The organism is Inhella sp. (assembly GCF_027532025.1).
GTDB lineage: Bacteria > Pseudomonadota > Gammaproteobacteria > Burkholderiales > Burkholderiaceae_C > Inhella.
Genome location: NZ_JAPZSY010000038.1, coordinates 1 through 55,224, shown reverse-complemented (window position 1 = coordinate 55,224; position 55,224 = coordinate 1). Strand labels below are relative to the sequence as shown.

Below are 55,224 nucleotides of genomic sequence, written 5' to 3'. Positions count from 1 at the left end.
CCGACAAAGTACTGCTCGGGGTCAAACAGCGGGGCATAGCCAGAGGCGACGCCCACCTCGATCAGGCCAGGTAGTTGCTGGCGATGCCAGCGCTCCCACAAGTGACCCAGTTTGCGCCCGTACACGCTATTCGGCGTAGCTTGCACCCAGGCTGCCAGATCATCAGCCGGCAGGCGCCGCAACGCACCGGCCAGCAAGTCCAGGCGCACGCCTTCGTGCTTCAGCGCAAACAGGGCGTGGTGCAGCAGCGTGGGTTCCGGGGCCAACTTGTGCGGCACCAGCAGGGCCCCATCGGGCAAGCGCTCAATTCGGCTGCTGGCGGCCAGGCGTGCGCGTTTGCCACCCAGGAAATCCGGAGCCCCAAGCGCGGTCTGAATCCAGGCGTAGCCGATGTCGCTCATGTCAGTGGGAGGTTTGCGCCGAGAGAAATCCTCAGGGCTCTGGAATTTTTACCAGAAAGAGCAAAATCATTGAGCTTTTTTGTCGGCGCCACCAATTTGGGGCAAGGAACAAGACCAATCCCTGGTTTCGCAGACTTTTTTCGTACCAATGGACCGACTAGCGGGATCAAGCCCCCAGTCAGAATAAAAAAGCCCCGTAAGTTCAAAAACTTACGGGGCTTTCGAATTGGTAGGCGCGATTGGACTCGAACCAACGACCCCCACCATGTCAAGGTGGTGCTCTAACCAGCTGAGCTACGCGCCTGGGGTCTCTTCGAGGACTCTGCCGATCGCTCGGCGCCACGAAGCCCGGCAGTATAGCGTGAAATTCAGCGCCGGCGAGCCGCGCGCACGCCCTCGACTTGCGCGACCGCGCGCAGTGCAGCGGCCAGGGTGTCGCTGTCGGGCACTTCCACGGTGAACAGCATCCATTGCGTGTCGCTCGGGCCGCCGCGCACGGGGCGCGCTTGGGTCTTGGCCTCGCTGACGCGCAGGCGCAACTTGGCAAAGACTTCGAGCACGTCGCGCAGCACGCCGGGTCGGTCGCGTGCTTCCACGCTGAGGTCCACCGGGAACAGGCTGCCCGTGGTGGCACCCCACGTGACGTCGATCTCGCGCTCCGGGTTGCGCCGCAGCATGTCGCGCAGGTTGGCGCAATCGCTGCGGTGGATGGCCACGCCGCGGCCTCGGGTGACGTAGCCGCGGATGGCATCGGGCGGGGCGGGACGGCAGCACCGGCCCAGGCTGGTCAGCAGGGAATCGACGCCCACCACGAGCACGCCACCTCGTGGCCCCTGCGTGGCGGGTCGCACATGCTGCCGGGTGGCGTCGGCGTCGTCGTTGGGCGCTGAATCCGGGGCGGCGGGGCGCAGCAGTTGCTCGATGGGCTTGAGCGAAAACTCGTCTTTGCCGACGACCTCGAACAGCGCATCGGCGGTCTTGAAACCGAGTTGGTGGGCCAGGTCGTCCAGCTTGAGCGCTGTGCGCCCTTCACGGGCCAGCAGTTTTTCGACGGCCTCGCGGCCGCGAGCGATGGTGGCCTCGGCGGCTTGGGCGTTGAACCAGGCGCGCACCTTGGCACGGGAGCGTGGGCTTTGCAGGTAGCCGAGTTCGGGGTTGAGCCAGTCGAGCGAGGGCCCCCCTTCCTTGCCACCGGTGATTTCGACCGTTTGGCCGGACTGCAGCGGGGTGTTCAGGCTCACGAGCACGCCATCGACCTTGGCCCCGCGGCAGCGATGACCCAGTTCGGTGTGCAGCGCGTAGGCGAAATCCACCGGCGTGGCCCGGGCGCACAACTCGATGACGTTGGCCTGCGGGGTGAACACGAAGAGGCGGCCTTCGTCGGTGGTCGTGGGCGCAGCCTCGCTGAGGTCGCGCTCCCAGGCCAGCAGCTGGCGCAGCACGGCCTTGCGCGCCTCGCTGACCTGCGCATCTTGGGCCTGGCTGGTGCCGGCGTAGCCCTTGGCGCCGGCCTCCTTGTAGGCCCAGTGCGCAGCCACGCCGTGCTCGGCGTGCTCGTGCATGGCGCGGGTGCGGATCTGCACCTCCATGGTTTGGCCGTCAGCGCTGCGCACCACGGTGTGCAAGCTCTGGTAGCCGTTGGGCTTGGGACGGGCGATGTAGTCGTCGAACTCTCCGGGCACGGGCTCGTACAGCTCGTGCAGGCGCGCCAGCACGGTGTAGCAGTCGTCCACGGTGGGCACGATGACGCGCAGGGCCTTGAGGTCGAACACGCGTTCGAGCGTCAGGCCCTTTCCCTGCATCTTTTTCCAGATGCTGTAGAGGTGCTTGGGTCGCCCCTGCACCTCGCCGTCCAAGCCCAGTCGCTGCAACTCGGCCGTCAGCGCGGCGCGGGCCTGGTGCACGCGCAGTTCGCGCTCCAAGCGCTTTTCGTGCAGCGCGCGAGCCAGGTCGCGGTATCGCTCGGGCTCCAGGAAGCGAAACGCCAGGTCCTCCAGCTCCCACTTGACCTGCCAGATGCCCAGCCGGTTGGCCAGCGGCGCGAACACCTGGCGAGACTCCAGGGCCAAACCCGTGGGAACGGGCGTGCGGGTGGCGGCATACCAGCGCAGGGTTTGCAGGCGCGAGGCCAGGCGCAGCAGCACCACGCGCAGGTCTTTCGAGAAGGCCAGCAGCATCTTGCGCACGCGCTCGACTTGGTCTTTCGCGGCTTCCTCCTCCAGCACGGCGTCGCGCGCGGTGCGTTGCAGGCGCACCAGCTTGCGGGTGTTCTCCACCAAGCCGGCGTAGCCCTCGCCGAAGGCCTTGGCGATGGTGTCTTCCGGTTGGGCCAGGTACTCGCCGGCATAGACGAGGTAGCAGGCGGCTTGGATGCCCGGCGCGGCGCCAATGCCTGCCAAGATGGCCGCCAAGCCGTCGGCATGGTCCAGGGCGTTTTCGCCGCTGCCCAAGGTCTGAGGCGCGAGCAAGGGCTCGGCGAAGGCGCGAGCGCGTTCGAGAACGCTCAGGGGGCTGGACGCGGCGCGCTCGGGTGCCGGCAGGCGCGGCGGCAAGGCGGCGTCTTGGTCCAGGTCTTCCAGCAGCTCGACGATGGTGGCGCGCTGCGGGTCGGCGGGCGCGGTCTTCATGGGGCGAACAAGAAGCCTTCCAGAGGCGTCCACTGGGCTTCGCGGTCGAGCATGGAGGCGTGCCCCACCCCTGGCAGCGTCACCACCCGGGCCTTGGGGCCGCGAGCCGCCATGGCCTGCGCGGTTTCGGCGGTGATGAGGTCGGAGTTGGCCCCGCGCAGCAGCAGCGTGGGGCGCCTGAGGCGGTCGTAGGCGTCCCACAACTGCACCTCGCCCGCCGCCGCGATGGCGGGGGTGAGCGCTTGCAAGTTGTGGGCGATGGCCGGGTCGTGGTGCAAACGCACCCCGCCGCCCTCGGCAGGGCGAAGCATGGGGCGGTTGAAGGCCAACCACTCGGCGTCGGTGAAATCGCCAAAGCCCATCGAAACCTCGCGCAAGGCCCGGGCGGCTTGCGCCTCGTCGGCAAAGTGCATGGCCTGTCCAACCTGGCTGCCGAGGCGACTCAGCGCCGCCCACTCCAAACTGGGGCCGACGTCGTTCAGCACCAAGCGCCGCACGGGGCTGTGGGGCAGCGAGGCCAAGGCCAAGCCGATGAGGCCGCCCATCGAGGTGCCCACCCAGTCGACCTCGGGCACGTTGAGTCGCGCCAGCAGCACCACCATGTCGGCCACGTACTGGGGCAGGGCGTAGCCTGCGGGGTCGGGCAGCCAGTCGCTGTCGCCACGCCCCACGATGTCGGGCGCCACCACCCGGTAGTGGCTGCGCAAACGCAGCGCCAGTGGCTCGAAGTCGCGCCCTTGCCGCGTCAGGCCATGCACGCAGACCAGCACGCGCGGGTTGCCTGCATCGCCCCACTCCCGGTAGGCGACGCGATGCAAGCCGCTGGGGCTGAGGGCGTGGACGTGGTGCAGGCGCGACTCGGTCATTGGCTATCCTTCGACGCATCGCAGGATACGGGAACCCACCATGCTTCAAGGCAAAACCGCCCTCGTCACCGGCTCCACCAGCGGCATTGGCCTGGGGCTGGCGCTCGCACTGGCGCAACAAGGCGCTCGCGTGATGCTGAACGGCTTTGGCGACGTGGCCGCCGCCCAAGACGCCGTCGCCGCCACGGGCGCCGAGGTGGACTACCACGGGGCCGACATGTCGCGCTCCGACGAGGTGGTCGACCTGGTGCGCGCCACGGAGTCGCGCTTCGGGGGCGTGGACATCCTGGTGAACAACGCCGGCATCCAGCATGTGGCACCGGTGCACGAATTCCCACCCGAGCGCTGGGACGCCATCATCGCCATCAACCTCAGCAGCGCGTTCCACAGCACCCGGGTGGCATTGCCCGGCATGCTGACCCGCGGCTGGGGGCGCATCGTCAACGTGGCGTCGGTGCACGGGCACGTGGCCTCGGTGAACAAGAGCGCCTATGTGGCAGCCAAGCATGGCTTGGTGGGTTTGACCAAGGCGGTGGCGCTGGAAACCGCCACCACCGGCGTGACGGTGAACGCGCTGTGCCCAGGCTGGGTGCTGACGCCCCTGGTGCAAAAGCAGGTGGAGGCCCGCGCCGCGGCCGACGGCGTGGCGCTGCCCGAAGCCACCCGCCGCCTGCTGTCGGACAAGCAACCCTCGCTGGCCTTCACCACGCCGGAGCAATTGGGGGCCTTGCTGGTGTTCCTGTGCAGCGAAGCGGCCAGCAACGTGCGGGGGCAAGCCTGGAGCGTGGATGGCGGCTGGACGGCGCAGTGAGCCGGCACAGAAGGCTGGCGGCTGCGGCCCCGGGGTTCGAGGCTCGCGCGCCACGTGTTTGCAAGCAGACGTAACACCACCCCCCGAGGATGCGGGAGTCGGGCACCCCATTTGTAACAACGGCGGCCGGCGGACGCCCACAATCTGAGCGCTGCGTTGACACCGCAAACGCCTCAAGGCCCACGGAGACCCGCCATGTCCACGACCCTGTCCATGCCCTTGACCTCCTCCCGCGCCCTGCGCGTGGCGGTGGTGGACGACGATGCCCGCATTCGCGACTTGTTGCGCCGCTACCTCTCGCAAGAGGGCTTCGAGGTGCATTCGGTGGAAGACGGCCTGGGCCTGCAACGCCTGATGTCCCGCGAGTCGCCAGACCTCATCGTGCTGGACCTCATGATGCCCGGGGAAGATGGTCTGTCCATTTGCCGGCGCCTGCGGGCCAAGGGCGACATGACACCGGTGGTCATGCTCACCGCCAAGGGCGAAGACGTCGACCGCATCGTCGGGCTCGAGATCGGCGCTGACGACTACCTGAGCAAGCCTTTCAACCCGCGGGAATTGCTGGCGCGCATCAACGCCGTCTTGCGTCGCCGCCCGCCCCCGGAAATGCCCGGAGCCCCCAGCCGGGAAGGCGAGCGCTTCACCTTCGGCCCCTACGAGTTCGACTTGGGGCAGCGACGCCTGTTCCGCGAAGGGCAAGAGATGCCCTTGACCACGGGCGAGTTCGCCATGCTCAAGGCCTTGGTCCGCCATCCGCGGCAGCCGCTGAGCCGCGACCGGCTGGCCCAGCTCACCCGCGGTCGCGACTTTGAACCCTTTGACCGCAGCTTGGATGTGCAGATCTCCCGCCTGCGCAAGCTGCTGGAGGCCGACCCCAGCAAGCCCCGCTACATCCAAACCGTGTGGGGCCTGGGCTACGTCTTCGTCCCTGACGAGGCGCCGGCCACGGTCAGCTGATAAGCGCGCGGCCGCAGATGCCTCGCCCCCTGTTTCAACTCACCCTTTTCTGGCGCACTTTCGCCTGGCTGGCCGTGCTGCTGGGCGTGACCGGGCTGGCTTGGCCACTCACCTTGCGGGCACTGGAAGCCGAGCCTCGGGCCCTGCAAGCGGCGCAGCAGTTGGGCGATTTGGTGCTGCTGGCGCGCGCAGCGCTGCAGCACGAAGAAGCCGCTCAGCGCCAAGGGGTCATCCAGTCCATCGAGCGCACCGCCACCCTCCACGTTGCGGTGGCCCAAGCGAACGACCGCCCGACGGACTACGCCCAAGACGCGTTCACCACCCGGCTGGTGGAGGCCCTGCAGCAACGCCTTGGGCCAGAGACGGTGGTGGCACGAGCCCTGAACGACCGTGAGGGCTTGTGGATCCGCTTCATGACCGGTCGCGACGCCTATTGGCTGCGCGCCCAATCCGATCCCGCCCAGGGACTGCCTGCGGCCAAACTCTGGTGGTGGCTGTTGTTGCTGGCGGTCACGGTCGCGAGCTCGGCGGCCATCGCCGGCCTCATCAACCGGCCCTTGCGGGAGCTGTCGGTGGCGGCCCACCGCATCCGCGAGGGCGAGTACGACTCCCGACTCGACGAGCACACGCTGACGAGCGAGATCCGCGAGGTCAATCGCGGGTTCAACCGCATGGCGCGCGTGCTGGCCAAGCTGGAACAAGACCGCAGCGTGATGTTGGCGGGCATCAGCCACGACTTGCGAACGCCCCTGGCTCGGCTGCGCCTGGAGGCCGAGATGAGCGTGCACGACGACGTTGCCCGCATGGCCATGGCCGACGACATCGACCAGCTCGACGCCATCATCGGCAAGTTCATGGACTACGCCCGGCCGCACGAACTGACCCTGCAGCCCATGGCGCTGCACGAGATGCTGGAGCGCGCCGCCCAGGCCTACCGCAACGTGCCCGACCAGATCGACATCAGCTTGGTGGTGCCCGAGTCCCTGAAGGTCATGGTGGACCCCACCGAGATGAGTCGCGTGTTCGCCAATCTGTTTGAAAACGCGCGCCGCTACGGGCATGCGCCGGGCGAGCCGGCACGGGTGACCGTCAAAGCCCGGCCTCGCGGCGTGGAGGTGGAAATCGGTGTGCGGGACCACGGACCCGGCGTACCGCCCGAGGTGCTGGGGGAGCTGACCAAGCCCTTCTACCGGGGCGATGCCGCCCGCACCGCGGTGTCGGGCAGCGGCCTGGGGTTGGCCATCGTGGACAAGGCCCTGCAACGCATGGGAGGCACGTTGGACATCGTCAACGCCCCCGAGGGCACGGGGCTGTTGACCAAGATGAGGCTGCAGCGCGCCTGAGCCTGGACTTCAGCCCCCGCGCATCAACAGGCACACGGCCCGCGCCTCCATGGCCAGCCCATCGCCCACCGGGCCGAGCTTTTCGGCCGTCTTGGCCTTGACGTTGACCGCGTCGGTCGCCAGTTGCAGCACCTCGGCCAGCCGCGCCCGCATGGCGTCGATGTGCGGGGCCAGCTTGGGCGCTTGCGCGACCACGGTGCTGTCCACGTTGACCAGCGTCCAGCCGCCAGCCCGCACGCGGCGCGCGGCCTCGGCCAGCAGCACCATGGAGTCGGCGCCCTTGAATTCGGCCGCGGTGTCGGGAAAGTGTCGGCCGATGTCGCCCAACCCGGCCGCGCCCAACACGGCGTCGGTGATGGCGTGCGCCAGGGCATCGGCGTCCGAGTGCCCGAGCAAACCGTGGCTGTGGGGGATGGTGACCCCGCCCAGTACCAGAGGCCGGCCCTCCACCAGGCGGTGCACGTCCCAGCCCTCGCCAATGCGCAAGACCGGGGCGTTCATGGGCGACTCCGCAGCAATCGGTCGGCCAGGTCGAAGTCTTCGGGTCGGGTCACTTTGAAATTCTCCAGGGAACAGGGGACCAGCAACGGCGCGTGGCCCAGGGCCTCGATGGCGCTGGCTTCGTCCGTCACGGCCTCGCCCGCGGCCGCCAGTGCGCGCCGCAACAGGCCCAGGCGGAACATCTGTGGCGTTTGCGCCTGCCAGTAGCGGCTGCGGTCGGCCGTGCGAAAGCTGCGCTGGCCTTCGGCCTCTTTCAGGGTGTCGGCCACCGGCTGGGCCAGCAAGCCCCCCACGGCGTCGTCGCGGCAGACGTCGATCAAGGCGCTGATCCAAGCCGGCCGCACCAAGCAGCGTGCCGCGTCGTGCACCAGCACCCAGTCGTGGTCGGCGGCGCCAGCCTCTTGCAGGGCCGCCAAGCCCGCGGCCACGCTGGCGGCACGGGTGGCGCCGCCGCGTCGAATCAAGCGGCCGGCAAAGGCCGGCACTTCCACCTCGAACCAAGCATCGTCGGGCGCCACGACCACGTTCACGCTGGCGATGGCGGGCACGGCTGCCAGCGCGTCCAGGGTGTGGACCATCAGCGGGCGGTCGGCCACGGCCACGTATTGTTTGGGGCGGGGCTGTCCAGCACGGCTGCCCACACCAGCGGCCGGAACCAGGGCATGGCAAAGCGCGAGGGTCACAGCAGCACGATGTCGTAATGCTCGGTCTGGTTGCCCGGCTCGGCGGTGAGCGAGATGGGGCGACCGATGAAATCGCTCAGGCCCGCGAGGTGGGCCGACTCTTCGTCGAGCAGCATCTCCACCACCTCGGCGGCGGCCACCACGCGGAACTCCTTGGCGGAGAACTGCCGCGCTTCGCGCAGGATCTCGCGCAGGATGTCGTAGCAGACGGTGCGGGCCGTCTTGACCTGGCCTCGCCCCTGGCAGGTCGGGCAGGGCTCGCACAGCATGCGGCTCAGGCTCTCGCGCGTTCGCTTGCGCGTCAGCTCCAGCAGGCCCAGCGAGGTGAAGCCCCCCACGGTGGTGCGGGTGCGGTCGCGGCTCAGGTGCTTCTTCAGTTCGGCCATCACGGCTTGACGGTGCTCGTCGCGCGCCATGTCGATGAAGTCGACGATGACGATGCCGCCCAGATTGCGCAGGCGCAGTTGGCGGGCGATGGTGCCCGCAGCCTCCAAATTGGTCTTGAAGACCGTGTCGTCGAAGTTCTTGGCGCCCACAAAGGCGCCCGTGTTGACGTCGATGGTGGTCAGCGCCTCAGTTTGGTCGAACACCAAGTAGCCACCGCTCTTGAGGTCGACACGACGCGCCAAGGCCCGGTTGACCTCGGCGTCGATGTTGTGCAAATCGAAGATCGGTCGCTCGCCGGTGTAGTGCTCCAACTTGCCCACGCTGCTCGGGGTGTACTGCTCCCCAAACGCCCGCAAGGCCTCGTACTGCAAGCGGCTGTCGATGCGAATGCTGCCCGTGCGCTCGCTGGCCAAGTCGCGCAGCACGCGCTGCACCAGGTTCAAGTCCTCGTGCAACAGGCTGGGCGGTGGCAGCGTGTGGGCGCGCTGGCGGATGGCGGCCCAAGTCTTGCGCAGGTAGGCGATGTCGGCGGCCAGTTCGTCGTCGGTGGCCTCTTCGGCATTGGTGCGCAAGATGAACCCGCCGCCACCGCCAGCCTCGCGCGTGCCCACGAGGGCCTGCATCCGCGCGCGCAAGGCCTCGCGGGCCTCGGGCGAGCCGATGCGCTGGCTGATGCCGATGTGATCGTCTTGCGGCAAGTGCACCAGCAAGCGCCCTGCGATGGACACCTGGCTGGACAGCCGGGCGCCTTTGGTGCCGATGGGGTCCTTGATGACCTGCACGGTGAGCGCTTGCCCCTCGAACAGGAGCTTTTCGATGGGCGTGACGGGCGCATCCCGCCCGGGGCCGGTGTGGGCCTGCTGCAAATCGGCCACGTGCAAAAACGCGGCCCGTTCGAGTCCGATGTCGATGAAGGCCGACTGCATGCCAGGCAACACGCGGGCCACGCGCCCCAGGTACACGTTGCCCACCAAGCCGCGCTCCAACGCACGCTCCAAATGCAACTCTTGCACCGCCCCGTTTTCGACGAGGGCCACGCGGGTCTCCTGCGGAGACCAATTGATCAGGATGTCTTCCATGGGCGTCCCAAGGGTTCACGACAGGGTGCCGAAGCCCCTCTCGTCAAACGTCGGCTCCTCGGCCGCGCACCGCACGCAACAGCTGCGCGGTCTCGTACAGCGGCAGGCCCATGATGCCCGAATGGCTGCCATCGATGCGCGACACCCAGGCCGCAAAGTGGCCTTGGATGCCATAAGCCCCAGCCTTGCCGAAGGGCTCCCCCGTCCCGATGTAGGCCTGCACCTCGCCCGCCGCCAAGGACGCCACCCAGACGGTGGACGATGACACCGCGCGGTGCACGCTCCCCTGCAGGTCGGCGATGGCCACGGCCGTGTGCACCTGGTGGGCCTGCCCGGACAGGGCCGAGAGCATCTCGGCGGCTTCCTGCGCGTCGCCGGGCTTGCCCAAGATGCGATCGCCCAGCGCCACGGTCGTGTCGGCGGCGAGCACAGCGCCAAGCGGCAGGCCCAATCGGGCGTGACGCGCCAGCGCGGCCTGCAGCTTGGCCTCGGTCACCCGCTGCACGTAGGCCACCGGCGCCTCGCCCGCTTGCAGCGCCTCGAGAGCCTCCGCGTCCTCGCCGGCGTCGGGCAGCAGCAGCTCGTGCGCTTGCCCAATCTGGGCCAACAGCTGCGCTCGGCGGGGGCTCTGCGACGCCAGGTACAGCCTCATGCGCGCAGCTCCAGGGTCGCCCAGCCGCTGCGACTCCAGTGTTGAACCTCCTCCTGCAACAGGAACAAGGTTTGCGGGTGCGTGGCCACCCAGCCCTTGGGCATGGTGAGCTGCACTTGCGTGCCCTCGCGCTGCAAGCGCATGGCCTTCACGTCGATGGGCTCGCGGGCGTGGGCCTTGATCACCGCCAAACGCAGGGCCATCACCTGCCAGCGCAGCGTCTCATCGACGGCCTCGGCCCCCAGCTTGCGCAGCCCACCCCGTTGCCCGAGCGCGATGGTGGCCATGCGGCGTTGCTGGCTCTGCGAGAAACCGGGAGCATCCAAATGCCCGATCAGGTAGGCACTGTGGCGGTGGTGGTCGTGGTGCGACACGCACTGCCCGATCTCGTGCCAGGCGGCGGTCCAACCCAGCTCCAAGCGCCGCTCGGCCGGCGCGCGCGGCAGCAGCTGTTGGAACAGGCGCTCGGTGAGCGTGCGCACCTGCCGGGCCTGCGGCAGGTCCACGCCAAAGCGCTGCTGCAAATCGGCCACGCTGCGCTCGCGCAAGTCGGCGCTGGGCGCCTGCTGGTGCAGCTTCAAGCGCTCCGCCAGCTCGAAGATCAAGCCCTGACGCAAAGCGCCCTTGGCCGGCAAGATGGTGTCGATGCCAAAGTGGCACACCAGCGTGTAGAGGATGCACAGGCCGCCCGCCACCACGGGCTTGCGGTCGAGCTTGAGGCCGGGAAGGTCCAGCGCGTCCACCGACCCTGCGCGCAAGCAGGCGTCGATGCACCAGCGCAGCGACTCGGCATTGATCCGCCCGCCAGCCACCTTGGACGCCGCCACCAGCTGCGCCACGGCCCCCACGGTGCCCGAACTGCCAAGAACCTGCCGCCAAGCTGGCTTGGCGTGACCCCGCGCGAACTGGCCCACGGCCTCTTCCAGTTCAGCCGCCGCGCTGATTTGGGCCGCCCGAAACGCCTCGGGCGTGAAGCGGCCGTCCGGGAAGTAGCGCACCGACAGCCCCACGCTGCCCACCTGGAACGACTCGGCCTTGAGCGGCTCCGCCCCACGGCCCAGGATCAATTCCGTGGATCGCCCGCCGATGTCGATGACGAGGCGGGTTGCCGGGTCGGGCTGCAGCCGGGACACCCCGCGGTAGATGATGCGCGCCTCCTCGCGGCCCGCGATGACCTCCACCGGAAAGCCCAGCACCTCTTGGGCACGCACCAGGAACTCGTCGCGGTTTTGCGCCTCGCGCAGGGTTTGCGTGGCCACCGCCCGCAAGCGCTGCGGCGCAAAGCCCCGCAACTCGCCACCGAAACGCGCCAGGCAATCGAGCCCCCGCTGCAAGGCCTCCGGCGTCAGCCGCCCTTGGGCGTCCAAACCGGCGCCCAAGCGCACCGGCTCCTTGCGGTAGAGCAAGGTCTTGTAGTCGCCACCCCGCAGGCGGGCGATTTCGAGGCGAAAGCTGTTGGAGCCGAGGTCGATGGCGGCCAGGGCATCGGCACCCCAAGGGTGCTCGGGCAGGTCGTTGGGCATGGCGACATTCTGACCGGCGAGAATGACGCCCCTTCGCGCCTGACCGCCCTCTGCTGGACCCCATGACCCTGCTGCACATCGTTTTGGCCACGCTCGCCGGCGGACTGCTCTCGGTGTTGCTGGCCGCCTGGGTGACGCAGATGGTGCTCAGCCGCTTGGTCAAGCACCTGGTCAGCCTGTCGGCCGGCGTGCTGTTGGGCGCCTCCTTGCTGCACGTGCTGCCCGAGGCCTTCGAGAGCCAAGCCAGCAGCCACGAGCTGTTTCTGTGCCTGTTGGGGGGACTGCTGTTTTTCTTCCTGCTCGAGAAGCTCGAGCTGTACCGGCACAGCCACCACCACGAGGGCGATGGGCACCACCACCATCACCACTTCGACGCCGAGCAGGCGGGCCGGGGTGGCCTGTCCGTCTTGGTGGGCGACAGCATTCACAACTTCTGCGACGGCGTGCTGATCGCCGCAGCCTTCCTGACCGACCCCCAGCTGGGTTGGCTCACCGCGGGCGCCGTGCTGCTGCACGAAATCCCGCAGGAGGTGGGCGACTACCTGGTGCTGTTGAACGCGGGGCTCAGCCGCCGCCGCGCCCTGGCCTACAACGCCCTGTCAGGCTTGGCCGCGATGTTGGGGGGCGTGCTCGGCTACCTGCTGCTGCACCCCTTTGAAACCGCCCTGCCCTACCTGATGGTGGTGGCTTCGTCCAGCTTCATCTACGTGGCCGTGGCCGACCTCATCCCGCAGATGCAGCGCCGGCTGCCGTGGACCGAGACCCTGGCTCAGTTGGCCTGGATCGGCGCGGGCCTGGGCCTCATGGCGCTGGCCTCCATCGGGCACAGCCACTGAGCCTCAGCGCACCACGAGCACCGGCACGGCGCTGTGCGTGAGCACCTTCTGGGTTTCGCTGCCCAAGAGCAAAGCACTCACGCCCTTGCGGCCGTGGCTGGCCATCACGATCAGGTCGGCCCCGCTGGCCGAGGCATGGTCCACGATGCCCCGCCAGGGTTGAGGTGCCTCAAGGCTGGTTGTTTCGCAGGGCACGCCGGCCGCGCTGGCCACGCTGGCCACGGCCTGCAGGCGCTGCGTCGCCAGGCGCTGCATCGCATCCAAGTAACTTTGGGGCTCGATGGGCGCCGCCTCGGCCAAGGGGCTGTAGGGGTAAGGGTCGGTGATCGACAGGGCCTCCACGCGGCCCCCCAGCTTTTGCGCCAGTTGGACCGCCGTGTGCACCGCCTTGGCGCTGAGCTCCGAGCCGTCGGTGGGGACGAGGATGCGTTGGAACATGCGAAGCTCCCGAAGTGAAAGGGGGAAGAACACCAACATGCTGCCCGGCGCGGCACCTCGCCGCCTTGAGCCGGGTCAACCCAACGCAACAGGGCGAGTTGGATCGGACGACCACTCGCTCCACGAGCCTGGGTACAGCGGCCCCAAGGGCAAACCGGCGATGGCCAAGGCCAACAGGTTGTGGCAAGCACTGACCCCGGAGCCGCACTGGTGCACCGGCGCCTCAGCGCCGGCCACCAGGGCCGACCAATCGGCCCGCAGGGCGGCCGCGCTCTTGAAGCGGCCGCTGCTGTCGAGGTTGAGCGCAAACGGTCGGTTCCGCGCCCCGGGGATGTGGCCGGCGCGGGTGTCCAAGGGTTCGACCTCACCGCGAAAACGCTCAGGCGCCCGGGCGTCGATCAGTCTCACCCGACCCAGCCGCGAGGCCAGGGCCTCGGCATCGAGGGTACGGACCCGGGGCTCTGGCAGTTGGGCCGGCGCCGGCCTCGGGTCAGGCACCGCCGGCGCCAGCTCCACCGCGCCGCCCTCGGCCTGCCAAGCGGCCCAGCCGCCGTCGAGCACCTGCACGGCCGGGTCGCCCAGCCAGTGCAACATCCACCACAGGCGCGAGGCGAACATGCCCCCACTGGCGTCGTAGGCCACCACGCCGCGTCCCGGCTCCCAACCCCAAGCGGCCATGCGGGCGGCAAAGGCCTCGCGCGTGGGCAAGGGGTGTCGCCCATGAAAACGCCCCTGGGCATCCCGCACGGGGCCACAGCACTCGTCCAGGTGCACGTACACCGCACCGGGCACGTGACCCTGGGCGTGGGCGCACCGGCCGGCCTCGGGGTCGCTCAGGTCGAATCGCAAGTCCAGCACCAAGGGCGGGGCTGTGCTGGCCAGCCGCTGGCGCAGCGTGCCGGCATCGACGAGGGGGGGCAGGGGCGCATTCATTCGTGGGTTTCTCCTTGCAGATCTCGGGGTGCGGCGCTGCGCGAGCGCAGCAGGGTGGCCACCAAGCCGGCGGCCACGATCAGGCCAATGCCCAGGGCAGCCCACCAACCGGGGCGTTCGTCGAAGACCAGCCACCCCAGGAAAGCGCCGAAGGCAATGCCCATGTAGTTCAAGCTGGCATTCACCAGCATCTTGCCGCGGCCGTAGGCGGCGGTGAGCGCCACCTGCCCCAGGGTCGCGCTCACCCCGACTCCGAGCAGGGCCAGGGCCCCCGGCAGGCTGTGGTTGCTGAATCGCCAAGCCGTACCCGTCGCTTGGCTGAGCACGGCGCCCGCGGCCACGCTGGCCAAGCTGAAGTAGAAGACCACGCGCACCTCGGGCTCTCCGGCCCGTCCGAGGGCGGTGACCTGCATGTAGGCCATGGCCGCCAGCAGCCCGGACCCCAGGCCCGCCAAGGCGCCCGGCCATTGGTTCTGCTGAAACGACGGTTGCAGCACCAAGGCCACCCCGACGAAACCGACCAAAACCGCCCCCAACAGGCGCGGGTCCACGCTCTTGCCGCCCAGCCACAAAGCCCCACCCAGCAAAAAAAGAGCCATCCACAGGGCACTCATGTAGTTCAGCGTCATGGCGGTGGCCAGGGGCAGGCTCGCGATGGCGACAAACCACAGGCTGAGGGCACACACCCCCAGCAGACCGCGCCACAGGTGCATGAGGGGCACGGGCGTGCGCAGCGGCACCCGGCGCCAGCGGGCCAGCGCCAAGATGACGGCCACGCCCACGAGGCCGCGGTACATCACGATCTCGGTGGCCGAGTAGCGGGCACTGGCCAGCTTCACGCAAAGCGCCATGACCGCGAACAAGAAGGTCGCGGCCAACATCAGCAAAGGGGCAGGCATCGGAGCGAAAGAAAAACGCCCGGACGGGCCGGGCGTTGGGGCTTCAAAGCGCCATCTTGGCGCGGTACCACTGGTGAAAGTGCTTCATGCCGTCTTCCATGGGGCTCTGGTAGGGGCCGACTTCGTTGTCGCCGCGCTGCATCAGCGCGCGGCGCCCGGCGTCCATGCGCTCGCCGATCTCGTCGTCCTCCACGCAGGTTTCCATGTAGGCAGCCTGCTGGGCCTCGACGAACTCGCGCTCGAAGGCCGCGATCTCCTCGGGGTAGTAGAACTCGACGACATTGAGCGTCTTGCTCGGCCCGATGGGGTGCAGGTTGCTGACCACCAGCACGTGCGGGTACCACTCCACCATCAAGGTCGGGTAGTAGGTCAACCAAATGGCCCCATGCTTCGGCGCCTCACCGCCCCGGTAGGCACGTACGGCGTCGTGCCAGCGCTGGTACACCTTGGAGCCCGCCTTGCCGCCTTGGGCCAGGGCTGCATTGACGCCCACCGTTTGCACCGAGTACTCGGCCCCCCACTGCCAAGCCAAGTCGTGGCAGGTGACGAAGTTCCCCAATCCCGGGTGAAACGGGCCGACGTGGTAGTCCTCCAGGTAGACCTCGATGAAGGTCTTCCAGTTGTAGTGGCACTCGTGCAGTTCCACCTTGTCGAGCACGTAGCCGTCGAATTGCAGGTCTCGGGCCACGCCCAGATCGCGCAGATCAGCGGCAACGTCCCGGCCGGTGTCCTCGAACAGCAGGCCGTTCCACTCGCGCAAGTTCCAGCGGTTCAGGTGCAGGCAGGGGTCGTGGTCGAAGTGGGGCGCACCAATCAAGTCGCCTTGCAGGCCGTAGGTCCAGCGGTGCAGGGGGCAGACGATGTTGGCACCGGCGTGCCCGCGCCCCTTGAGCATGACGGCTTGGCGATGCCGGCAAACGTTGGACAGGAGCTGGATGCCCTCGGCGCCGTGCACCAAGGCCCGGCCGTTGCCCTCTTGGGCCAAAGCGAAGTAGTCGCCGCGTGCGGGCACCGCCAGTTGGTGCCCCACGTAGCGGGGGCCAGGTCGGATGATGCGCTCCTGCTCGCGCTCGAACAGCGCCTGATCGAAATAAGCAGAAACGGGGAGCTGCGTCGTGCGGCTGCTGCTCTCAAGCGCCCCGACGGCCAGACTCAGATCCGACATGATCCAAGAGTTCCTCCAAAGCACCCGTGCCCACCCACCGGGCGGCACGCAAAAGGCCCGGCGGCGAGGCCGAGCAAGGGGGGCGTGAGTTTAGCCACTGCGCCTCCTTTCGCCTGCAGTTTCGTTCACACCACGCGACGCAGCAGGGGTTTTGCGACGGGGCGGCATCGGGGAAGCCCTTGCCTCAAGCCTCCCCATGGCCCAAGACTCCTAGAATCTCCACCCCTTCGTGATGAGTGAAATCAATGGCTCGTTCCGCCAAATCCACTGCGCCGGTCAGCTACGAAAGCGCCCTGGGGGAGTTGGAGCAGTTGGTACAAACCCTTGAAGGCGGCGCCGTACCCCTGGACCAGTTACTGGCCGGTTACCAACGGGGCGCCGAGTTGCTGGCTTACTGCCGGGCGCAACTGCAATCGGTCGAACAACAAGTGAAGGTGCTGGACGACGGCGCCCTGAAGCCCTGGGAGGGGGAGTGATGATGGAGACGGCCACGCGCGCTGGGTGCACCGCCTACGAAGCCTGGGCCGACGAACGCCTGCAGCGCTGCGAAAGCCTGCTGGACGCCTGGGTGCCCGCCGACGCTCCCGCCGGCTTGGGGCTGGCCATGCGCTACGCCGTGCTGGACGGCGGCAAGCGCCTGCGTCCCTTGCTGGTGTGGGCCGCCTGCGAGGCCGTGGACGGCCACAAGGCGGCGGCCGACCGGGCCGCCGTGGCGGCAGAGTTGATCCATGCCTACTCGCTGGTTCACGACGACCTGCCCTGCATGGACAACGACGTGCTGCGCCGTGGCAAGCCCACGGTGCACGTGGCCTTCGGCGAAGCGCAGGCCATGCTGGCTGGCGACGCCATGCAGGCCCTGGCCTTCGAGGTGCTGACGCCCGAAGCGGGCGTGGATCCGGCGCTGCAGGCCCGCTTGTGCCGCTTGTTGGCCCGCGCCAGCGGTTGGGCCGGCATGGCGGGAGGGCAGGCCGTGGACTTGGCGGCCGTGGGCCAAGCCCTGGATGAAACCACGCTGAGAGACATGCACCACCGCAAGACCGGCATGCTGCTTCAGGGCAGCGTGCTTATGGGCGCGGCCTGCGGTCAGACCACGGCCGCCGAATGGCAAGCCCTGGCTCGCTATGGCGACGCCCTGGGGTTGGCCTTCCAGGTGGTGGACGACATCCTGGACGTGACGCAAGACACCGCCACCCTGGGCAAAACCGCTGGCAAGGACCAGGAAGCCAACAAGCCCACCTACGTCAGCGTGATGGGCTTGGACGCCTCACGCCGCTACGCCCATCGCCTGCGCGACGAGGCCCTGGCTGCTTTGGACGAGGTCCCTCGCTTGCAAGCCCATCGACTGCGCGACCTCGCCTTCAAGGTCGTCGCCCGAGACAACTGACCATGAGCGCCCTGCTACCCACCATCGACAGCCCGGCCGACCTGCGCCGGCTCAGCCGCCCCCAGTTGCACCAACTGGCCGATGAACTGCGCCAGTACCTGCTGGACAGCGTCAGCAAGACGGGGGGGCACCTGTCCAGCAACCTGGGCACGGTGGAATTGACGGTTGCGCTGCACGCCGTGTTCGACACGCCGCGCGACCGCATCGTCTGGGACGTGGGCCACCAGACCTACCCGCACAAGATCCTGACCGGCCGGCGCGACCGCATGGGCTCGCTGCGCCAACTGGGCGGCATCAGCGGCTTCCCGCGCCGCGACGAAAGCGAGTACGACACCTTCGGCACTGCGCACAGCAGCACCAGCATTTCGGCCGCGCATGGCTTCGCGATGGCCGCCAAGCTCAAGGGCGAACGACGCCGGGCGGTGGCGGTGATTGGCGACGGCGCCATGACGGCCGGCATGGCCTTCGAGGCCTTGAACAACGCCGGCGTGCCGCATGGCGGCCTGCTCGGCGACATGCTCGTCATCCTGAACGACAACGACATGTCCATCAGCCCGCCCGTGGGCGCGCTGAACAAGTACTTCACGCGCCTGATGAGCGGCAAGTTCTACAGCCAGGCCCGCGAGGGCGCCAAGGAGTTGCTGAAGAACACGCCCTTGTACGAGTTCGCCCGTCGCTTCGAAGAGCACACCAAGGGCATGTTCGTGCCCGGCACCATCTTCGAGGAGTTCGGCTTCAACTACGTCGGCCCCATTGACGGCCACGACCTCGACGCCCTGATCCCCACGCTGGAAAACCTGCGCGACAGGCCGGGCCCGCAGTTCTTGCACATCGTCACCAAGAAGGGTCAGGGCTACAAGCTGGCCGAGGCCGACCCCGTCAAGTACCACAGCCCCACGCCCTTCGACCCGGCGCAAGGCATCGTGCCGCCCAGCCAACCGCCGAAGAAGAGCTTCACCCAGGTGTTCGGCGACTGGCTGTGCGACCAAGCCGAAGCCGACACGCACCTGGTGGGCATCACCCCCGCCATGCGCGAGGGCTCGGGCATGGTGGAGTTTCACAAGCGCTTCCCGCAGCGCTATTACGACGTCGGCATCGCGGAGCAGCATGCCGTCACCTTCGCCGCTGGCCTGGCCTGCGAAGGCCTGAAGCCCGTGGTCGCCATCTACAGCACCTTTTTGCAGCGCGCCTACGACCAACTCATCCACGACGTGGCCCTGCAGAACCTGGACGTGACCTTCGCGCTGGACCGGGCTGGCCTCGTCGGCGCCGACGGCGCCACCCACGCCGGCAACTACGACATCGCCTTCACGCGCTGTATCCCCAACATGGCGGTGCTGACGCCTGCCGACGAACGCGAGTGCCGACTGCTGCTGAGCACCGCCTACCAGCACCGGGGCCCCGTCACCGTGCGCTACCCGCGTGGCGCGGGCACCGGCGTGGACGCCGGCCGCGACCTGGACGTGCTGCCCTGGGGCCAGGGCGAAATGCGTCGCGAAGGCCAGGGCGTCGCCATCCTGGCCTTTGGCACCCTGCTCAACCCGGCCTTGAAGGCGGCCGAAGCCCTGAACGCCAGCGTGGCCAACATGCGCTTCGTCAAACCGCTGGACACCGCCCTGGTGGAGCGCTTGGCGCGCAGTCACGGCCTGCTGGTGACCGTGGAAGACGGCTGCGTGATGGGCGGCGCCGGCAGCGCGGTGCTGGAGCACCTGCAGGCCGCGGGGCTGAACGTGCCGGTGCTGCAACTCGGCCTGTCGGACACCTTCATCGAGCACGGCGACCCCGCCAAGCTGATGGCCCTGCAAGGCCTGGATGCGGCCGGCATCGAGCGCAGCATCCGCCAGCGCCTGGGCGAGCCCGCGCTGCGTGCGGTGGTTTGAAGCTGGCGTTCTAATTCGTCGTCCGTTGACGGGCCGTCGGCATGGGATGCTGACGGCCTGCGTCTTTTTGAGCCCCTCATGAGCCCCAGTTCGACCCACTCGGCGCACCTGCCGATCCCCGACACCCAAAGCGAGCGCGACGAACGCCACCTGGCCATCCAGCGCGTGGGCGTGCGGCGCGTCAAGTTCCCGCTGTTGGTGCAAACCGAGCGCGGCGTGCAGCCCAGCGTGGGCGAGTGGACCTTGGACGTGGCGCTGCCCGCCGACAAGAAGGGCACGCACATGTCGCGCTTCGTGGCCTGGCTGGAAGAAGGCGCAGACGTGCCGCTCAACGCGGCCACGCTGCGCGAGCGCCACCTGACGATGCTCGACAAGCTGCACGCCCGTGAGGGCGTGACCGAAGTGAGCTTCACCCTGTTCGAGCGCAAGCGCGCGCCGGTGTCGGGCATCGAAAGCAGGCTGGATTTGCAAGCGCGCTGGATCGTCGAAACGCGCGGCGGCCAAACCACCGTGTGGCAAGAGGTGGCCGTGCCCGTGAAGAGCTTGTGCCCGTGCTCCAAGGAAATCAGCGACTACGGCGCCCACAACCAACGCAGCATCGTCACCGTGCGCGTGGAATGGCTGGCCGACCAGCCCCTGCCCTTCTCAGCGCAAATGCGCTTTGCCGAAGACAGCGCGTCCAGCGAGATCTGGCCGCTGCTCAAACGCGCCGACGAAAAGTGGGTGACCGAACGGGCCTACGAAAACCCGAAGTTCGTCGAAGACCTGGTACGCGACGTGGCACTGCGCTTGAACGCCGACGCCCGGGTCGGGCGCTACCGGGTGGACGTCGAGAACTTCGAGTCCATCCACTCGCACTCGGCCTACGCCGTCATCGAGCGCCACTGAGCCCGCAGCGCGTCCGTCAAGGGCGCGGCCAAGCGGTGCGCCGGCCGGTGCAGGGGCGTGAGCAGGGTCACTTGGAAGGGGATGCGGACAGCCAACGGCCGCACCAACAGGCGATGGCTGGCGCAAGCCGCGGCCGTCAGCGGGTTCACGATCGCCACGCCCAGCCCCTGCGCCACCAAGGCACACACGGCCACCGCACTGTGCGTTTGCAAGCGCATCTGGCGTGCCACGCCGGCGTCGGCGAACAAGGCGTCGATCTGGGCCCGGTACGGGTCGTCGTCGGCCAAGCTGACGAAGGCCTGATCGGCGAAGTCCGCCAAGTCCAAGCGGGATCGGGTGGCCAAGGGGTGGGCCGCCGGCAACACCGCCACCTCGTCGAGATCGGCCAACACCTCGGCCCGGCAGCCGCTGGGGGCGTCGGCACGCTCCGTCAGCGCCAGGTCGAAGCGCTGCTCGCTCATCCAAGCCTCCAACACCGGACTCTCGGCCGGGGTGATGGACACCGCGGCCTGCGCCGCCGCCGGACAGGCGGCCAGGGCCTGGGGCACCAGCGCGTGTGCCAACGCCGGCAAGGCCAGCCACTGGAAAGGCTGCGCCTCGGCACGACCCAGGGCCCGCGCTTGGGACTGCACCTGGCCCAAGCCTTGGTAGTGGCGCAGCACGGTGTCGAACAGGGCCAACGCCGCCGCCGTGGGCTTGAGCCGTGCGCCTGTGCGCTCGAACAAGGCATAGCCCAGCCGCTGCTCCATCAGCGCGATGTCGCGGCTGAGCGTGGGCTGCGAGCTGTGCAAGGCCTGGGCGGCGGCCGTGACGCTGCCGGCTTGCATGACGGCACGAAACACCTCGACTTGGCGGTGGTTGATGGGCATGGCGCAAGCATATCGAAAATGAACGCTTATCGAACGCGAGTCGATTGGACTGAATGATTGGCACCCGGCATGCTGCGCCCATGCTGACCGACGCCCAAACCCGCACCCTCGCCCGCCAGTTCGGCACCCCGCTGTGGGTGATGGACGCCCCCACCATCCGTGAGCGCCTGGCCAGCCTGCAGGCCTTCGACACCGTGCGCTACGCCCAAAAGGCCAACCCCAACGTGCACCTGCTGCGCCTGCTGCGCGAGGGCGGCGCCAAGGTGGATGCCGTGAGCCGCGGCGAAGCCCTGCGGGCGCTCGCGGCGGGTTACCAAGGCGGAAGTGCGCGGGCCGCCACCCTGCACGAGGCCGCGCAAGCCGACATCGTGTACACAGCCGACCTGCTGGACCGCGAAAGCCTGGACTTCGTGGTGGCCGAGGGCCTGGTGGTGAACTGCGGCTCCATCGACATGCTGCGGCAACTCGGCGAGCGCGCCCCCGGCCACGCCGTGTGGCTGCGCCTGAACCCCGGCTTCGGCCACGGCCACAGCAAAAAGACCAACACCGGCGGCGAGCACAGCAAGCACGGCATCTGGCACGCCGATTTGGCCGAGGCGCTGGGCGTGATCCAGTCCAGCGGACTGCGCCTGGTGGGCCTGCACATGCACATCGGCTCGGGCGTCGACTACGGTCACCTGGGCCGGGTTTGCGGGGCCATGGTCGACTTGGTGCGCCAAGTGAAGGCCGCCGGTCTGGACTTGGCCGCCGTCTCGGCCGGTGGCGGCCTCTCCATCCCCTACCGCGAGGGCGAGCCGCGCATCGACCCGGCCCACTACTTCGGCCTGTGGGACGGCGCGCGCCGCGAGGCCCAGACGCTGCTGGGCCATGCGCTGCCTTTGGAAATCGAGCCTGGTCGCTACCTGGTGGCCGAGGCCGGCGCCTTGATCGCCGAAGTGCGGGCGGTGAAGCGCCAAGGGCGGGTGCCCTTCGTGTTGGTGGACGCCGGCTTCAACGAGCTGATGCGTCCGGCCATGTACGGCGCCCACCACGGCCTGCGCCTGGTGTCAGGCGACGGGCGACCGCCGGCCGACAGCGCCCCCAGCGCCGTGGCCGGTCCCTTGTGCGAAAGCGGCGACGTCTTCACCCAAGGCGCTGGCGGCGACATCGAGCTGCGCGCCCTGCCCGCCGCGGCCGTGGGCGATTGGCTGGTGATCGAGAACACCGGCGCCTACGGCAGTTCGATGAGCAGCAACTACAACACCCGGCCGCTGATTGCCGAAGTCCTGCTGGACGAAGGAGCGGTGCGCCTCATCCGGCGGCGGCAACGGGTCGAGGAGTTGCTGGCGCTGGAAATCGAATCCACCGAGACCGGTCAGCCCGCCAAGTAACGCGCTTCGAGCTTGGCCCAGTGGTTCTCCCGGGCGAGCAAGGCCAGACCGCGGTTCATGGCGGCCAGCGCGTGCTCGCAACCAGGTCGCCCCCGTGAAAACGCCATCTGCGTGGGCACACCCGAGTCGAAGGTGAAGGGCTGTTGCTCCACGCGTTCGCCATAACCCTGCGCTCGCACCAGCCAACGGGCGGGCAGCTCGTTGCCCACCAGCGCTTCCACGCGCCCAGCGGCCAGCATGCGGAATTGGCCCCTCAGGTCCGACACCCGCTCCAAAGGCCCCGTCATGACGGCCTGCAAGGCCTCGGGGAAGGCGGCACCCGCCATGAGCGCCAGCCGCTTGCCCTTCAGATCGGCGAGTTGACGGATGCTCAGCCCGCTGCGGCGGCGGGTGTAGACGCTGTGCCGCACAGGGCCGCCAAACGGCTCGCTGAAGGCCAGGTACTCACGGCGCTCCTCGGTCTGGAGAACGCCCGGCGAAAAATCGGCCCGACCGGCCTTCAGCATGGCCAGCACGCGCCGCCAGGGCAACTGCTCGACCTGCAACCGGTACTGGCCACCGCGCATCAGGGCCTCACGGGCGGAGTCGACATCCAAGCCCTCGCCCAAGGGGTGGTTCGGGGGCAGCACATAGGGCTCTTCAGCCGCCGTCACCATCAAGAGCTCGGGGACCGACGCCCAGGCACACCCCAGGGGCAGGGCCAGCCCACCCGCAAGGGAGATGCATTGACGACGGTGCAGGAGGCTCATGGTGTCTGAACACTCGGTCGATCGGTCGATCGGTCGATCGGCCGAGCATCATGCGCCTGCCCAAGGTTCAGAGCAAATCTGGCCCCTGCACCGCCCGCAACAACACCTGTTGCACGCCGTCCCGGCGGCGCGACGACAGCCAAAAAACCGCGCCCTTCTTGACCGTCCAAGGCAAGGGGGCACCGCACAGCAGTTGGGACGCCAACACCCCCAAGGCGGGCTGGTGGCCCACGATGAGCACGGGCGCCGCCGCATCGGGCCAGCCCATCAAGGGCAACCAGGTGCTCGGGTCGGCATCGGGGGCCAACTCGGGCAGCACCTTGTAGGGTCGCTCCAGCGCGTCGGCCGTGGAGCGGGTTCGCACCGCCGGGCTCACCCACACGCGCGTGGTGTCCGGCAGGCGCTGCTGCAACCACAGGCCCATGCGTCGGGCTTGGCGCTCGCCGGCAGTGGTCAGGCGCCGATCCCAGTCGCTTTGCCCCTCGCCGATGAGCTGCGCCTCGGCGTGACGCCACAGGATGAGCTCCATCACGCCACCCGGTACAGCTCGGCCAAGGCAGCCTGCGCGCTCAACCCCATGTCGCTGACCCGGCGGTAGTCGCCCTCGGCATCCTGCACCCAGGCCTCGCGCTCGTCCAATAGGTAGGGCAGCAAGGCTTCGTCGAGCACGCGTTGGCGCATCTTCGGCTCGCGCACCGGCCATGCCAGCTCGATGCGACCCAGCATGTTGCGGCTCATCCAGTCGGCGCTGGACAAGAACAAGGATTCGTCGTTCGCCCCCTCGCCCCAGGCAAAGTAGAGGATGCGGGTGTGCTCCAAGAAGCGGCCCACCACCGAGCGCACGCGGATGTTGTCGCTCACCCCCGCCACGCCCGGGGCCAAGCGGCAAGCGCCGCGGACGACAAGGTCGATGGCGGCCCCCGCCTGCCCGCAAGCCAACAGCGCCGCGATGAGCACCGGGTCGGTCAGCGCATTGACCTTGACCACCACGCGCGCACGCCGGCCCGCCAGGGCAGACTGGCGCACACGCTCCAGCTCCGACAACCACCGCGCCTGCATGGCAAACGGCGCCAACACCAACTGGTGCAAACGACGCATGTGGGCCGTCGAAGCCAGCAGACCAAACACCGCATCGGCGTCGGCGGTCAGGGCGGGGTCGGCCGTGAGCAGCCCCAAGTCGGTGTACAGCCGGGCGGTGCGCGGGTTGTAGTTGCCCGTGCTCAGGTGAAGGTAGCGGCGCAAGATGCGTCCACCGCGGCGGTTTTCACGGCGCGTGACCAAGAGCAGCTTGGCGTGCGTCTTCAGGCCCACCACGCCGTAGACCACCTGGGCGCCTGCCGCCTCCAACTTCTCGGCCCAGTTCACGTTGGCCTCTTCGTCGAAACGCGCCTTGAGCTCCACCACCACCAGGACTTCCTTGCCACGGCGTGCGGCTTCCACCAGCAGGTCCATCAGCTCGCTGCGCGCTCCCGTGCGGTAAATGGTTTGCTTGATGGCCAGCACGTCGGGGTCGTTCACGGCCTCGCGCAGGAACTCGATCACCGGCTCGAAGCTCTCGAACGGGTGATGCAGCAGCACATCGCGGTCGCGCAACCGGGCCAGGATGGACTTGCCGCGTGGCAGCCGCCCCTGCGGCCAAGCGGGTTCGTGCGGCTCAAAGCGCAGCGCCGGGGCATCGACTTGGTCGATGAGCTCGTTCAATCGCACCAAGTTCACCGGGCCGTTGACGCGGTACAGCGCGGCCTCCGGCAACTGAAACTGCTGAAGCAGCAAGCGGGCCAAATCGTCCGGGCAGGTGTGCACCACCTCCAAACGTACCGCCCGCCCGAAATGGCGGGTGGTCAGGCGGGACCGCATGACGTGGCGCAAGTTGACGGCCTCCTCCTCGTCCACGTCGATGTCCGAATCTCGGGTGACCCGGAACTGCGAAAAGGCCACCACCTCGCGGCCCGGGAACAGCTCGGCCAGGTGCGCACGGATGACGCTGGTGAGCAGCACGAACACCTGCTCGCCCGAGGCGACCTGGGCAGGCAGCTTGATGACGCGCGGCAGCACGCGCGGCACGCGCACGATGGCGATCGGGTTCTCGTGCCCCAGGGCGTCATCGCCCGCCAGCTTGACGATGAAGTGCAGCGCCTTGTTGGCCACCTGCGGAAAGGGGTGGGCGGGGTCGAGGCTGAGTGGCACCAGCAGCGGCCGAACCTCGCGCTCGAAGAAGCGCGACACCCAGGCCCGCTGCGCCGCGTTGCGCGCCGCATGGTGGCGAACGTGAATGCCCTGCGCGGCCAAGGCCGGCATGAGGTCCTCGTTGAACACCCGGTACTGGGCATCGATCAGCGCATGGGCCGCCGCGCCCACGCGGGCGATGTCCTCACCCGTGCCGCTGCGCGCCTTGTCCCGCACGCTGTCCAGCAAATCGGCAAAGCGCACCTCGAAAAACTCGTCGAGATTGCTCGAGACGATGCAGACGTAGCGCAGGCGCTCCAGCAGCGGCACGTCCGGGCGCTCGGCCTGCGCGAGCACCCGCCGGTTGAATTCCAGGATGGCTTGCTCGCGGTCGAGCAAATCGGGCGCAGAACGGGTCATCGGGCGATTATGGGAAGCGCCGCATGACAGCCGCGTGACACGCGCCACGCTCCCGATAATCCGCAGCGCCATGCACGTGCTCATCACCGACGCTGGCCCCGTGGAGGGCCTGCCCCTGCCCCCCATGCCCCATCTGCAGCGTCTGCTGGCGCGTTGGCGGCCGATGGCCGAGCACGGCGGCGACCCGACCGACCCCCACCCCCCCGCCGAGCGTGCTTTGGGTGCAGCCCGCGGCCACAGCCCCACAGACCCGCTGCCCACAGCAGCGTGGCGCTTGCAAGAGCGCGGCATCGACCCTGGCGACCTGCCCTGGGCCCTCGTCACGCCGCTGCACGTGCGGCTCGAAGCCCACCAGGCCCTGGCCCTGTCCCCCGAACAGCTGCGCCTGAGTGCGGCCGAGGCCGACGCGTTGTGGTCCACCCTGGCGCCCTTGTTCCCGGCCGAAGACGGCTGGCAGGTGCACCGCCCCACGGCCACCGAGTGGCTGCTGGGCCACCCCAGCCTGCTGAGTTGGCAGGCTGCCAGCCTCGATCGCATCGCACTGCGCACGCTTGACGCCTGGCTGCCCACCGAACGCGCCTTGCGGCGCCTGCAAAACGAAATGCAGATGCTGTTGCACGCCCACCCCCTGCACGCCCAGCGCGAGGCGCAAGGGGCCCTGCCGGTCAACTCGGTCTGGATCAGCGGTTGCGGCATCGCCCGCTCCCAGCCGCCGGGCTGGGTGGTCAACCGCTGGCTGCAACAGCCCGCGCTCACGGTGGACCCCATCGCCTGGCCCGCCGCCTGGCGGCGCTTGGACGACGAGGTCATCGCACCCTTGCTGGCCCAGAACAACCCCGACAGTCGCCTGACGCTCGCCGGCGAAACCTGGGCCCGCACCTGGGCCCCACAGCCCCGGCCTTGGTGGAAGTGCTGGCCACGCCCCTCGGGTTCGGCCGCGGCCCTTCAAGCCGAGCTGGAGCGCCTGTGACCGCATTGCCCTCTGCCCCGCGCGTCGTGGCGCGCGACTGCCCACCGCGCGCCGCCTGGGCCCTGGAGCAAGAAGGGCTGGACCCTTTGCTGGCGCGCCTGTTTGCCGCCCGGGGGGTGCGCCACCGGACCGAGCTCGACCCCGACCTCGCGCACCTGGCCCGGCCCGATCAACTGCGCGGCGTGGCCGAGGCCGCCCGACTGCTGGCCGACGCGATCGCCGCCGGCCAACGCCTGTGCGTGGTCGCCGATTACGACTGCGACGGCGCCACCGCCTGCGCCGTGCTGCTGCGCGGCCTCGTGCTGCTGGGCGCAGCGCCCGAGCAAGTGGGCTACGTGGTGCCCGACCGCGCTGTGCACGGCTACGGCCTCACGCCCCCCATCGTGGACCTGGCGCATGCCACCGGCGCCCAAGTGCTGATCACCGTGGACAACGGCATCGCCAGCCTGGAAGGCGTGACGCATGCCAAAGCCCTGGGCTTGACCGTCGTCGTCACGGACCACCACCTGTGCGCGCAGGACGCCCAGGGAGAGGTGCTGCTGCCGCCGGCCGACGCCATCGTCAACCCCAACCAGCCCGGCTGCCCCTTCCCGAGCAAGGCGTTGGCCGGTGTGGGAGTGGCCTTCTACCTGCTGCTGGCGCTGCGCGCCGAACGCCGATCGCGCGGTGATTTCGACGCACCGCCGCGGCTGGACGGGCTGCTCGACCTCGTCGCCTTGGGCACCGTGGCCGACGTGGTGCCGCTCGACGCCAACAACCGCCGCCTCGTGGCACAAGGCCTGCGCCGCATCCGGGCTGGCCACATGCAGCACGGTCTTCGTGCCCTGTTCCACGTCGCCGGGCGCGACGCGCGACGCGCCAGCAGCCAGGACTTCGGCTTTGCGTTGGGCCCGCGCATCAATGCCGCGGGACGCCTGGCCGACATGCGCCTGGGCATCGAGTGCCTGCGAAGCGACGACCCGGCGCGCGCACTGGCCATCGCGCAGCAGCTCGACGGCATCAACCGAGAACGTCGCGCCGTCGAAGCCGACATGAAAGCCGTCAGCGAGGAATTGCTGCAAGCGCAAATGCCGCGTGGCACGCCACCCGCGGCCGTGGTGCTGTTCGACGAGGCGTTTCACGAGGGTGTGGTCGGCATCGTGGCCGGCCGCGTCAAAGAAGCCCTGCACCGACCCACCTTCGTGTTTGCGCGCGGTGCCGACGGCCGCCTCAAGGGCTCCGGACGTTCCATCCCGGGCTTGCATTTGCGCGACGCGCTGGACCTGCTGGCCAAGCGCTGCCCCGGCCTGCTGGCCAGGTTCGGCGGGCACGCCATGGCCGCCGGCTGCACCCTGGCGGTCGACGACCTCGCCACCTTCGCCCAAGCCCTGCAGGCCATCGCCGAAGCCAGCCTGGCGCCCGAGCAACTCCGCCGAGAGCTGCAGCACGATGGCTCGCTGGAGGGCGCCATGTTCAGCGTGGATCGGGCGCTGGGCCTGGCCGAGCAGGTGTGGGGCCAAGCCTTCGAGCCCCCGCTCTTCGTCGACGACTTCGAGGTGATCCAACAGCGCCTGGTCGGCAGCGGCCACCTCAAGCTGCGACTTCAGCACGGCAGCGGCGTGCAGGTCGAGGGCATCTGGTTCCGCCGCACCGACACCCTGCCGCCCGGCCCCGCCCGCCTGGCCTACCGCTTGGACGCCGACCACTACCAGGGTCAGCCGCGACTGCAGGTCCTGGTGGAAGCGCTGGCGTGACGTAGTTACAGGGCGCTCAGATCGCCTCGCTCGATGTCATGGAATTGACATCGAGTTGGCTCAGCATGGCGAAACACTTGGGGCCCAGCAAGGGCCGTTCGCCATGATGTTCAAAACCAACCTTGCGCAGCGCTTCAAGCTGCTGTCGCTGCTCATCCTCGCCGCAGTGGCCATCCCGACGGCGGCCTTCATGCAGCGCACGCTGAGCGACTTGGCTTCGATCCGGCAAGAGCTCGCCGGGGTCCAGCCCACGATGGCTCTGCTGAAGGCCATCACCGATGTTCAACAGCACCGCTTGCAGTCGGGTTTGCAACTGTCGGCCCAGCCCGCTGCCGACCAACCGCGCTCTGCTGCCCTGCAATCCGCGCTGTCGCAACTCCAGGTCGTGATGAACCAGCGCGAGAGCCTGAGAGAGCCATTGGCCGCCGTGGAGAAGGACCTTCGCGTGCTGGCCGAGCAAATCAAGACCGACCGAACCACGCCGAGAGAGAGTTTCGAAGCGCACGGCAAGCTCCTGGGCCGACTGGACGACGCGGTCGCACAAGTGCTCGCTCAAAGCAAGCTGTTGCACGACCCCGAGCCCGAAAACTACTACCTCATCGTGGCGGGATTTCAAGAAGGCAAGACCGTGGTCGACCAGTTGGCACAACTCCATGACTTGGGCTACACCGTGCTCCGCCAAAAGGGCGCCAGCCCCTTGGACTTGAACCAAATTGCAGCCGTGAAGGCCCGACTGGAAGATCGGGAGCGCTTCGTGTTGCAAAACATCGGCTTGGCCCAAAGCCAAGCGCTCGGGGAGTTTCCCGCCGGCATCAGCGACGGTGCCAAAAAAGCCCAGCAAGCGGTCTCGGAAAGCTTGAACCGAGTGAACACCACGTTCCTGGGCTTTTCACCCGACTTCGATGTCAAACCCGAGGATTACGCGCAGGTCCTGCAAACCGCCATCCAGGCTCAACGGGCCTTCTCAGACGCCGTGGTCCAAGAGGTCCAACAGCGCTTGACGCAACGCGCCCAAACGCTGACCCTGTTCTCCGTGACCTTGGGGGTCTTGCTGCTGGGTCTGCTGGCGCTGCTGGCGTGGCGGCTGTGGGCCGTGGTGCAGGCCATCGTCCAGCCTTTGGGCGAATTGGCGCGCAAGGGCGACTCCATGGCCCAAGGCGATCTCACGCCCGTGTTCGAAAGCCAGGAGAGCCATGAACTGGGTCGCTTGATCCAGTCGTTGGAGGGCATGCGCTTGAAATGGATCGACGTGCTGTCCCATGTTCAAGGCTCGGCTCACTCGGTGAACAACGCCTCCCTGGAGATCAGCGCTGAGAACCTCGAGCTTTCGAGGCGCACCGAGCAGTCGGCGGCCCGTTTGCAGGCAGCCAGCCACCTGGTGCAGCAACTGACTGCGGCCGTGCAGAGCAGTGCCGACGCAGCCCAACAGGCCGACGGCATGGCCCGTCATGCCGCCTCGGTGGCGGGACGCGGGGCGGGCGCCATGGCCGACTTGGAGCAAACGATGGACGAGATCCACGTGCAATCGGGCCGCATCTCCGAGATCACGAGCGTGATCGACAGCATCGCCTTCCAGACCAACATCCTGGCCCTCAACGCCGCCGTCGAAGCGGCGCGCGCCGGCGAGCAAGGCCGTGGCTTTGCCGTGGTAGCGGCCGAAGTGCGCGTGCTGGCGCAGCGAAGCGCTGCGGCGGCCAAGGAGATCAAGAGCCTCATCACCTCGTCGGGCGAGCGGGTGGCGCAAGGCAATCAGCAAGTGCGCGGAGCAGGCCAAACGATGCGCGATCTGTCGCAATCGGTGCAACAGTTGACCGAAGTGATCCAAAGCATCGTGGAAGCCGCACGAAGCCAACAGAGGGACATCGAACGCGTCGAGCAAGACGTGTCGGCCCTGGACGAGATGACCCAACAAAATGCCGCGGTGGCCGAACAATCGGCCGCTGCCAGCGACACGCTGGCTCAGATGTCCACGCAACTCAGCGAGGCGGTCGGTCGCTTCCGACTGCCTCGCTGAACGCGATCAGCGGGCCGGGACCGTCACCCAACTGACCTCCAGCCAGTTGTCGGGACGGTGCACCGCCTGGAGGCCGGCCCGGGCCGCCCAGGGAATGACCTGGCGGTGCAGCGGCAAGGTGTGCACCTGCTGGCGGTACTCGGCCAGAGCCGCCTTGACCAAGGCCTCCCGCTTGGTCGCGTCGGGCTCCACCGAACTTTGCGCCGCCAAAGCCTCGAACTTGTCGTTCACAACCAGGCCGAAGTTGTTGGAGCCCGTGCCATCGCTCGGGTTCATCTTGCGGTAGACCGGCGTGAGGATGGTTTCCGCGTCCGTGATGGCGCCGCCCCAGCCGTACAGGTACAGGCTGGTGTCCAAACGCTCGAGCTTGGGAAAGACCAAGGCCCGCGGCTGCGCAAAGACACGAACCTTGATCTTGATCTGCGCCCACATTTGGGCCAGCACGATGCAGATCTCCTCGTCGTTGATGTAGCGGTTGTTCGGGCAGTCGAGGGTGACCTCGAACCCCTCGGGGTAGCCGGCTTCGGCCATCAATTGCCGGGCCGCGTTCAGGTCGTAGGGGAACAGGCGCGCCTCCAGGGCCGGGTCTTTGTAGGCCCCCAAGGGTGAAGGGGTGATGCCCCCCGTCGGCAAGGCCAGCCCACTCATGATCTTGCTGCGGATGCCCTCGACGTCGATGGCCTGGTACATGGCCCGCCGCACCCGAATGTCTTTGAATGGATTCTTGTCCCCCGGCACCTTGCCGTAGAGCAATTTGTCTCGCGACTGGTCCATGCCGATGAAAATCAGACGGTTCTCGGGGCCATCAATCACCTGCAGGTTTTTCATCTGCCGCAGGCGCGGCACGTCGCGCGGCGCGGGGTCGAGCACGAAGTCGACCTCCCCGCTCATCAGCGCCGCCAGGCGCGTGGCGTCGTTGCCGATGGGCGTGAACACGATCTCCTGCACATTGCCCTCGAAGCGCCCCCACCAGGCGGGGTTGCGGCGGTACACGGTCTTCACCCCGGGCTGGCGACTGACCAGGATGTAGGGCCCGGTGCCGTTGGCGTTCACCGCGGCAAAGCTCTCTTCCTTGTTCTTGAAGTCTTGCGGTTTGGTGACCCGGTGCTTTTCGGCCCAGGCCTTGTTCATGATCCACAGCAGGTCCAGGTGCTGCAAAAAGATGGGGTTCGGTCGCTCCAGCTTGAACTCCACCGTCAGCGCGTCGATCTTGCGCGGCAGGCCCACCGCCATGCCGTACTGGCGCACGTTGGATGTGGGCTCCCGGGCGCGCAGGATGGAGAACACCACGTCGTCGGCCGTGAAGTCGGCGCCATCGTGGAACTTCACCTTGGGCCGCAGCTTGAAGCGCCAGGTCAACGGGTCGGGGTTGCTCCACGCCGTGGCCAGTCCGGGCCCGATGGCCATGGTCTTGTCGCGGCGCACCAGCTTTTCGTACACCTGCCCGTTGATCATGTTGGTCATGCTCTCGTTCTGAGAGTGCGGATCGGCGGTCTGCAGGTCGCCCTGGCTGGCCCAGCGCAGGTTCTGGGCATGCACCATCCCGGCCGCCAAGGCAGCCGCCATCCAAACCAGCCATTTCATCGGGGTTGACTCCAAAGGTCGTTGAGGTGCTTGAAGCCCCAGGCGTCGGGGTCCTCTCGGCCCACGATGGCATCGCCGCCCGCGCTCAAGTCCAGGGTTTGCAGGTCGATCGGCATGTTGGACTTGAGCGAGAAGAACACCCGGACGACGGGTTGCGTCAGCTTGCCCGGGTTTTGGTCCAACACCACGGCCAAGCGCTGCGACTTGAGCTTGACCAAGGTGCCCACCGGAAAAATGCCCAGGCTGATGACGAAGGCCTGGAACACATTGGGGTCGAAGTGGCCCTTCCATTGCGCCATGCGGGCCAGGGAGCCGGCGGGGTCCCAGGCATTCTTGTAAGGACGCACGCTGGTCACGGCGTCGTACACGTCGCACACCGCGCCCATGCGGGCCAGCAAGGTGATTTGATCGGCCGGGAGCCCTTTGGGGTAGCCCGAGCCGTCCATCTTTTCGTGGTGGTGCAGGCACACGTCCAACACCCCTTCCGCAAAGGCCCCGCTTTCGGCCAAAGCACTGTGGCCGAGGGCGGGATGTCCCTTCATGATGCAGAACTCCTCGTCCGTCAGGCTGCCGGGCTTGTTGAGCACCTCGAGCGGCATCAGCATCTTGCCCACATCGTGCAGCAGGCCAGCCATGCCCGCCTCGCGCTGTTGGTCTTCGCTCATGCCCAGCTGCTTGGCCAAAGCGATCATCATGGCGCTGACGGCCACGGAGTGCATGTAGGTGTAATCGTCGCGCGTCTTGAGCCGCGCCAAGCTGATCAAAGCCGACGGATTGCGCCACACCGAGCTGGCGATGTCCTCGACCACCGCCGCGCTCTTTTCTTGGCTGACAGCACGGCCCAGCCGGGCCTCGTTGAACATGCTGACGACGGCCTCTTTGGACCGATTGACCACGGCCGCGGCCTGCACCATTTCTTCGGACAGGCTGGTGCGCTCAGCCGGGCTGGGAGGCGGCGGTGGCGGCGCGCTGACGATGGCCGGGGCCTGCCGGGACATCGGCGCCGGGGGCGCGGTTCGGCGCGGCGCGGGCAACGGGGGCTCCACCGTGGCCACGTCTTTGCCCAGGGCCACGTCGATCCAGACGTGGGACACCCCCGACGCCTTGAGGGCCGCGAGGTCTTTGGCGTCGGTGATGAGGAAGCGCGTCTTCCAAAACGGATGGCTCAGCCAGGAGCCCTCCATGGACTGGAGGAACATCCCGAGAGTGGCCTGCGCGGTAGGGATCTTCTTCAGCATGCCTGGGGCCCGCTTGGCAGGGCAAGGAACCGCGCCAGTATGCGATCGCCAGAGGCAACGCCACCCCGAGAGTTCCCCAGTTCAGCGGCAAGACGGCACGAAAAAGCCGCCCGCGGGCGGCTTGACAGGGGCCGAACGGAGGGATTCAGCGCAACGGCGACTGGGACACCGTCTTCATTTCGCTGGGCAACGAGGCCAAGTACTTGGCGATGGCCTTCAGCTCGGCCGGCTTGAAGTCCTTGACCTGGTTGGCCATGATGGCGTTGTCGCGCCCCCAGGTGGTGTGCTTGCTTTGCTGGTAGCTGCGCAGGGCCACCAACAGGTAATCGGCCGGCTGGCCGGCGATCTTGGGGTAGGCGTCGCTGATGGGCTTGTTGAAGTTGGCACCGTGGCAGGAGATGCAGGCGCCCTTCTCCAGCAGCTTGGCCACGTCGACCGACGGCGCTGGCGGGGTCACCGGGCTGGTCGGGTACGGTGCGCCCAGTTGCGCGTAATAGGCAGCCAAATCCTTCATGTCCTGCTCGCTCAGGCTGCCGGAGATGCCCCGCATGGACGGGTGCTTGCGCTCGCCCTTGGCGTAGGCGTTGAGCGCGGCCTGGATGTAGGCCGCGTTTTGCCCCGCGATCTTGGGCACCTGGTACACCTCAGGAAAACTGGCGCGGTAACCCGGGATGCCGTGGCAGCCGATGCACATGGCGGCTTGCTTCTCGCCACGCTGGGCGTCTTGGGCCATGGCAGGCAACACGGCCAAGGCAACGGCCACAGCAGTCAGGAGGCGGAAAAGCGTCATGGTGAGCTCGGGGGTGTTCGGACGGAATGGGCGCGGATTCTAGAAGGAGTCGGCCACCCCTCCTTCCTATACTGGACCGCATGAAATTCACCGGCTCTGCGCATTACGTCGCCACCGACGACCTCAAACTCGCCGTGAATGCGGCACTGACCCTGCAGCGGCCCCTGCTGCTCAAGGGCGAGCCGGGCACCGGCAAGACCCTGCTGGCCGAAGAAGTGGCAGCCGCCCTGGGCATGCCGCTGCTGCAATGGCACATCAAGAGCAGCACCAAGGCGCAACAAGGGCTGTACGAGTACGACGCGGTCAGCCGTCTGCGCGACAGTCAGTTGGGCGACGAACGGGTGAAGGACATCCACCACTACATCGTCAAGGGTGTGCTGTGGCAAGCCTTCACGGCGGATCGGCCGGTGGCCTTGCTGATCGACGAGATCGACAAAGCCGACATCGAGTTCCCGAACGACCTCCTGCGCGAACTCGACCGCATGGAGTTCTACGTCTACGAGACGCGCGAACTCGTCAAGGCCCGGCAGCGGCCGCTGGTCTTCATCACCAGCAACAACGAAAAAGAACTGCCCGACGCCTTCCTGCGCCGCTGCTTTTTCCACTACATCCAGTTCCCCGACGAAGCCACGATGCAACAGATCGTGGACGTGCACTTCCCCAACCTCAAAAGCGACCTGCTGGCCGCCGCCCTCAAGGCGTTCTACCAAGTGCGCAACCTGCCGGGGCTGAAGAAGAAGCCATCCACCAGCGAGTTGCTGGACTGGTTGCGGCTGCTGCTGGCCGAGAACATCGACCCCAGCACCTTGGCCTCGGCCGACGGCGCGCCGCAGCGCGTCCCCCCGCTGGTGGGCGCGCTGTTGAAGAACGAACAGGACCTGACCTTGTTCGAAAAGCTGCTGCACATGCAGCGCCAGCACCGATGAAGGTGTCACCGGTGGTGCTCACGCGCCATCCGGTTCGGTTGGAGCCCTTGAGCCCAGCCCACGAGGCCGGTTTGCGTGCCGCTGCGGCCGATGGGGGGTTGTGGCAGCTGCGCGTTACCTCGGTGCCCGAACCCGATGGCACCGCCGCCTACATCGCCAAAGCCCTGGCGCAACAGGCCGCCGGCAGCCGCCTGCCCTTCGCCATCTGCCTGTCCGACTCCGGCGAGGTCATCGGCAGCACCAGTTATCACGACATCGTGAGCGACCTCGATCGACTCGAGATCGGCTACACCTGGATCGCCCAGCGCTGGCAACACACCAGCGTGAACACGACGTGCAAATGGTTGCTCATGCACCATGCCTTCGACACCCTGGGCGCCGCCCTGGTGGGCTGGCGCACCGATGCCCTCAACCTGGCCAGTCAGGCCGCCATCGAGCGCTTGGGCGCGCGCCGCGACGGCGTGTTGCGCCACCACGCTCGCCGCCGCGATGGCACCGTGCGCGACACGGTGATGTACAGCATGACCCGGGCCGAGTGGCCCGCGGCCCAACAGCGCCTGTTGGATCGGCTGGACCTGCAGCGCAGGGTTTGAGCCCTTCGGGTCCGACCGGGCTCAGGCCTCAGGCCTCAACCCGGTTGCGCCCCGCGCGCTTGGCTCGGTACATCGCGGCATCGGCCCGTTCCGCGCAGGCCGTGGCGGTCTCGGCAGGCGCCAACTCCGCCACGCCGATGCTCACGGTCATGGCCAGCTCGGTGCTTCCCGCCCGCAAGGGGCTGCTGGCCAAGCACGCCCGCAGCCGCTCCGCCAAGTCGGTGGCCTCCGCCAGCGTGGTGTTGGGCAAGAGCACCAGGAATTCCTCGCCGCCCACCCGGGCCACGCTGTCGCCATTGCGCACATTCGCTTGCAGGGTGCGCGCGATGTGCACCAGGGCCCGGTCGCCCACCAGGTGGCCGTGTTCGTCGTTCACCCGCTTGAAGTGATCCACATCCAGCACCAACAAGCTGGCCGGGCGCTGCAACTGCCGGCGCGCCTGCACCATTTGCGCCAGCATGGTCTCGGCGGCGCGCCGGTTGGGCAAACCGGTGAGCGCATCCAGCCTCGACAACTTGCGCAGGCGCACCATCAAGCGCAAAGCCACGGCCACACCCAGACACAGATGCACCAAGATGCCCAAGGTCATGAGCAAGGCCAGAACGGTGACGTTGACGGGCGTGTCCTGCGCCAAAGGCACGCCCAAGACCGTGGGCCACACCATGGCACCCAAGCCCCGCGCGGCGAACAACAGCGCCGCGATCCGCAGGGGAACGACCACCACCCATGCCGATTGCGCCCCCAGTTCGGCCTTCACCAAAGGCCCCACCACTTGGGCGCAGCGCCACAGGCAAAAGGTCGTCAAGACCGAGGAGACCCACACCGGCCAGGGCTCGATCGCTTGGAACAAGTTCCCGGCCAGTGCCAGCCCCACGCTGAGCACGATGACCAACAGGTTTTCGGGGTCGTGACGCGGCCCCCTGAACAAGGTCTGCAAGCCCAAACGCAGGGTCACGAACACCCCAGGGATCAGCATGTTGGCCAGGCCGTGGCGCAACCAGGCGTCCTGCGTCCAAACGGCCAAACCCACCGCACTGGCGGCAAAGGCCGATGCCGCAGCCCAATGCCAGGCCGGCACCGTGGGGGCGATGCCCAAACGCCCAGCCACCATCCAGCCCACGATGGCCAAGCTCTGCTGCACGAACATCATGATCAGCAGCAGCTCGGCGGGGTTGATCGATGGCATGCGGTCGAGCGGGGTGCGGGTGAGCGGTGCGCCGCAATGCAGCTGCGCAAGCCACAATCGTGACATGCTTTTGCCGTTTTTTTACGCGCTGCGAGCGGCACGGCTGCCGGTGTCTCCCAAGGAGTTCCTGACCCTGTTGGAAGCCCTGCGGGCCGGCATCATCGGCCCCTCGGTGGACGAGTTCTACCTGCTCGCCCGCACGGTGCTGGTGAAAGACGAAGCCTTGTACGACCGCTTCGACCGCGCCTTCGCGGCCTACCTGGGCGGCGCCGAACTCAAGATTGACCTCGCCCGCGCCCTGCCCGACGACTGGCTGCGCCAGCAGATCGAGCGCGAGCTCTCGCCCGAAGAGCGGGCAGCGCTCCAGGCCATGGGCTGGGACGAGTTGATGGACACGCTGAAAAAGCGGCTGGAGGAACAGCAGGAGCGCCACCAGGGCGGCTCCCGTTGGATCGGCACCGGTGGCACCAGCCCCTTCGGCAACGGGGGCTTCAACCCGGCGGGCGTCCGGATCGGCGGCAGCGGCGGACAGCGGCGCGCGGTCAAGGTCTGGGAGCAGCGCAGCTACCGCGACTACGACGACCAGCGCGAGCTGGGCACGCGCAACATCAAGGTGGCCTTGCGGCGCCTGCGTCGCTTCGCGCGCGAGGGCGCAGCCAGCGAACTGGCGCTCGACGACACCATCCAAGCCACCGCGGCTGCCGGCGGGCTGCTGGACTTGAAGATGCGCCCGGAGCGGCACAACAAGGTCAAGGTGCTGTTGCTGATGGACGTTGGTGGGTCGATGGACGACCACGTGCACCGGGTGGAAGAGCTGTTCACCGCCGTCAAGACAGAGTTCAAGCACCTGGAGTTCTTTTACTTTCACAACTGCGTGTACGACCACGTCTGGAAGAACAACCGTCGCCGTCACGCCGAGCGCACGTCCACCTGGGACCTCATCCACAAGTACAACCGCGACTACAAGCTGGTGTTCGTGGGCGATGCCACCATGAGCCCTTACGAAGTGCTGCAGCCCGGCGGCAGCGTGGAAACCATGAATGAAGAACCTGGCAGCGTTTGGCTGGACCGACTCACGCAGGCCTTCCCGAAGCACGTCTGGATCAACCCCGAACCGCCAGGCGTGTGGGAGTACCGACCGAGCATCCAGCTCATTCAAGGCCTGATGCACCAGCACATGCACCCCTTGTCGCTGGCGGGGTTGGAATCGGCCATGCGCCACCTCAGCCGATGACGCCCTGGCACCGTCTGCTGGCCGCGGTGCTGGTGGGTGGCGCGGGGGCTTGGGGCACCGTGCAGGCGGCTGCGCTGCGTGTGGACGCCCCGGCTCCGGTCGCGGCGCTGATGCTGCGCCACCTGGACCTGGCCCGCGCCTTGGCCCGGGCCAACGAACGCACGCCGCTGGATGGCGCCGAGCGCCGCCGCCTGTGCCAGTTGGCGCCGGCCCAAGCGCGCGAGCTGCTCGAAACCCTGGGGCACTTCAGCCCTGCCGACGTGACCTTGGACTGCGACGCCGGCCTGCTGCGCATCGACCCGGGCCCCGCGGCACGCGTTCGCAGCCTCTCGCTCGAAGCCGAACCCGCCGCCCCCGAGCTGGACCCCGACGAGCGCTCGCGTCCCGTTGCCTCCTGGCGCGACTGGTGGCCCCTGCGTGAGGGCGACGTTTTCGGCCAAGAGGCGTGGTCCAACGCCAAACGGGCCCTGCTGTCTCGCGCTCGGACCCAGGGCTACCCCTTGGCGCGCTGGGCGCAGACCGAGGCCGAGGTCGACGCCGAGGCCCAGGCCGTGGACCTGCGCTTGCGCCTGGAGCCGGGACCTGCCATTCGCCTCGGTGCCGTGACGTTCACGGGCCTGGTGCACCACGACGAGACCCGCACCCGCAAGCTGCTGGGGCTGCCCGAGGGCAGCCGCACCACCGAGCAACGCCTGCTGGACGCGCAAGAGCGCCTGCTCAAGAGCGGCATGTTCGATGCCGTGCAGGTCGAGCTCGACCCCGAGGGCCTCGACGGTGACCGCATGCCCGTGCGCGTGCGGCTGCGCGAGGCCCCCTTGCAGCAGGTGGCGCTGGGCCTGGGCTGGCAAAGCAACAGCGGCGAGCGCGCCACCGTCGAACACGTCCACCGCCTGCCCTGGGGCTGGCCGGTGCGCACCCGCACCAAGTTGGCCTTGGGCCGCCTGAGCCAGTTGGCGGAGTTCGAAGCCAGCACCCACCCCGAAGCCCGTCAGCAGCGCCGGCTCGTGGCGGTGTCGTGGCAACGGGAAGAGTCCGACGACGCGCCGTTCTCCCAAGCCTCCTTGCGGGTGGGCCGCGTGTTCGAAACCCGGCGCGAAGACCGCACCCTGGCCCTGGAACTGCTCAACAGCCAACAGGGCACCGGTGCACAGCACCGCAACGCCCAGGCCCTGTTGCTGCACCTCAACCCCACCTGGCGCGATTTGGACAGCGTCATCCTCCCCACGCGGGGGCAAGCGTGGCTGCTGCAAACCGCCCTGGGGCAGGCCCGTGCCAACGAGGCGCAAACCGGCCAGGCACAAGGGCCGCTGGTGCGCCTTCAGGGCCGCTGGCAGGCCTTCGTGCCCATGGCCGGCGGGCGACAAGTCGCCCTGCGGCTTGAGGCCGGGCAGCTGTGGTCCCGGGTGGACGCCCTGAACCTGCCCGAGGGCCTGCGCTGGCGCGCGGGGGGCGATGAATCCGTGCGCGGCTACAGCTACCGCGCCCTCGGGCCCACGCGCAACGGCCAGTCGGTGGGCGGCACCCGCTGGTGGACCGCCAGCCTTGAAGGCACTCAACCCCTGCCGCCCGCCTGGGTCGGCGGCCTCGAGGGCTTGGGCGTGGCCGCCTTCGTCGACGCCGGCCAATCCGCTTTGAGCTGGTCCGAAGCCCGACCTGCCCTCGGCGCCGGCCTCGGTGCGCGCTGGCGCAGCCCCGTGGGGCTGTTGCGGGTCGATGTGGCCCGCGGCCAACCCCGCTTCGACGGCGGCTGGCGGCTTCACGTCAGCGTGGGGCTGGCGCTGTGAGCCGCCGCGCGCGCTGGGCATGGTCGCTGGGCGGCACCGCCATGGCAGTCGGACTGGGCGTGCTCGCCGCTGGCAGCGCGCCCGTGCTGGCCTGGCTCTTGGCCCGGCAAGGCATCCGCACCGAGGGCCTCTCCGGCAGCCTGTGGACGGGGCTGCAGGCCCAAAGTGTGGCGCTCAGCGATCCGTCCCTGACCCTTCAGGCGCGTGGGCTTCAACTGGCACCCTTGCGCTGGCAAGACGGAGGCTGGCACACCGCCGTCCTAGCCCAGGCGCTGAGCCTGCAAACCCAGCCCAGCCCGACCTCCGCTCCCTCGCCCGAGGCCCTGGTCGCCCGCCTGCGCAGCCCCTGGGGCCTCACGCTGGAGCGTGTGCAGATCCAAACCCTCACGGTGCAAGGTCACCCGATGAGCGGGCTGGACGCCCGCCTCAGCCTGGGCGGCTCCGACGAGGTGCTGGGCTTGCGCCTGCACCAGCTCCGCCTGCCCGAACTGGGCTGGCAATGCCAGGGCGAGCTGGCGCTGCGCGGCCCCGACCGGCTGCGCGTCCACGCCCAGGCTCAAACGCCGCACGGGGCCCTCCAACTGCAAGGCGACGGCCCGCTGGCGCGCTGGCCCGTGCAAGCCCAACTCATCGCCGGGCCGCAAACGCCCGTCACGCTGCGCGCCGAGTTGGCGCCGCTGGCGGCGCAGCCGGTGCATCGACTGCAGGCCACGCTGCAGGGGGTGGACCTGCGCCAACTGCACCCCCAGGCCCCGCAAACCGCGCTGACCGGCGACCTGCGCCTGGAGCCTGCGGCGCAAGGGCCTGCGATGGTGCTGCAAGCCCAAGTGAGCAATGCCGCCGCGCGCCGGCTCGACCAATCCGGCTGGCCCGTGCGACAGCTCTCGCTGTCGGCCCACGTGGTGCCGGGCCGCTGGAACGAAACCCAACTCGATGCCTTGGACCTGCGCCTGCTGGGCAGCACCGGCCGCATCACCCTCACCCAACCCTTCGCCTGGCCCCAGGGGGACGCTGAAGCGCGCGCCGCCATCCGGCTCGACGCCATCGCCTTGCGCGAGCTGGACGCGACCTGGCCCGCCTGGCGCGTGAGCGGGCCCCTCCGGCTTGCCCGCTCGCCCGCCAACGGCCGTTTGGACCTGGATGGCACCGTGGACGCCGCCCCCACGCAGCCGGGCGCCCCGCCCTGGCGCCTTGTGGCGCAAGCCCAGCTGTCGTCGCCACCGGAAGGCCCCCTGCTGGTGGTGCCGCAAGCCACGCTCAGCCAGGGGCGCAACGACGGCCAGCTGCAACTGCGCGGCCGCTGGCAGGCCCAGCCCCAGGGCTGGCAGGTCGACATCGAAGCCCAGGCGCAAGCCTTGCGCCTTCCCATCCCCGATGCCCCCTGGCCGCTGCGGGGCACCGGCCAGTTGCAGGCCTCGCTGACGCAAAACACCACCCACCTGGGCGGGCGCGTGGCGCTGCGCCTGGACGAGGGCAGCTCGCTGGGCGACCTGCCCATCCAAGCCCAATTCGACTGGCAAGCCGACGCCCAAAACAGCGCGTGGCAGGTCCGAGCCCAAGCGGCCACCGGGGCCCACACCGCCGAGGCGCAGGCCCAAGGGCGCCCGGCACCGCCCCTGCGCAACGTCGGCCAATGGACCCAGGCCGACGCCTGGATGCCGCAAAGCCTGCAGTGGCGCGTGCCGAGCTTCGCGGCGCTGCACACCCTGTGGCAACCCTGGTCGCACCGTGTGGCAGGACGCAGCGAAGGTCGAATCAACCACTGGGACGACCCCGCCCAGGCCCTCGTCCAAGCCGAATTCAGCGATCTTCACTGGCAAGCCCAGCCAGACGATAAGCCCTGGTCCCTGGCCCACGCCGAAGCCCGCTGGGCCGACGGCCAGGGTCAACTGCAGTGGCGGCAGGCCAGCGCCGACGGCTGGCAGCTGACCCAAGGCCGACTGCAAGGCGGCCTGCAACAACCTTGGCAGTGGGACGTGCTCGGCCGCAGCCCCCTCACCTGGGCCGGGCAGCCGGTGCCAGCCTGGCGTTTCGAGGGCCAAGGGCCAGCCCCCAGCCGCACCCCCAACCGCTGGGGCGCCGAGGGCTGGCGAACCAGCCTGAAGCCCGCTGTCAACTCATCTTCAGGCCCGGCCGACTGCAGCGACTGGTTGCGCTGGGACGCTTTCGCGTGGCAATGGCAAGCCGACGGCCCCGTCGTCGCCCTGAAAGGGGGGAACCTCATGATCCTGGGCGAACGCTTCCCGAACCCCATGGGGCAGTACGACCCCCGCGCCGCTGGCGCCGGCCATCGGCTGCAGCTGAGCGGGCAGGTGCAAGCCGCCCGCTGGCTGGCCCGCTGGCAACCCGAAGCCGGCTGGCGGGGCGACCTGTTGACCGAACTGCAACTGAAATGGGAGCGCGGGGCGGGCAGCCTGAGCGTCGAACGACTCCGAGGCGACCTGCTGCTCAACGACGAGGCCCTGGGCCTGCAAACCCTCAGCGCCCAAGTGCAGCACGCGGCCGGCGGCGCCACCCAAGCCCAACTGGCCTTCGGCAGCCCCGTGCTGGGCGAAGCCCAGGTCCTCGCACGGGCCAGCCCACAGGGCGTGCTGGACGGTCACCTCCAATCGCGACTGCCGGCACTCCACCTGCTGCAACCCTGGCTGCCCGCAGGCCTGCAGTGGCGCGGCAGCGCCGCATTGGAGGCCCGCTTGAGCGGCACCCGCGCGCAACCGCGCCTCAAGGGCCAAGGCCGCCTCGACCTCGTTCGGCTGCAGCACGCCGCCAGCGGGCTCGGCGGTCAAAACGGCGTCGTGCGTTGGCACTTCGACGAAAACGCCCTGGTGCTGGACGAAGCCCGCCTGCAAGGCCTGGGCGAGGGCGACAGCGGCGGCCGCTGGACCACCCAGGGCCAATGGACTTGGGGCCAAGCCCAACCCCAGGCCCGACTGCAGATGCAAGCCGAGCAGTTTCGGCTGTTCAACCGTTTCGACCGCCAGCTCACCGTCAGCGGCGATGCCAGCGCCCAGCTCGACGCCCGCCGAGTGCACCTGCGCGGCCAGCTCCGGGCCGACCAGGGCGTCTTCGACATCAGCGAAGGCGACGCACCCAGTTTGGACGACGACATCACCGTGCGCCGTGCCGCACGGGGCCACGGCGCCAGCAAGGCCGCCACCTCGCCCTGGCAGCGGGACATCGTGCTGCAACTCGACCTCGGCCAGCGCCTGCGCGTCCAAGGCCGCGGCCTCGCCTCGCGCCTGACGGGGCAGCTGCAGGTGCAAGAACAGGAGGGTCGCCCCGCGCAATGGACCGGTCAGATCGAAATGGGCGGTGGCCGCTACAAGGCCTATGGCCAGACGCTGGACATCGAAAGTGGCGAACTTCGCTTCACCGGCGCCCTGGAGAACCCCAGGCTCGACATCCTGGCCCTGCGTCCCGACGTCGAGGTGCGCGTGGGCGTGCGGGCCACGGGCAGCGCGCAATCGCCGCGCATCCGGCTCTACAGCGAGCCCGACATGCCCGACAACGACAAACTCGCCTGGTTGCTGCTCGGCCGCGCCCCCGATGAACTGGGCCGCAACGACACCGCCCTGCTGCAGCGGGCCGCCCTGGCTTTGGTCTCGGGCGAGGGCAACAACCCGGCCACGCAGCTGCTGGACAAACTCGGTCTGACCGAATTCAGCGTCAGCAACAGCGACGACGCCGGCACCACCTTGCGCCTGGGCGCGCAGTTGTCCCGCCGCTGGAGCGTGGGCTACGAGCGCAGCCTCAACACCGCCACCGGCAGTTGGCAACTCGTCTACCGGCTGGGACAGCGCTTCCGCCTGCGCGCCCAGAGCGGCACCAACAGCGCGGTGGACGCGCTGTGGTTGTGGCGCTTCGACTAGGAGTCTGCCGCGGACGCCTAGGAGTCTGCGCGGCAGAAGCCCAGGCAAGCGCCGTTTATCATCCGCCCCCATGCCGACCGCGCCCCGCGACGTGGCGCAGATCCGTCTGGACAACGCGCTGCGCCTGTTCGACGAATTCGTCGCCGCCACCATCAAGCACCCCGATGCCGCCGCCCTTCGCGGGCTGGAGCGGCGCTTCGCCGAGCGGGTGCTCATCCAGCCCAGCTACTGGAGCCAAATCAAGAGCCGCTCGCGCCAGATCGGTGAGCGCTTGGCGCGGCAGTTCGAACAGTGCTGCCACAAGCCCCGCGGCTGGATGGACCTCGACCCGCGCGAGGCGCCTTCGGCGCCAACGGCCGCCCCTGGCACGCCCAACCCAAGGCCCGAAGACAGCAGCCCCAGCGTGCCCCAGGACGACGACGAGCGCTTCATCGTCGGCTTGGTGCTGACCTACTACCGCCGCCACCCCCAGCGCGCCCGCACGCGCCTGTTGGACCTGCTGGGCGAGGTGCTCACACCGCCGCCCGGTCCAGCCCCCGCCGCCCCGCGCCCGGCGCCGCAGAACGAAGACAGCCGCAGCGCCTGGCAACAGGCGGCCGCCGGCATCGCCCCCCTGAAGACCCCCAAGAAGCGCTGACGTGGCGTCGTCCCCACACCTTGGGACTTGATTTCCTGCGCAAGTGATCTTTATCATTTGCGCACTGTTTATCAGACAGTGTTGCTCAGGAGATCACCATGCCCACCTTCACCAACCCCCGCAGCCAACCCGCCAAGGCCTTGCGCAAACCGCGCAACCCGGTGGTCGCGCCCGCGCTGATGCGGCAAGCCGGCCGCCACCAAGTCCCCCACCCTCGCCAAGCCGCCCAGTCGCAAATGCGCCTGGCCTTGCGCGACCTGCACCCCCCAACGCCCCAAGACTGAGCCGCCTTTCGGCGGCGAACGGAGAACACCATGCACGCCTCGCCCCTCGCCACCCGCCACGCCACCCAAACCGACGCGCCCTTGCGCGTCGCCTTGGCCCGATGCCTCCAGCGCCTGAGCCTCGGGCTCGACGCCTGGGCTCAACGCCTGCAGACCGCCCCCGCGGTCGAAGCGCAGGCCACACCCCATCTGGAGTTCCGCCACGACCCGACGACAGGCCATGGCGTGCTGTACGAGGACGGGCTGCGCCGATTCACGTTTTTGCAGGGGCTTGAGCGGCTTTGATCGACCGATGCCCGGAGCAGGGTCGGCTTATCATGGTCCGATCCTTGCTCAGGCATTGGCCCCGATGGACTTTCTGCCCCGCGCGCCTTTCCTCACCCAGCCTCTGCGACGCCACGAGGACTGGGTCGAGCGTTTCCGCAAGCACGAGTTCCCCGTCTTGGCCGTCAGCGCGGAAGCCTTGGAGCGCTTGCGTGCCGACGAAGACGCTGTCGACGCTCACCTCATCGGGCAAACCTTCGACAACGACCCGCTGCTCACGCTCAAGGTGCTGATCCATGCGTCCAACCTCAACCGGATGCGGCGCACCAACGACGCCGAAACACTGACCAGCGCCGTGGTGCTGATGGGCATCACCCCCTTTTTCTCCCTGCTCGGGCCACAGCCCACGCTGGAGGAATGGCTGGCAGGCGATGCGGAAGCCCTGGAGGGCGTGGACGCCGTGCTGGGCCGCTTGGAGCGCGCCTCGCGTTTTGCCTTGGGCTTCGCCGCCCACCGAGCGGACCCGGATGCCAACATCCTGCACCAAGCCGCCTTGCTGCACGACTTTGCCGAGTTGCTGCTGTGGTGCCATGCGCCCGAGTTGGCCAAGCAGATTCGCGCCCACCAAAAGTTCGACCCCACCCTGCGCAGCAAGGCCGCACAGCAGATGGTGCTGGGCACCGACCTCATGAGCGTGCAGAAGGACCTGATGCGCGCGTGGCACTTGCCCGCCGTTTTTGCCCACTTGCTCGACGACCGCGACCCCCAAGACGCCCAAGAGCGCTGCGTCCAACTGGCCACCCGCACCGCCCGTCACAGCATGTCAGGGTGGGGCAATGCCGGCATCCCCGACGATGTGCGCGACATCGGTGACCTGCTCAACTTGGGACCCATCCCCACGATGCGCCTGCTGCGCGACCTGGCGGGCGACCCGTTGGCGCGCGGCCCCGACACCACGATGTGAGGCCTCAGGCCGTGGCGGCCTCGCGCCGCCCGAGCAGCCAGCGGCCCCAAACGCCGTTGCGAATCCACAGGGCGAAGGTGCCCAGGCTCAGGCCCAAGGTCAGGCCCAGCACCAGCGGCAGCTTGAGGGTCCAAGGCCAGTCCAGGTCCATCGTCGCCAGCTGCAGGGCCAGCAAGATCGGCAGGTGCACGAGGTAGACCCAGTAGGCGGCATCGGCCAGGAAGCGCATCGCCCGCCCCATCGGCGCCTGCCACGCGCAGGCCGCCCCCACCACGGCCCCACACCCCCACACGGCCGCCACGCTGGAGACGGCCGCCACCGCCCAATCGCCGGGCGGCACCGGGCGGGGCAAGAGCAGCACAAAGCCCACCATGGCCAGCCCCGCCCCAAGCCCCAGCCCCAGCCAACACTTCTTGCGGGCGAGCACCGTCAGCCACGGACGGGACACCGTGCCGAGCGCGAAAAAGGTGCCGTAGAACGCGATGGCCCAGGGCTGCGGCAGCAGCGCCTCGGGCGCCGGGTGCGGCGCGGGCACCGCGGCCAAGGCCGGCACCAACAACACCGGCAGGGCCAACAGCCCGAGGGCGCCGGCGCCCCGGCTGGGCACCGACCAACGGGCCCGCCAAGCCAGCGGCACCAGCGTGCGCCCCACCCACAGCAAGACGGTGAAGAGCAACAGGTAGGCCAGGAACCACAGGTGCCCCAGGCTGGGCGGGGGGGAGGGCCAGCCCTCGGCCCAGGCCCGGCGCACCCAGCCCATCAGCGGCGACGGGTGCTGCACGTGGGCAACGCCCCACTGCACCAAAGCGTCCATGGCCAGGTGCATCAAGGGCAGGCCCACGACCAAGGGCACCAGCACCCGGCGGACGCGGTCGCGCATCAAGCCACCCGCGCCCCGCCGCTCCCACTGCCACGCCGCGAAGAAACCGGCCAGCCAAAAGAACAGGGGCATGCGCAGCAGGTGCATCGGCCACAAGAGGCCGTCCAGCCAGGGGGCTTGGGCGCGGTCGGCGGTCAGCCACAGCGGCTGCACCATGGGGCTGTGGGCCAAGGCCGCGTGGAAGGCCACGCCGGCCAGCATCGCCCCCGCGCGCAGGCGGTCCAGCGCGTCCAGGCGGGTGGGCATGGCGTCAGTAGAAGGCGGGTTTGCGCAGGTGCTGCCAACCCGTGTGCACCAGCAGCGCCAGGCTCAGGCCCAGCTGACCGGCCAAGATGGCCACGGCCTGCCAGCTCCACACCACCTCGGGCCCCGACCAGTGCGACGCGATGGCCGGGATTTGCCCCAGGGCCATGAGCAACGGGTTGATCAAGACCGAGCTGCCAACCATGGCAAAGATGTTCCAGCCCTCGGACTCGACCCGCATTGCCACGGCCAGCGACACGCAGAAGGCCAGCAGCAGGTGACCGGCCAAGAGCAAGACCAGGGTCAGCAAGCCGTCGGGCAGTGGCGTCCACAACACGACGGCCACGGCGCCGGCGGTCAGCACCGTGAAGGGCACGCCGAAGGTGATCAGGTTGCCCACCAACTTGGCCAGGTAGAAGTCGAAAGGCGTCACCGGCAGGCTCATGACCAGGGCGAGCGTCTTCTCCTTGCGCTCGTTGATCAAGGCCGTGCTCACTGCGAAGCAGGACGCCGCGACCATCACGATGATCAGCAGCAACGAGCCCAGGTAAAAGCTCCAACTCTTGGCGAGCCCCATAAGTGCCAAGGCCATGAGGCCGGCGCCCACGTAAGCGGCCAGCTGTTTCTCGAACAGCTGCCAATCCTTGAGCACCAGGGTGCGGATCACGGGCCCTCGCAGGCGGTGGAAGACGGTGTTCATGCGGCAACTCCAGCGTGCTGGCGAACGGTCGTGACAAAGATCTCTTCGAGCGACAAGGGCTCGATCTGGCGGATGTGCAAGCCCTCGGCGAGCAGTCGCTGTTGCAGCGCCTCGCTGTGCTGGCGCACGCGAAGCTCGACCAGGGAGCCGTTGCGGCGCACTTGGGCCACCTCGGGCCAAGCGCCCACGGCCTCGGTCAAGGCGCCTTGCCCCACGATGCGCCGCCAGCGCTGCAGGTAGTCCTCTTTGTCTTCTTCGGTCAGCAAGCGCCCTTGGTGCAGGAAGCCGATGCGGTCGGCCAAGCGCTCCACTTCGTTCGTCTGGTGCGACGAGAACAGCACGCTGCGCCGCTCGTCCAGCAGCACGTCCGACAGGGCGTCCAGCACTTCGGCCCGCGCCACCGGGTCCAGGCCCGTGGTGGGCTCGTCCAGCAGCAGCAGGCGCGGCCGGCGCGCCAGCACCAAGAGCAGCAGCGCCTTCACGCGCTGGCCGTGCGAGAAACCGCCCACGCGCTGGTCGGCCGGCAGGTCGAATCGCAGCCGCAGGTGCTCGGCGTAGGTGGTGTCCCATTGCGGCACCAGGCGCTGCACGAAGTCCATGTGCCAAGCCAGGGTCTGGGAGCCGTAAAGGCGCATGTCGTCAGACGCCAAGCCGGTTTGCTGCTTGGCCTGCACCTGCTGCTCGGGCAAGTGAAAGCCCAGCACCTCGACGCGGCCACGGTCCGCCAGGGTCAAGCCGGCCAGCAAGCGCAGCAAGGTGCTCTTGCCGGCGCCGTTCACCCCCACCAAGCCCATGATCTGGCCCTCTTCCAGGCACAAGTCCAAGGGGTGCAAGGTGAAGGCCTCGTAGCGCTTGCTGGCGCCGTGCAGGGCGAAGGCGGGGGTCATGCGGGGTCTCCGTCGGTGGCGCGCGCGGCGCGCCGGGTTTGGACGAGTTGCTGCCACTCGGCCTCGCTAAGACTCAAGCGCTCGGCACGGGCCAGCGCCTGGTCCAGGTGCTGCAAGAGTTCAGCGCGCAAGTGGGCGCGCGAGGCCTCGGTCGACTCGGCCACGAACGAGCCCTTGCCATGGCGGGTGACGATCACCCCGGCGTGCTCCAACTCCAGGTAGGCGCGCTTCACGGTGATCACGCTCACGCCGTTGGCCGCGGCCAGCTCGCGGATCGAGGGCAAGGCCGCGCCCGGCGCCCAGTCGCCCGCCACCACCTTGGCGCTCACCTGCTCGACGATCTGCCGGTACATCGGCTGGGCATCGGCGGGAGAAAGAAACAACTCGGCGTTCACGGGCGTGGCTTGCTGTGCATATGCGACATACACAGTATATACAGCGATCGCTCGGCGGCACAGGGCCTGGGTTCACACGGCTTTGCCTTCGCTGCAGGACCGTGACACCGAACGCCAGTTCACCCACCTGGATGTGGCACCCACGCTGGCACACCTGCCGGGGCTTCGCTGGCAGCCGCAGGGCGACCGCCTGGGCCTGGGCCATTCGCTGCTGGCCGAACCCGGCCGGGGCACGCTGCTCGAGCAGCACGGGCTGCCGCGGCTCAACCAACGGCTCGGTTGCCCCTCGCCCCTGTTCGCTTCGCTGTGGACTTGAAGCGCCGGCCGGAGCGCCGCGTCAGCCGCGGCCCTTGACCCGCTCCAGCACGAAGCTCGTCTTGCAGTCCTGCACGCTGGCATGGCGCAACAAGGTGTCGCGGATGAAGCGCGCGAAATGCTCCATGTCACGCACCTGGACGTGCAGCAGGTAGTCCATCTCGCCGGCCAGGGCCACGCAGTCCACCACCTCGCTCCAGCCTTGCACCGCCGCCCGGAACGAGTCCATCGGGCTCTGCCGCTGGCTGGGGGTGTGTTTTTCCAGGCGCACGTTGATGTAGGCCAGCAGGCCCAGGCCCATGCGCTCGGGCGCCACCTGGGCGGCATAGCCGGTGATGACGCCCTCGGCCTCCAGGCGGCGCACCCGGCGCAGCACCGCCGAACTCGACAAGCCCACGCGCTCGGCGAGTTGCTCGAAGGTCAAGCGTGCATCCTGCCGCAGCGCAGCGATGATGCGTTGATCGATGGCATCTAGCCCACCTGGGTTGTCCATGACCACGATTTTGCAGGATTCGTGCGTCTTGTCGGCGTACAAAGACACAGCTTGCAGGCTTCCTGCAGGGTTTCGTTTCTACAGTGCAGCACCCTTTGCTGGAGACCCACATGGCCACGTTCACCCCCTGGGACAACCCGATGCAGACCGACGGCTTCGAGTTCGTCGAATTCGCGGCCCCCGATCCAGCCGCACTCGGCCGCCTGTTCGAGACCATGGGCTTCAAGGCCGTGGCCAAGCACCGCCACAAGAACGTGCTGCTCTACCGCCAGGGCGACGTGAACTTCATCGTCAACGCCGAAGAGCAGTCGTTTGCCCAGCGCTTCGCCCGCCTGCACGGCCCCTGCGTGTGCGCCATCGCCTTCCGCGTCAAAGACGCCGCTTTTGCCTACAACCGCGCGCTGGAACTGGGCGCCTGGGGCTTCGACAACAAGACCGGCCCGATGGAGCTGAACATCCCGGCCATCAAGGGCATCGGCGACTCGCTCATCTACTTCGTCGACCGCTGGCAGGGCAAGGACGGCGGCCAGCCCGGCCAAATCGGCAACATCAGCATCTACGACGTCGACTTCGTGCCGCTGACCGACGCCCAAGGCCAACCCGTGCCGAGCGAGGTACCGGGCCACGGCCTGGAGACCATCGACCACCTGACGCACAACGTCTACCGCGGTCGCATGAAGGAGTGGGCCGACTTCTACGAGCGCCTGTTCAACTTCCGCGAGGTGCGCTACTTCGACATCGAGGGCAAGCTGACCGGCCTGAAGAGCAAGGCCATGACCAGCCCCTGCGGCAAGATCCGCATCCCCATCAACGAGAGCAGCGACGACAAGAGCCAGATCGCCGAGTACCTGCACCTGTACAACGGCGAAGGCATCCAGCACATCGCGCTCAGCAGCCAGCACATTTACCAAACCGTGCAGGGCATGAAGCAGTCGGGCGTCGAGTTCCAGGACACGATCGAGACTTACTTCGACCTGATCGACAAACGCCTGCCCAACCACGGCGAGAACGTCGACGAGCTGCGCCGCCTGCGCATCCTCATCGATGGCGCCGCGCACCTGGGCGCCGAGAAAGAGCTGCTGCTGCAGATCTTCACCAAGGAAGTGATCGGCCCGATCTTCTTCGAGATCATCCAGCGCAAGGGCAACGAAGGCTTCGGCGAAGGCAACTTCCAGGCCCTGTTCGAGAGCATCGAGCTCGACCAGATTCGACGCGGCGTTCTAAAGGACGAGGCCACGCCGGCTTGAGGCCGCTTTGACAATGGCCGGATGACGACCGATCCCATCGGCACCGACATCCTGCAGTGCCTGGCGCGCGTCGATGCAGAGCGTGCCCGGCGCGCGGCCGACCCCGCGTTGGCCGCGCGCTGCGAGGCCCTCAAGGCCTTGCAGCAGCAGCGCTTTCGCGCCACCTACGCCGACCTGCTGAGCACGCCCCGCTACGCCGGGGCGGCCGGCTTTTTTCTCGAGGAGCTGTACGGCCCGCGCGACTTCAGCCAGCGCGACGCGCAGTTTCAACGCATCGTGCGGCCCTTGGTGCGCCTGTTCCCCAAGGAGCTCGTGCTCACCGTGCACGAGCTGGCCCGGCTCCACGCGCTGAGCGAAACCCTGGACTCGGCCATGGCGCTGCACCTGCCGGAAACGGTGACTCCCGCCGCCTACGTGCAGGCGTGGCAGGCCGTGGGCCAAGCGGCCTCTCGTCAAGACCAGGTCGATCTGACCCTGGCCGTGGGCCGCGCCCTGGACGTGTACACCCGCAAACCCTTGCTGCGGCACGCCCTGCGGATGATGCGGGGCCCCGCGGCCGCCGCCGGATTGGGCGCTCTCCAGTTGTTCCTGGAAAGTGGCTTCGACACCTTTCGCGCCATGGGCGGCGCTGCCGAGTTCCTGCACACCATCGCCCAGCGCGAAGCCCAATGGGCCGCCACGCTGTTCGAAGGCGATCCGCAGGGGCGCTTTGTGGCCCTGTTCGCGTCCAACGCGGGCTGACGAGGAGCTCGAGTTCGGGCCGTGGCTGCACGTCGATGGCGTGGAGCGCCGCCCCCCCCAGGGCGGACAAGCCCCGCTTCGCCGATAACGCCCGATCGGCGGCCCCAGGCAGACCCACAATCGCCCGATGGACACCCTGCCCTTCCCACGCCGCCAAGGCCTGGCTCTGCACCAGGAACTGCACGCCCGGCCCGCCCTGCCCACCCGCTCGCCGTGCGTGGTGTCGTACTGGGTGCACGTGGGCATGAGCGAAGCTTGCGCTCAGGCGGCGCTGTGGGCGCTGTGCCAATCGGTCGGCACCGAGCCCCCCGCGGCCGATCAGCGCCACGCCCGCGTGGCCGGCCCGCACTGGGTGCTGAAGTACGAGCGGCATGGCGAGTTCGTCAGCTGGCAAGTCAGTCGGCCGATGGCGCCCACGCCCTGGCCCAGCGACGACACGCAAGCCCGCGAGGCCCTGATGCGCGCCAGCGCCTTGAGCGAGCTACCCGCCGCCTTCCGCGAGGCCCTGCGGGCCGACGACGCCGGCGCCCTGCTCGCGGCCACGCACGTGGTCGTGATCGACGCTCAAGGCAGCGACGAACTCATCGGTCGATGCCGCAGTGCCCTGCGCAGCGGCAGCGCCAGCACGCACGAAGACCTCGCCCCCTTGATGGGTGCCTTCATCGGCGACGCCCGCGCCGCGGCCCTGTTCACCGCCCTGCAACTGGGGCCCGATGGCTTCGTGCGCTTCGTGCTGCTGGACTTCGGCCTGCCCCCCGACCAACTCGCCCGCGAAGCCCAACGGCTGTGCGAAATCGAGGCCTACCGCATGCTGGCCATGCAGGGCTTCCCCTTGGCGCAGGCGGAATCGGCCACCCTGGGCACGCTGGAGCAGCGCTTGCAAGCCACCATGGACGCGATGGTGAACGACGACCAGCGCGACGACAGCGAGGCCTTCCGCACCCTCACCACCCTGGCCGCCGAGGTGGAACACGCCGCAGCGCGCACGCGCTACCGCTTCTCGGCCACCCGGGCTTACCACGCCATCGTGCAGCAGCGACTGAGCGACCTGCGCGAGCAGCGCATGCAGGGCATCCAAACGCTCAGCGGCTTTCTGGCGCGGCGATTTGCCCCCGCGATGGCGTTTTGCGAAAGCACCGACCGCCGACTGACCGACCTGGGCGAGCGCATCAGCCGCGCGCTGAGCCTGGCCCGCGTTCGGCTGGAGGCGCAGCGCGAGCAAGGCAACCAAGAACTGCTGCGCGCCTTGGCCGAGCGGCAACACCAGCAACTTCGGCTGCAGCAAACGGTCGAGGGCTTGTCGGTCGTCGCCATCAGCTACTACGCGCTGGGCCTGGTGGGCTACGTGGCCAAAGCGCTGGGGCATTGGCCCCTGCTCGCTGCGTGGCTGCCATCCAACGAGACCCTGGTGGGCTTGGCGGTGCTTCCCGTGGTGCTGGGCGTGGCCTGGGGCCTGCGGCGCCTGCGGCACTGAGCGCCTGAGCGCTGGACGCTGCCGACTCCTAGGGACAATCCAGGGCATGCGCGCCCCGCTCGGCACCTCCCTCGCACGCCGCCCGTTGCCGCCCGCGCTGGGGCTGTCATTGATCGTCCATGCGCTGCTGCTCAGCCTGAGCCTGGGCGGTGTGGCCCGATGGAGTGAGCCGTCGGCCCTTGGGGCCGATCAGCCCGATCAGCCCGAACGCCCCGATCACCCCGAACGCCCCGAACGCCCCGATCGCCTTGACCCCACCCAGGGGCTCAACGGCACCACCCGGGCTGCCACACCAGCGCGAGCCGCCGTGCTGCAAGTGAGCCTGCCCAAGCTCTTGCTTGACGGCGCACCGCCGCCGAGCGCCACCGACCGACCGCCGCCATCGCCCTTGGTAGGCCCTCAGCAACTGGTCGGGCCCCTGCGGCCCGCCGCCCAACCCAAACCGGCTGCACGCCCCAAGGGCCCCACGCGCCCCCTGCCCACACCGCGGCCCAGCCCTGCGACCTCGGGCACCACGTCCGAGCCAGCCCGGCTGGCGTTGTCCACGCCGGAATCCCCATCCCAGCCGCCGGAGCCCATGGCGTCGGTCCCCGCGCCCGCCTGGGTGCCCCCCCTCGCCGAAGTCCGCGCGCCGGCCGTTGAGGCCGACCCCCGCAGCGCCGACCGGCAAACGCAGACCGACAGCGCCCAAGGCGAGGCCGCGCGACAAGCCGACGCGCAGCGCCAGGCACAAGCCGACGCTGAACGGCAGGCTCAGGCTCAGGCTGAAGTCGCCCGGCGAGAGGCGGAACGCCGGGCCAGCGCCCTCGCCGAAGCCGAGCGCCACGCTCAGGCCCAAGCCCGCGCCGAGGCGCTCCGACGCGAGGCGGAGCAGCAAGCCGCGCAAGCCCGCGAGGCGGCCCGGCAAGAAGCGGCACGACAAGCCGCCCAACTCGAGCGAGAACGACAAGAAGCCGCGCGTCAAGAAATGGCCCGAGCGGAAGCGGCCCGACAAGAAGCGGCCCGACAAGCCGCAGTGCGGGCCGAGGCCGAACGCCAAGCCCAAGCCCAAGCCCAAGCCCAAGCCCAAGCCCAAGCCCAAGCCCAAGCCCAAGCCCGGGCTGAGGCCTAGCAACGCGCGGCGGCCCAGCGAGAGGCAACCCGCCAGGAAGCCAGTCGACAAGAAGCCGCGAAACAGGAGGCAACCCGCCAAGCGCAAGCGCGCGCCGAGGCAGCCCGCCAAGAAGCCGCTGCCGACGAGGCCCGCCGCGAGGCCGCCCGTCGCGCCATGGGTCGCCAACTGGACGAGGAACGCGCCCAACGCGACGCAGCCCCTCAGGCGCATGCCGGACCCAGCGGCGACCTGCCCCTGCGCTGGAACCCGTTGCGCCGGGTCCGGCTCTACGGGCACACCGACCCCAACCCCGAGGTGGTTCGCTACGCCCAGGCCTGGGCGCGCAAGGTGCAGCTCAACACACCGCCCGAGACCATGCGCCGCCTCGCCTCCCTGCCTCACACCCCACCCTTGGTCACGGTGGCGATCCGGCGCGACGGCTCGGTCGAATCCATCACCTTCGTGATCGGCAGCGGCGTGCCAGCCATCGACGAGGCGGTGCGCCGCATCGTGCAAGACCAGCAGCCCTACCCCGTGTTCCCAACCGCCTTGGCGCAGGACGTGGATGTGCTGGAAATCCGCCGCAGTTGGAGCTTCAGCACGGTACTGGGGCTGCAGTGAGCCCTTGCGGTCAATGTCTAGAACGTCTTGCCAGATGGTCGCACTGCCACGACGTCAAGGTCTCGAACGTTTGAGTCAACCGGCGTGCGGCAGAGCCCAGGCCTTGCGGCTGGCCGCAGCGGCGCTGCGCACCAGCCAATCGGCGCTGGGGGCCTACTACCGGCGGCTGTGCGCGCGCATGGACAAACCGAAGGCGGTGACGGCCGCCGCGCACAAGCTGGCGCGGCTGATCTACGCG

At 68.7% G+C, this 55,224-nt stretch carries 52 protein-coding genes, 1 tRNA gene and 1 pseudogene (1 of these 54 only partly in view); 28 read left to right on the top strand and 26 right to left on the bottom strand.

Annotated features, from left to right (window positions below; translation table 11 throughout):
• The 4 genes from O9335_RS07070 to O9335_RS07055 form a co-directional block, all read right to left on the bottom strand.
• Positions 1-266, bottom strand: the beginning of a protein-coding gene (locus O9335_RS07070) for a Fic family protein (RefSeq protein WP_298385662.1). It extends 1,108 nt beyond the left edge of the window; the window shows 266 of its 1,374 coding nt (coding positions 1-266); it begins with the start codon at positions 264-266; its stop codon lies off the left edge, out of view.
• Between the two features lie 362 nt (positions 267-628).
• Positions 629-705: transfer RNA gene (locus tag O9335_RS07065), tRNA-Val, on the bottom strand.
• 64 nt (positions 706-769) lie between these two features.
• Positions 770-3,028, bottom strand: a complete 2,259-nt coding sequence (locus tag O9335_RS07060) for an HD domain-containing protein (RefSeq protein WP_298385660.1) — start codon at positions 3,026-3,028, stop codon at positions 770-772.
• Positions 3,025-3,894: an alpha/beta hydrolase gene (locus tag O9335_RS07055; protein WP_298385657.1), complete on the bottom strand. Its 870-nt coding sequence runs from the start codon at positions 3,892-3,894 to the stop codon at positions 3,025-3,027. The genes O9335_RS07060 and O9335_RS07055 overlap by 4 nt, the downstream gene beginning before the upstream one ends.
• A 40-nt stretch (positions 3,895-3,934) precedes the next feature.
• On the opposite strand from O9335_RS07055, the gene O9335_RS07050 reads away from it, so the two are divergent.
• The 3 genes from O9335_RS07050 (at position 3,935) to O9335_RS07040 (ending at position 7,005) form a co-directional block, all read left to right on the top strand.
• Positions 3,935-4,705: a 3-hydroxybutyrate dehydrogenase gene (locus O9335_RS07050; protein WP_298385652.1), complete on the top strand. Its 771-nt coding sequence runs from the start codon at positions 3,935-3,937 to the stop codon at positions 4,703-4,705.
• 195 nt (positions 4,706-4,900) lie between these two features.
• A complete protein-coding gene (ompR, locus tag O9335_RS07045) occupies positions 4,901-5,662 on the top strand; it encodes a two-component system response regulator OmpR (RefSeq protein WP_298385649.1) in 762 nt (253 codons plus the stop codon).
• A gap of 17 nt (positions 5,663-5,679) precedes the next feature.
• Positions 5,680-7,005, top strand: a complete 1,326-nt coding sequence (locus O9335_RS07040; RefSeq protein ID WP_298385645.1) for an ATP-binding protein — start codon at positions 5,680-5,682, stop codon at positions 7,003-7,005.
• 9 nt (positions 7,006-7,014) lie between these two features.
• Here the strand turns inward: O9335_RS07040 and ispF are convergent, their stop codons facing one another.
• Genes ispF through O9335_RS07015 form a run of 5 tightly spaced genes read right to left on the bottom strand, consistent with a single transcriptional unit; the run spans position 7,015 to position 11,830 of the window.
• Positions 7,015-7,506 (bottom strand): 2-C-methyl-D-erythritol 2,4-cyclodiphosphate synthase, encoded by a 492-nt coding sequence (gene ispF, locus O9335_RS07035; RefSeq protein WP_298385643.1) that lies wholly within the window; start codon positions 7,504-7,506, stop codon positions 7,015-7,017.
• Complete coding sequence (gene ispD, locus O9335_RS07030; RefSeq protein WP_298385641.1) at positions 7,503-8,189, bottom strand: 2-C-methyl-D-erythritol 4-phosphate cytidylyltransferase; 687 nt, start codon at positions 8,187-8,189, stop codon at positions 7,503-7,505. The genes ispF and ispD overlap by 4 nt, the downstream gene beginning before the upstream one ends.
• Positions 8,186-9,655, bottom strand: a complete 1,470-nt coding sequence (rng, locus tag O9335_RS07025) for a ribonuclease G (protein ID WP_298385639.1) — start codon at positions 9,653-9,655, stop codon at positions 8,186-8,188. The genes ispD and rng overlap by 4 nt, the downstream gene beginning before the upstream one ends.
• A gap of 43 nt (positions 9,656-9,698) precedes the next feature.
• Positions 9,699-10,307, bottom strand: a complete 609-nt coding sequence (locus tag O9335_RS07020) for a nucleoside triphosphate pyrophosphatase (protein ID WP_298385636.1) — start codon at positions 10,305-10,307, stop codon at positions 9,699-9,701.
• A complete protein-coding gene (locus O9335_RS07015; protein ID WP_298385633.1) occupies positions 10,304-11,830 on the bottom strand; it encodes a Ppx/GppA phosphatase family protein in 1,527 nt (508 codons plus the stop codon). The genes O9335_RS07020 and O9335_RS07015 overlap by 4 nt, the downstream gene beginning before the upstream one ends.
• Before the next feature lie 62 nt (positions 11,831-11,892).
• On the opposite strand from O9335_RS07015, the gene O9335_RS07010 reads away from it, so the two are divergent.
• On the top strand, positions 11,893-12,666 hold the full coding sequence (locus tag O9335_RS07010; RefSeq protein WP_298385630.1) for a ZIP family metal transporter: 774 nt from the start codon (positions 11,893-11,895) through the stop codon (positions 12,664-12,666).
• 3 nt (positions 12,667-12,669) lie between these two features.
• Here the strand turns inward: O9335_RS07010 and O9335_RS07005 are convergent, their stop codons facing one another.
• From O9335_RS07005 to O9335_RS06990, 4 genes are all read right to left on the bottom strand, one after another.
• A complete protein-coding gene (locus tag O9335_RS07005; RefSeq protein WP_298385627.1) occupies positions 12,670-13,104 on the bottom strand; it encodes a universal stress protein in 435 nt (144 codons plus the stop codon).
• A 75-nt stretch (positions 13,105-13,179) separates the two neighbouring features.
• On the bottom strand, positions 13,180-14,037 hold the full coding sequence (locus tag O9335_RS07000; protein ID WP_298385624.1) for a sulfurtransferase: 858 nt from the start codon (positions 14,035-14,037) through the stop codon (positions 13,180-13,182).
• Positions 14,034-14,936 (bottom strand): DMT family transporter, encoded by a 903-nt coding sequence (locus O9335_RS06995; protein ID WP_298385621.1) that lies wholly within the window; start codon positions 14,934-14,936, stop codon positions 14,034-14,036. Before O9335_RS06995 ends, O9335_RS07000 begins: the two co-directional genes overlap by 4 nt.
• A 43-nt stretch (positions 14,937-14,979) precedes the next feature.
• The gene (locus O9335_RS06990) at positions 14,980-16,101 is read right to left on the bottom strand and encodes an aromatic ring-hydroxylating dioxygenase subunit alpha (protein ID WP_298385618.1); all 1,122 of its coding nucleotides are present in this window, start codon (positions 16,099-16,101) and stop codon (positions 14,980-14,982) included.
• A 245-nt stretch (positions 16,102-16,346) separates the two neighbouring features.
• On the opposite strand from O9335_RS06990, the gene O9335_RS06985 reads away from it, so the two are divergent.
• The 4 genes from O9335_RS06985 (at position 16,347) to folE2 (ending at position 20,253) form a co-directional block, all read left to right on the top strand.
• Positions 16,347-16,577, top strand: a complete 231-nt coding sequence (locus O9335_RS06985) for an exodeoxyribonuclease VII small subunit (protein WP_298385616.1) — start codon at positions 16,347-16,349, stop codon at positions 16,575-16,577.
• Positions 16,577-17,485: a polyprenyl synthetase family protein gene (locus tag O9335_RS06980; RefSeq protein ID WP_298385613.1), complete on the top strand. Its 909-nt coding sequence runs from the start codon at positions 16,577-16,579 to the stop codon at positions 17,483-17,485. Before O9335_RS06985 ends, O9335_RS06980 begins: the two co-directional genes overlap by 1 nt.
• A 2-nt stretch (positions 17,486-17,487) precedes the next feature.
• Positions 17,488-19,365 carry a 1-deoxy-D-xylulose-5-phosphate synthase gene (dxs, locus tag O9335_RS06975; protein ID WP_298385610.1) on the top strand — a complete coding sequence of 626 codons (1,878 nt, stop codon included), beginning with the start codon at positions 17,488-17,490 and terminating at the stop codon, positions 19,363-19,365.
• 78 nt (positions 19,366-19,443) lie between these two features.
• Complete coding sequence (gene folE2 / locus O9335_RS06970) at positions 19,444-20,253, top strand: GTP cyclohydrolase FolE2 (protein WP_298385606.1); 810 nt, start codon at positions 19,444-19,446, stop codon at positions 20,251-20,253.
• On the opposite strand, the gene O9335_RS06965 is transcribed toward folE2, so the two are convergent.
• Positions 20,229-21,122: a LysR family transcriptional regulator gene (locus O9335_RS06965; RefSeq protein ID WP_298385602.1), complete on the bottom strand. Its 894-nt coding sequence runs from the start codon at positions 21,120-21,122 to the stop codon at positions 20,229-20,231. The two genes, folE2 and O9335_RS06965, sit on opposite strands and share 25 nt — an antisense overlap.
• A gap of 80 nt (positions 21,123-21,202) precedes the next feature.
• On the opposite strand from O9335_RS06965, the gene lysA reads away from it, so the two are divergent.
• A complete protein-coding gene (gene lysA, locus O9335_RS06960; RefSeq protein WP_298385599.1) occupies positions 21,203-22,492 on the top strand; it encodes a diaminopimelate decarboxylase in 1,290 nt (429 codons plus the stop codon).
• Here lysA and O9335_RS06955 read toward each other — a convergent pair.
• The 3 genes from O9335_RS06955 to ppk1 all read right to left on the bottom strand — a co-directional run bounded on the left by O9335_RS06955 (position 22,477) and on the right by ppk1 (position 25,827).
• Positions 22,477-23,241 (bottom strand): ABC transporter substrate-binding protein, encoded by a 765-nt coding sequence (locus O9335_RS06955; protein ID WP_298385596.1) that lies wholly within the window; start codon positions 23,239-23,241, stop codon positions 22,477-22,479. The two genes, lysA and O9335_RS06955, sit on opposite strands and share 16 nt — an antisense overlap.
• A gap of 67 nt (positions 23,242-23,308) precedes the next feature.
• The gene (locus O9335_RS06950) at positions 23,309-23,770 is read right to left on the bottom strand and encodes a histidine phosphatase family protein (RefSeq protein ID WP_298385593.1); all 462 of its coding nucleotides are present in this window, start codon (positions 23,768-23,770) and stop codon (positions 23,309-23,311) included.
• A complete protein-coding gene (ppk1, locus tag O9335_RS06945) occupies positions 23,770-25,827 on the bottom strand; it encodes a polyphosphate kinase 1 (protein WP_298385590.1) in 2,058 nt (685 codons plus the stop codon). Before ppk1 ends, O9335_RS06950 begins: the two co-directional genes overlap by 1 nt.
• 70 nt (positions 25,828-25,897) lie before the next feature.
• On the opposite strand from ppk1, the gene O9335_RS06940 reads away from it, so the two are divergent.
• The 3 genes from O9335_RS06940 to O9335_RS06930 all read left to right on the top strand — a co-directional run bounded on the left by O9335_RS06940 (position 25,898) and on the right by O9335_RS06930 (position 30,544).
• Positions 25,898-26,797, top strand: coding sequence for a hypothetical protein (locus O9335_RS06940; protein ID WP_298385587.1), 900 nt, complete (start codon positions 25,898-25,900; stop codon positions 26,795-26,797).
• On the top strand, positions 26,794-28,530 hold the full coding sequence (gene recJ / locus O9335_RS06935; RefSeq protein ID WP_298385584.1) for a single-stranded-DNA-specific exonuclease RecJ: 1,737 nt from the start codon (positions 26,794-26,796) through the stop codon (positions 28,528-28,530). The genes O9335_RS06940 and recJ overlap by 4 nt, the downstream gene beginning before the upstream one ends.
• Before the next feature lie 103 nt (positions 28,531-28,633).
• Complete coding sequence (locus tag O9335_RS06930) at positions 28,634-30,544, top strand: methyl-accepting chemotaxis protein (RefSeq protein WP_298385581.1); 1,911 nt, start codon at positions 28,634-28,636, stop codon at positions 30,542-30,544.
• Positions 30,545-30,550: 6 nt separating this feature from the next.
• Here the strand turns inward: O9335_RS06930 and O9335_RS06925 are convergent, their stop codons facing one another.
• From O9335_RS06925 to O9335_RS06915, 3 genes are all read right to left on the bottom strand, one after another.
• Positions 30,551-32,128: an ABC transporter substrate-binding protein gene (locus O9335_RS06925; protein ID WP_298385578.1), complete on the bottom strand. Its 1,578-nt coding sequence runs from the start codon at positions 32,126-32,128 to the stop codon at positions 30,551-30,553.
• Entirely contained in the window at positions 32,125-33,366 is a 1,242-nt protein-coding gene (locus O9335_RS06920) for an HD-GYP domain-containing protein (protein WP_298385574.1), read from the bottom strand. Before O9335_RS06920 ends, O9335_RS06925 begins: the two co-directional genes overlap by 4 nt.
• Positions 33,367-33,511: 145 nt before the next feature.
• Positions 33,512-34,156, bottom strand: coding sequence for a c-type cytochrome (locus O9335_RS06915; protein WP_298385572.1), 645 nt, complete (start codon positions 34,154-34,156; stop codon positions 33,512-33,514).
• An 80-nt stretch (positions 34,157-34,236) separates the two neighbouring features.
• On the opposite strand from O9335_RS06915, the gene O9335_RS06910 reads away from it, so the two are divergent.
• Complete coding sequence (locus O9335_RS06910; protein WP_298385570.1) at positions 34,237-35,082, top strand: MoxR family ATPase; 846 nt, start codon at positions 34,237-34,239, stop codon at positions 35,080-35,082.
• Positions 35,079-35,675, top strand: coding sequence for a GNAT family protein (locus O9335_RS06905; protein ID WP_298385568.1), 597 nt, complete (start codon positions 35,079-35,081; stop codon positions 35,673-35,675). Before O9335_RS06910 ends, O9335_RS06905 begins: the two co-directional genes overlap by 4 nt.
• A 28-nt stretch (positions 35,676-35,703) precedes the next feature.
• On the opposite strand, the gene O9335_RS06900 is transcribed toward O9335_RS06905, so the two are convergent.
• Positions 35,704-36,861, bottom strand: a complete 1,158-nt coding sequence (locus O9335_RS06900) for a diguanylate cyclase (protein ID WP_298385566.1) — start codon at positions 36,859-36,861, stop codon at positions 35,704-35,706.
• A 64-nt stretch (positions 36,862-36,925) separates the two neighbouring features.
• Between O9335_RS06900 and O9335_RS06895 the strand changes: the two genes are divergently transcribed.
• The 7 genes from O9335_RS06895 (at position 36,926) to O9335_RS06865 (ending at position 45,897) form a co-directional block, all read left to right on the top strand.
• On the top strand, positions 36,926-38,095 hold the full coding sequence (locus O9335_RS06895; RefSeq protein ID WP_298385564.1) for a VWA domain-containing protein: 1,170 nt from the start codon (positions 36,926-36,928) through the stop codon (positions 38,093-38,095).
• Positions 38,092-39,879 carry an autotransporter assembly complex family protein gene (locus O9335_RS06890; RefSeq protein WP_298385561.1) on the top strand — a complete coding sequence of 596 codons (1,788 nt, stop codon included), beginning with the start codon at positions 38,092-38,094 and terminating at the stop codon, positions 39,877-39,879. The genes O9335_RS06895 and O9335_RS06890 overlap by 4 nt, the downstream gene beginning before the upstream one ends.
• Positions 39,876-43,748: a translocation/assembly module TamB domain-containing protein gene (locus O9335_RS06885; RefSeq protein ID WP_298385557.1), complete on the top strand. Its 3,873-nt coding sequence runs from the start codon at positions 39,876-39,878 to the stop codon at positions 43,746-43,748. The genes O9335_RS06890 and O9335_RS06885 overlap by 4 nt, the downstream gene beginning before the upstream one ends.
• Before the next feature lie 70 nt (positions 43,749-43,818).
• The gene (locus O9335_RS06880) at positions 43,819-44,385 is read left to right on the top strand and encodes a hypothetical protein (protein WP_298385554.1); all 567 of its coding nucleotides are present in this window, start codon (positions 43,819-43,821) and stop codon (positions 44,383-44,385) included.
• 98 nt (positions 44,386-44,483) lie between these two features.
• The gene (locus tag O9335_RS06875; protein ID WP_298385549.1) at positions 44,484-44,669 is read left to right on the top strand and encodes a hypothetical protein; all 186 of its coding nucleotides are present in this window, start codon (positions 44,484-44,486) and stop codon (positions 44,667-44,669) included.
• A gap of 30 nt (positions 44,670-44,699) precedes the next feature.
• Positions 44,700-44,954 carry a hypothetical protein gene (locus tag O9335_RS06870; protein ID WP_298385546.1) on the top strand — a complete coding sequence of 85 codons (255 nt, stop codon included), beginning with the start codon at positions 44,700-44,702 and terminating at the stop codon, positions 44,952-44,954.
• Between the two features lie 64 nt (positions 44,955-45,018).
• Positions 45,019-45,897: an HDOD domain-containing protein gene (locus O9335_RS06865; protein ID WP_298385543.1), complete on the top strand. Its 879-nt coding sequence runs from the start codon at positions 45,019-45,021 to the stop codon at positions 45,895-45,897.
• A 4-nt stretch (positions 45,898-45,901) separates the two neighbouring features.
• Here the strand turns inward: O9335_RS06865 and O9335_RS06860 are convergent, their stop codons facing one another.
• The 4 genes from O9335_RS06860 to O9335_RS06845 are packed head-to-tail and all read right to left on the bottom strand — an operon-like array spanning position 45,902 to position 49,002.
• On the bottom strand, positions 45,902-47,023 hold the full coding sequence (locus O9335_RS06860; RefSeq protein ID WP_298385538.1) for an acyltransferase family protein: 1,122 nt from the start codon (positions 47,021-47,023) through the stop codon (positions 45,902-45,904).
• A gap of 4 nt (positions 47,024-47,027) precedes the next feature.
• Complete coding sequence (locus tag O9335_RS06855; protein WP_298385535.1) at positions 47,028-47,720, bottom strand: hypothetical protein; 693 nt, start codon at positions 47,718-47,720, stop codon at positions 47,028-47,030.
• The gene (locus O9335_RS06850) at positions 47,717-48,607 is read right to left on the bottom strand and encodes an ABC transporter ATP-binding protein (RefSeq protein WP_298385531.1); all 891 of its coding nucleotides are present in this window, start codon (positions 48,605-48,607) and stop codon (positions 47,717-47,719) included. The genes O9335_RS06855 and O9335_RS06850 overlap by 4 nt, the downstream gene beginning before the upstream one ends.
• Entirely contained in the window at positions 48,604-49,002 is a 399-nt protein-coding gene (locus O9335_RS06845) for a GntR family transcriptional regulator (protein ID WP_298385528.1), read from the bottom strand. The genes O9335_RS06850 and O9335_RS06845 overlap by 4 nt, the downstream gene beginning before the upstream one ends.
• Positions 49,003-49,084: 82 nt before the next feature.
• Between O9335_RS06845 and O9335_RS06840 the strand changes: the two genes are divergently transcribed.
• Positions 49,085-49,318, top strand: a complete 234-nt coding sequence (locus O9335_RS06840) for a hypothetical protein (RefSeq protein ID WP_298385525.1) — start codon at positions 49,085-49,087, stop codon at positions 49,316-49,318.
• Positions 49,319-49,339: 21 nt separating this feature from the next.
• Here O9335_RS06840 and O9335_RS06835 read toward each other — a convergent pair whose 3' ends face one another.
• Positions 49,340-49,810 (bottom strand): Lrp/AsnC family transcriptional regulator, encoded by a 471-nt coding sequence (locus O9335_RS06835; protein ID WP_298385685.1) that lies wholly within the window; start codon positions 49,808-49,810, stop codon positions 49,340-49,342.
• Between the two features lie 110 nt (positions 49,811-49,920).
• Here O9335_RS06835 and hppD point away from each other — a divergent pair, with 110 nt between their 5' ends.
• The 6 genes and pseudogenes from hppD to O9335_RS06805 form a co-directional block, all read left to right on the top strand.
• Positions 49,921-51,057, top strand: a complete 1,137-nt coding sequence (gene hppD / locus O9335_RS06830; RefSeq protein WP_298385522.1) for a 4-hydroxyphenylpyruvate dioxygenase — start codon at positions 49,921-49,923, stop codon at positions 51,055-51,057.
• A gap of 21 nt (positions 51,058-51,078) precedes the next feature.
• Complete coding sequence (locus O9335_RS06825) at positions 51,079-51,798, top strand: hypothetical protein (protein ID WP_298385519.1); 720 nt, start codon at positions 51,079-51,081, stop codon at positions 51,796-51,798.
• Between the two features lie 127 nt (positions 51,799-51,925).
• Complete coding sequence (locus tag O9335_RS06820) at positions 51,926-53,272, top strand: DUF3422 domain-containing protein (protein WP_298385515.1); 1,347 nt, start codon at positions 51,926-51,928, stop codon at positions 53,270-53,272.
• A gap of 46 nt (positions 53,273-53,318) precedes the next feature.
• On the top strand, positions 53,319-54,383 hold the full coding sequence (locus O9335_RS06815; protein WP_298385512.1) for a hypothetical protein: 1,065 nt from the start codon (positions 53,319-53,321) through the stop codon (positions 54,381-54,383).
• Between the two features lie 156 nt (positions 54,384-54,539).
• On the top strand, positions 54,540-54,986 hold the full coding sequence (locus O9335_RS06810) for a TonB C-terminal domain-containing protein (protein ID WP_298385509.1): 447 nt from the start codon (positions 54,540-54,542) through the stop codon (positions 54,984-54,986).
• A 94-nt stretch (positions 54,987-55,080) separates the two neighbouring features.
• A pseudogene (locus tag O9335_RS06805) lies at positions 55,081-55,224 on the top strand (IS110 family transposase); the annotation flags it as partial.

What these genes read in the sequence shown, in the direction of transcription:
- O9335_RS07000 (WP_298385624.1), bottom strand. Translation starts at nt 14,037, where the DNA reads ATGAATGCGCCCCTGCCCCCCCTCGTCGATGCCGGCACGCTGCGCCAG.
- O9335_RS06985 (WP_298385616.1), top strand. Translation starts at nt 16,347, where the DNA reads ATGGCTCGTTCCGCCAAATCCACTGCGCCGGTCAGCTACGAAAGCGCC.
- O9335_RS07050 (WP_298385652.1), top strand. Translation starts at nt 3,935, where the DNA reads ATGCTTCAAGGCAAAACCGCCCTCGTCACCGGCTCCACCAGCGGCATT.
- O9335_RS06895 (WP_298385564.1), top strand. Translation starts at nt 36,926, where the DNA reads ATGCTTTTGCCGTTTTTTTACGCGCTGCGAGCGGCACGGCTGCCGGTG.
- O9335_RS06915 (WP_298385572.1), bottom strand. Translation starts at nt 34,156, where the DNA reads ATGACGCTTTTCCGCCTCCTGACTGCTGTGGCCGTTGCCTTGGCCGTG.
- O9335_RS07060 (WP_298385660.1), bottom strand. Translation starts at nt 3,028, where the DNA reads ATGAAGACCGCGCCCGCCGACCCGCAGCGCGCCACCATCGTCGAGCTG.
- O9335_RS06955 (WP_298385596.1), bottom strand. Translation starts at nt 23,241, where the DNA reads ATGAGCCTCCTGCACCGTCGTCAATGCATCTCCCTTGCGGGTGGGCTG.
- O9335_RS06980 (WP_298385613.1), top strand. Translation starts at nt 16,577, where the DNA reads ATGATGGAGACGGCCACGCGCGCTGGGTGCACCGCCTACGAAGCCTGG.
- O9335_RS06950 (WP_298385593.1), bottom strand. Translation starts at nt 23,770, where the DNA reads ATGGAGCTCATCCTGTGGCGTCACGCCGAGGCGCAGCTCATCGGCGAG.
- O9335_RS06990 (WP_298385618.1), bottom strand. Translation starts at nt 16,101, where the DNA reads ATGTCGGATCTGAGTCTGGCCGTCGGGGCGCTTGAGAGCAGCAGCCGC.
- ispF (WP_298385643.1), bottom strand. Translation starts at nt 7,506, where the DNA reads ATGAACGCCCCGGTCTTGCGCATTGGCGAGGGCTGGGACGTGCACCGC.
- O9335_RS06835 (WP_298385685.1), bottom strand. Translation starts at nt 49,810, where the DNA reads ATGGACAACCCAGGTGGGCTAGATGCCATCGATCAACGCATCATCGCT.
- O9335_RS06820 (WP_298385515.1), top strand. Translation starts at nt 51,926, where the DNA reads ATGGACACCCTGCCCTTCCCACGCCGCCAAGGCCTGGCTCTGCACCAG.
- O9335_RS06870 (WP_298385546.1), top strand. Translation starts at nt 44,700, where the DNA reads ATGCACGCCTCGCCCCTCGCCACCCGCCACGCCACCCAAACCGACGCG.
- O9335_RS06825 (WP_298385519.1), top strand. Translation starts at nt 51,079, where the DNA reads ATGACGACCGATCCCATCGGCACCGACATCCTGCAGTGCCTGGCGCGC.
- O9335_RS06965 (WP_298385602.1), bottom strand. Translation starts at nt 21,122, where the DNA reads ATGCCCATCAACCACCGCCAAGTCGAGGTGTTTCGTGCCGTCATGCAA.
- ompR (WP_298385649.1), top strand. Translation starts at nt 4,901, where the DNA reads ATGTCCACGACCCTGTCCATGCCCTTGACCTCCTCCCGCGCCCTGCGC.
- folE2 (WP_298385606.1), top strand. Translation starts at nt 19,444, where the DNA reads ATGAGCCCCAGTTCGACCCACTCGGCGCACCTGCCGATCCCCGACACC.
- O9335_RS06910 (WP_298385570.1), top strand. Translation starts at nt 34,237, where the DNA reads ATGAAATTCACCGGCTCTGCGCATTACGTCGCCACCGACGACCTCAAA.
- ppk1 (WP_298385590.1), bottom strand. Translation starts at nt 25,827, where the DNA reads ATGACCCGTTCTGCGCCCGATTTGCTCGACCGCGAGCAAGCCATCCTG.
- O9335_RS06875 (WP_298385549.1), top strand. Translation starts at nt 44,484, where the DNA reads ATGCCCACCTTCACCAACCCCCGCAGCCAACCCGCCAAGGCCTTGCGC.
- O9335_RS07005 (WP_298385627.1), bottom strand. Translation starts at nt 13,104, where the DNA reads ATGTTCCAACGCATCCTCGTCCCCACCGACGGCTCGGAGCTCAGCGCC.
- O9335_RS06855 (WP_298385535.1), bottom strand. Translation starts at nt 47,720, where the DNA reads ATGAACACCGTCTTCCACCGCCTGCGAGGGCCCGTGATCCGCACCCTG.
- O9335_RS06920 (WP_298385574.1), bottom strand. Translation starts at nt 33,366, where the DNA reads ATGCTGAAGAAGATCCCTACCGCGCAGGCCACTCTCGGGATGTTCCTC.
- O9335_RS06940 (WP_298385587.1), top strand. Translation starts at nt 25,898, where the DNA reads ATGCACGTGCTCATCACCGACGCTGGCCCCGTGGAGGGCCTGCCCCTG.
- hppD (WP_298385522.1), top strand. Translation starts at nt 49,921, where the DNA reads ATGGCCACGTTCACCCCCTGGGACAACCCGATGCAGACCGACGGCTTC.
- O9335_RS06905 (WP_298385568.1), top strand. Translation starts at nt 35,079, where the DNA reads ATGAAGGTGTCACCGGTGGTGCTCACGCGCCATCCGGTTCGGTTGGAG.
- O9335_RS06815 (WP_298385512.1), top strand. Translation starts at nt 53,319, where the DNA reads ATGCGCGCCCCGCTCGGCACCTCCCTCGCACGCCGCCCGTTGCCGCCC.
- O9335_RS07020 (WP_298385636.1), bottom strand. Translation starts at nt 10,307, where the DNA reads ATGAGGCTGTACCTGGCGTCGCAGAGCCCCCGCCGAGCGCAGCTGTTG.
- O9335_RS06865 (WP_298385543.1), top strand. Translation starts at nt 45,019, where the DNA reads ATGGACTTTCTGCCCCGCGCGCCTTTCCTCACCCAGCCTCTGCGACGC.
- O9335_RS06810 (WP_298385509.1), top strand. Translation starts at nt 54,540, where the DNA reads ATGGGTCGCCAACTGGACGAGGAACGCGCCCAACGCGACGCAGCCCCT.
- O9335_RS06930 (WP_298385581.1), top strand. Translation starts at nt 28,634, where the DNA reads ATGATGTTCAAAACCAACCTTGCGCAGCGCTTCAAGCTGCTGTCGCTG.
- O9335_RS07010 (WP_298385630.1), top strand. Translation starts at nt 11,893, where the DNA reads ATGACCCTGCTGCACATCGTTTTGGCCACGCTCGCCGGCGGACTGCTC.
- dxs (WP_298385610.1), top strand. Translation starts at nt 17,488, where the DNA reads ATGAGCGCCCTGCTACCCACCATCGACAGCCCGGCCGACCTGCGCCGG.
- O9335_RS07055 (WP_298385657.1), bottom strand. Translation starts at nt 3,894, where the DNA reads ATGACCGAGTCGCGCCTGCACCACGTCCACGCCCTCAGCCCCAGCGGC.
- O9335_RS06925 (WP_298385578.1), bottom strand. Translation starts at nt 32,128, where the DNA reads ATGAAATGGCTGGTTTGGATGGCGGCTGCCTTGGCGGCCGGGATGGTG.
- O9335_RS06850 (WP_298385531.1), bottom strand. Translation starts at nt 48,607, where the DNA reads ATGACCCCCGCCTTCGCCCTGCACGGCGCCAGCAAGCGCTACGAGGCC.
- O9335_RS06880 (WP_298385554.1), top strand. Translation starts at nt 43,819, where the DNA reads ATGCCGACCGCGCCCCGCGACGTGGCGCAGATCCGTCTGGACAACGCG.
- O9335_RS06890 (WP_298385561.1), top strand. Translation starts at nt 38,092, where the DNA reads ATGACGCCCTGGCACCGTCTGCTGGCCGCGGTGCTGGTGGGTGGCGCG.
- O9335_RS06900 (WP_298385566.1), bottom strand. Translation starts at nt 36,861, where the DNA reads ATGCCATCGATCAACCCCGCCGAGCTGCTGCTGATCATGATGTTCGTG.
- rng (WP_298385639.1), bottom strand. Translation starts at nt 9,655, where the DNA reads ATGGAAGACATCCTGATCAATTGGTCTCCGCAGGAGACCCGCGTGGCC.
- lysA (WP_298385599.1), top strand. Translation starts at nt 21,203, where the DNA reads ATGCTGACCGACGCCCAAACCCGCACCCTCGCCCGCCAGTTCGGCACC.
- O9335_RS06860 (WP_298385538.1), bottom strand. Translation starts at nt 47,023, where the DNA reads ATGCCCACCCGCCTGGACGCGCTGGACCGCCTGCGCGCGGGGGCGATG.
- O9335_RS07040 (WP_298385645.1), top strand. Translation starts at nt 5,680, where the DNA reads ATGCCTCGCCCCCTGTTTCAACTCACCCTTTTCTGGCGCACTTTCGCC.
- O9335_RS07015 (WP_298385633.1), bottom strand. Translation starts at nt 11,830, where the DNA reads ATGCCCAACGACCTGCCCGAGCACCCTTGGGGTGCCGATGCCCTGGCC.
- O9335_RS06995 (WP_298385621.1), bottom strand. Translation starts at nt 14,936, where the DNA reads ATGCCTGCCCCTTTGCTGATGTTGGCCGCGACCTTCTTGTTCGCGGTC.